We start from the raw sequence: 55,301 nt of genomic DNA, 5'->3' as shown, positions 1-55,301 counted from the left end.
CCGCCCGTGCGCGCGGCGTCGAGGTCGTCGCGGTCTGCGGCCGCCTGGCGCTTCCCCCGGAGGCCCTCGGCCGCGCGGGCATCCGCCGCGCCTACGCTCTGACGGCGCTCGAGCCGGACCCGGCGAAGTCGATGGCGGAGGCGGGGCCGCTGCTGGAGCGGGCGGCGGAGTCGATCGCCCGGGACTTTTTGACGTGACGTGACGTGACGTGACGTGACCGGTGCGGGTCGGACCGGGGGCTTGTCCCCCACCCCGCCCCTTACCCGAACCGGGCTCCGCGCGGATGACCCGGTACCGCGCTCCGAGCGGTGGCCGCAAACGCCTGCCGGGCTGGATTTCGCTCCGCGACATCAGCCCCGTCGGCGTTTGAGGCGCCGGGCTCGGGGCAGCGCCCCGAAACCGCCACGCCCCCGCTCTCCGATGGCCCGTCCTGGTTCCTTCGGGGCCGGCTCCTTCCCGGGCCGGGTTCTTAGGCTCGGGTGACTACTTCAGGTCGGGCCCGGCGGCGCCGATCTTCCCCGAGCCGTTCACGACGTAGACGCGGAGATTGCCCGTGCCGGGGGCGGCGACGCTGAGCTTCCGCATGCCGACACCCGGGACGGCGGTCCAGGCGCCGCCTGCGGGCTGGTGGTGGATGTCGGCGGAGGTCCAGCCGAGGGTCGCCGTGGAGTAGTAGACCGTCGCCGTGTTCTTCGCCGCGGAGGACGGTGCGAACGGGGGCGGCGCGCCGGCGGGCATCGCGGTCAGCACTCCGGCGATTCCGGCGGCTGCCACCACGGCGACAGTCGGGCGCGTGAGCCAGGTGGCGGTGCGTTTCATGCTCTCTCCAGGGAAGGCCGCGGCTGCCGGCTCTCCGGGCGCCGGGAGAAGCGCCCGTCCGGCCGCCTCCCCTGACGAGCTCAGGGCTCCGGCGCGGGATTCCGCGCTGGAAAGGCGAACGTACAGTCTCTGAAACCCCTCACAGCGGCGGCAAGTTACTCGGTGAACCCCGCTCCGTAAAGAGTTCCGGCACCGGCTTTCCGCCGGCCTGCCCGGTGCACGAAGGCGGCCCGCCCCCCTCTGCGCGCCGGTCCGCACGTTGTGCCGCCGCACAAGGGGCGGGTCCCGCCGCTGGTCAGACGCAGCGAGTCGTCCTTCAGGCATGGACCCCGACCACCCCCCGGTGCTGATGTTGGCCCCCGAGAGGCGAGCCGACCGTTGGCGAGCCGGACAAGGGGTTGCGTATGGCCGCCGCGCTTGAGGTGCGGGCGCTGTCCGTGGGGTACGGCCCGGTACGGGCGTTGCGGGACGTGTCCGTCGACGTGCCCGAGGGCGCCGTCGTCGCCGTGCTCGGGGGGAACGGCGCCGGCAAGTCCACCCTGCTGCGGGCGGTGTCACGCACACTGCCGTTCCAGCGTGGGCGGGTCACCGCGGGGACGATCACGTTCGAGGGCCGCCCCCTCCACGGACTCGCCGCCGCCGGCGTCGTGGCCGCCGGGGTCGTCCAGGTCCCCGAGGGCCGGCAGGTCTTCGCACGGATGACCGTGGCGGACAATCTGCGGGCCGGCACACTCGGGGTGCGCGGCCGGCGTGAGTCCGCCGCCGCGCTCGCCCGCGTCCATGAACTGTTCCCCGTACTGGCCGACCGCGCCCATCAGAAGGCCGGCCTGCTGTCCGGCGGCGAGCAGCAGATGCTCGCCATGGGGCGGGCGCTGATGGCCAGGCCGCGCATGCTGCTGCTGGACGAGCCGTCGCTCGGCCTCGCCCCGCTGATGGCGGAGCGGATCGCCGAAACGGTCCAGGAGATCAACGCCGCCGGCACATCCGTGCTCCTCGTCGAGCAGAACGCGGCGATCGCCCTGCGCCTCGCCTCCTCCGCCTACGTCCTCGACGTCGGCGAGGTCGCGCTCTCCGGGCCCGCCGACGAACTGGCGGCCTCCGACGAGGTCCGGCGCCGCTACCTCGGCGTCGTCGACGAGAGCGCCGCGCAGGACGCCGACGGCGCCCGGCGCGCGGCGCCCACCCTCAGGAGGTGGTCGGCATGAGCACGACGACGACCGTCACCGACGTGGCGCTCACCGTCGAGGACGTCACCGTCCGCTTCGCCGGGCTCACCGCCCTCGACGGGGTGTCGTTCACCGTCGAGCCGGGCAGCGTGCACGCCGTCATCGGACCGAACGGGGCCGGCAAGTCCACCACGTTCAACGTCCTCTCCGGTGTCTACCAGGCGACCGAGGGCCGCGTCCGCTTCGGCGACGACGAGCTCACCGGCCTCCCGCCGCACCGCATCGCGGCCCTCGGCGTGGCCCGCACCTTCCAGAACCTGGCGCTGCCGCCCAGCGCCACGGTCGCCGACAGCCTGCTGCTCGGCCGGCACCGGCTCACCCGCACCGGGTTCGTGGCGGCGGGACTGCGGCTGCCGTCGGCGGTCCGCGAGGAGCGCCGGCACCGCGAACGCGTCGCGGAGATCGCCGAGTTCGTCGGTCTCGCGGACGACCTCCACCGGCGCGCCGGTGAACTCCCCTACGGAAAGCAGAAGCTCGTGGAACTGGGCCGCGCCCTGTGCATGGAGCCGCGGATCCTGCTCCTCGACGAACCCGTCGCCGGCATGACCGCCGACGAACGACGGCAGACCGCCGCGGTCGTCGCCGGCGTACGCGACAGCCTCGGAATATCGATCGTGCTCGTGGAACATGACATGGGGGTGGTGATGCGGCTCGCGGACGCCGTGACCGTGCTCGACTTCGGACGCCGTATCGCGGGCGGCACGCCCGCCCAGGTGCAGAGTGATCCGGCAGTCGTCCAGGCGTACCTCGGTACGGAGGCCACGCCATGACCACCTTCACCGAACTCCTCCTCGGCGGACTGTCCATCGGCTCCGTCTACGCCCTGATCGCCCTCGGCTTCGTCGTGATCTTCAAGGCGACCGAGGTGGTCAACTTCGCCCACGCCTCGCTGCTCCTCGCCGGCGGCTACATCACCGCCGTGCTCCACGACGACCTCGGCTTCTGGCCGGCGCTGGCCGTCGGCATCGCGGGCGCGGCGGTCGTCGGCTCCGCCGTCGACTTCCTCGTCATGCGCCGCTACCGGGGCTCCGACCACAGCGTCCTCGCCATCGTCACGATCGGCGTCGACATCCTCCTCACCACCGAACTCACCCGGATGATCGGCACGGACGTGCTGGCGCTCGGCGACCCGTGGGGCGACCGGGTCGTGAACCTCGGTGAGATCACCATCGCCCAGACGAGGATCGCGGCGTTCGTCGCGGCGGCCCTGCTCATCACGGCCTTCCTGCTGGCCTTCCGCTACACCTCGTGGGGCGTGGCGATGCGGGCGGCGGCCGAGAATCCGCAGACGGCCGCGCTGATGGGCGTACGCCTCGGCCGGGTGTCCATGTCGGCGTGGGCGGTCGCCGGCGCGCTCGCGGCGGTGGCGGCGCTGTTCCTGACCGTCTTCCCGACGCCCGGCCTGGAACGTGCGACGTCGCTCGCCGCCCTCAAGGCGTTCCCCGCGGCGATCCTCGGCGGCCTCGACTCGACGACGGGCGCGCTGGCCGGGGGGCTGATCGTCGGAGTCACGGAGTCGTTCGCGACGGGCTACCAGAGCGAACTGACCTTCCTGGGCGGCGGGATCGGCGACCTCGCCCCGTATCTGGTGATGCTGCTCGTGCTGCTCGTGCGGCCGGCCGGACTCTTCGGCACGAAGGAGCTCGCGCGTGTCTGACACCTCCCGCCCGCGCCCGGACGCCGGGCCCACGCCCCCGCCGGAGCCGGCGACGCCGACCGAGCCCGCGGCAGCCAGGCCCGAGCCCGCTCGGGCCGAGCCGACCCCCGCCGAGCAAGAGACCGACCCCGCGCCGGCCAAAGCCGCCGCCGTCACGCGGCCCGGGTGGTCGCGGCTGCGGCCACGGTCCCGCGCGTACGTCTGGGGCCTGCTGTCGGTCCTCCTCCTCGTGCTGCCCTTCTACCTCGACCGCTTCTGGCTGCAGGCCGGGCTGTTCGCCATGGCCGCCGCCATCGGGGCCATCGGGCTCAACCTGCTGACCGGCGCGACCGGGCAGCTCTCCATGGGCCACGCCTTCTTCCTAGCGGTCGGCGCGTACGGCTACTCCGTACTGGCCGGCGGGAACGACGTCGAGAGCGGCCACGAGCTCACCGGGCTCGGCCTGCCGACCTGGCTGGCCGCCGTGCTCGCCGTCTGCCTCGCGGGGCTGGCGGGCGGCCTGTTCAGCCCGATCGCGGGCCGGCTGCGCGGGGCGTACCTCGGTATCGCGACCCTCGCGCTGATCTTCGTCGGCCAGCATGTGCTGTTCAACGCCCGTGATCTGACCGGCGGTTTCAACGGCCGGTCGGTGCCCCCGCTGTCCCTCTTCGGGTTCGACTTCGACGACACGGAAGTACTCGTCGCCGCGGTCCCGTTCCAGTCGATGGAGAAGCTCTGGTACGTCGCGCTCGTCGCGCTCCTCGTCTGCGGGCTGTTCGCCCGCGGCGTGCTCCGCGGCCGGCCCGGCCGGGCGATGAACGCCCTGCGGGACCACCGGATCGCCGCCGGTGTGATGGGCGTGCCGGTGGCCCGCTACCGGGCCTCCGTCTTCGTCCTGTCGTCGATGTACGCGGGCCTCGCCGGCGTCCTGCTCGCGCTGGTCTTCCAGCGGACCGTGCCCGAGTACTTCGGCATGATCCTCTCCCTCGAATACCTGGCCATGATCGTCATCGGCGGTCTCGGCACGGTCGCGGGAGCCGTCGTCGGCGCGGTGTTCGTCTCGCTGCTGCCCCAGGTGCTCACCCGCTGGAGCGACGCCCTGCCCCTGGTCTCCGCACCGGGCACCGGCGGCGTCTCCCCGGGAGAGGCCTCCCGCTATCTGTACGGCGCGGCTGTCGTCGCGGTCGTGCTGTTCCTGCCCGGCGGACTCACCCGCCTCGTTCCGTCCCCTCGGGAGAAGAAATGAAGTCAAGAACGTACGCGGCGGTTCTCGCCGTCCTCGCGCTGACGGTGACGGCCGGCTGCAGCTCCAAGGCCACCACCGGCGACGGGGACACCAAGGGCGCCGGGGGAGTGAAGACCGGGGAGGGCGTCACCGACAAGGCGATCACGCTGGGCGTGCTCACCGACATGACCGGTGTCTACGCGTCGCTCGGCAAGAGCGTCACCCAGGCCCAGCAGCTGTGGGCGAAGCAGACCAACGAGGCCGGCGGCATCTGCGACCGGAAGATCGAACTGACCGTGCGCGACCACGGTTACGACCCGCAGAAGGCGCTCGCCGGCTACACCGAGCTCGAGCCGAAGGTGCTCGGTTTCGCGCAGTTCATCGGCTCGCCGTTCGTCGCGGCCGTGGAGCAGCGCATCGACGGCCAGGACAAGGGGCTGGTCATGCCCCAGGCATGGTCCGCGAACCTGCTCGGCAGCCCGTACGTCCGCGTGGTCGGCGCGACGTACGACATCGAGACGATCAACGCCGTCGACTACCTGCTCGCCGAGAAGCGCATCGCCAAGGGCGACAAGATCGGGCACGTCTTCTTCGAGGGCGACTACGGCGAGAACGCGCTGGCCGGCTCGAAGTACGCGGCCGAGCAGGCCGGGCTCACCGTCGTCGAGCAGAAGATCAAGCCGACCGACAACGACATGTCGGCGCAGGTCGCGGCCCTCAAGAAGGCGGGCGTGAAGGCGATCCTGCTCAGCGCCGGTCCGCGGCAGGCGGCCTCGCTGGCCGGTGTGGCGGCGGCGGGCGGCTTCAACGTGCCGATCGTCGGCAACAACTCCGCGTTCGCGCCGCAGCTCCTGGGCACGCCGGCGGCGCCGGCGCTGACCAAGGACTTCTACATCGCCGCCTCCACGCTCCCCATCGGAGCGCCGGACGCGGGCCCGTCGAAGCTCGCCAAGGAGTACACGGCCGCCTACCCGAAGGACGGCCTCGACAACGGCGTGGTCGCCGGACACACGGCGGCGGCGGTCTTCGGCGAGGCGCTGAAGAAGGCGTGCGCGGACAAGGACCTGACGAGGGAAGGGGTCGGCAAGGCGCTGCTCACGCTGGGCGCGTACGAGAACGGCTTCGGCATCACCCACGACTTCTCCGACCCGAAGGCGCCCTCCACCCGCCAGAGCCTGATCATGAAGCCCGACAAGTCCGTTCCCGGCGGCCTGAAGGTGGTCCGCGAGGCGACGGCCGCGAAGGCGGCGGAGTCCTACAAGCCGGCAGGCGGCTGACCCGACCGGCCATCGACCGCACCCCCCTGGCGCACGCCGCCCGGGGGGTGCGGTGTTTCCGGGCGGGGCGGCGGGCCGTACTCGGCGGGTGCAGGAACGCCGCCGCTGGGTACCCGCCCCGGTGCACGGCCCGCAGGCACACCATGCCCGCGGCGGACCGTGCGGATCCGAGCAGGACCACGCAGAACCGTCAGGAGGCGCAGTAATGAGCACGGTGAAGGAGACCGTCGAGGTCGAGGTCCCGGTCAGCACCGCCTACAACCAGTGGACCCAGTTCGAGGAGTTCCCGAACTTCATGGAGGGCGTCGAGGAGATCACCCAGCTCGACGACCGCCACAACCACTGGACCACGAAGATCGGGGGAGTGCGGCGTGAGTTCGACACCGAGATCGTCGACCAGCTCCCCGACGAGCGGATCGCGTGGCGCACCGTCCGCGGCGACACCAAGCAGCGGGGCATGGTCAGCTTCCAGCGTCTCGACGACACGCACACCCGCGTGGAACTCGTGATGGACGTCGAGCCGGGCGGCATGGCGGAGAAGACCGGTGACATGGCCGGCATGATCGACCGGCGGGTGAAGGGCGACATGCGCCGCTTCAAGGAGTACATCGAGCACCGCGGCGGCGAGAGCGGCGCCTGGCGCGGCCGCATCGCGCCCGGAGGATGACCCCCGGCCCATGACCTCGCCCATGCCCCCGCCGGCCCATGACCCTGGCCCGTCCGGGGCGTATGCCGCGGCGGGGGCCGTCACCGGTGACCGGTGGCGGCCCCCGCGGCTACGCTCGGACGCATGGTGCATGTACTGGGCAGCAGGACGCTGCTGAGCCCCACCGATCCGCAGCGCTCCCGCGACTTCTACGGCAGCGCGCTGGGGCTGGCGGTCTACCGTGAATTCGGGACCGGCACGGACCGGGGGACGGTGTACTTCCTCGGTGGCGGGTTCCTCGAACTCTCCGGCCGCTCCGACGCCCCGCCCTCGCCGGCCGTGCGGCTGTGGCTCCAGGTCCCCGATGCGCGGGCCGCCCACGACGAGCTGCTGGCGCGGGGCGTGCAGATCCTGCGGGAGCCGCTGCGGGAGCCGTGGGGGCTGATCGAGATGTGGATCGCGGACCCGGACGGGGTGCGTATCGCGCTGGTCGAGGTGCCGGAGGACCATCCGCTGCGCTACCGCCCCTGAGGCCGGCGGCGGGCCCGGAAACGCAGAGAACCCCGGAGGCGAATGCCTCCGGGGTTCTCTGCGCGTGTGTCAGAACCCGCTACGGGATCTGCGCCGCCCGAGCCTCGCGGCTCTCGCGGCGGTTGTCACGGAACGTGTTCACGCGGCGAGCGGTGGCGAAGAGGGGGATCGTCGCCGCCATCACGATCTGGAGCGCGCAGCCCATCTGCAGCAGCACCTGGCCGCCGGGCGCGTCGAACGCCCACGCCGCCAGCATGCCCATGGCCGCCACGATCCAGGCCAGCACCGCCACCGCGAGGACGCCCCGCGGCTTCGGGTACTCGACCCGGCTCACCATCAGCCACGCGGTGCCGACGACCGCCAGCAGCGTCGCCTCGAACGGCAGCTCGAGCAGCACGATCGACACGACCGTGAGCGCGCCGAACGGCGATGGCATCCCCTGGAAGGTGCCGTCCTTCACGGTGACGCACGAGAAGCGGGCAAGCCGCAGCACCACCGCCAACAGCACAACGATCGCGCCCACCGCCGCGACCCGCTCGTGCGCGTCACTCGCGACCATGCCGTACACGAGCACGAAGTACGCGGGGGCCAGGCCGAAGCTGATCAGGTCGGAGAGGTTGTCCAGCTCCGCGCCCATCGGCGACGACCGGAGCTTGCGGGCGACGAGGCCGTCGAACAGGTCGAAGACCGCCGCGCACAGCATCAGTATCACGGCCGTGGCCGCGCTGTTGCGGGCCATGCCCGACTCGTCGCCGGAGAGGTGCGGGATGAGGATGCCCGTGGTGGTGAAGTACACCGCCATGAAGCCGCACGTCGCGTTACCGAGCGTGAGGGTGTCCGCTATCGACAGCCGGAGAGACAGCGGCATTTCCTCCGCGTCGTCTTCCTCGTCCTCCGCGACCCAGTTCGTCGCCTGTGTATCGGGATCAATCACGGTCAATTCGAGTCACCCCCGCAGTCGTGGTCTGACCGACCTCGACCGCGACGTCGACACCTTCCGGAAGGTAGATGTCAACGCGCGATCCGAAGCGGATCAGTCCGATGCGGTCGCCCTGCTCGACCTTGGTGCCCTGCGGAATGTACGGGACGATCCGCCGCGCGACCGCGCCGGCGATCTGCACCATCTCGATGTCACCGAGCTCGGTGTCGAAGTGCCAGACAACGCGCTCGTTGTTCTCGCTCTCCTTGTTGAACGCGGGGACGAAGCCGCCCGGGATGTGCTCCACCGACGTCACCGTGCCCGCGAGAGGCGCGCGGTTCACGTGGACGTTGAGCGGGCTCATGAAGATCGCGACGCGGGTGCGTCCGTCCTTCCACGGCATGATGCTCTGCACCACACCGTCGGCGGGCGAGATGACCCGGCCGGGTGCGATCTCACGCTCGGGGTCGCGGAAGAACCACAGCATGCCCGCCGCGAGAACGGTGGTGGGCACGGCGATGGCCGCGGCACGCCGGGAGCGGCGTGAGCGGGCCAGGCTGAGTGCGGCCGTGGCGACGGTCGGCAGGAGCCACGGCGATGCTCCGCGAGCGATGCGCGCGCCACGGAGGCTGTCGCGAGGTGCAGAGGTTTGGCTGTGGGGCATGGATGACCTTCGTAGCGGATGATGCCGCGCTGGCAACGGGGGACGGCGGCTTTCCCGCGATCGTATCGGTTGCGACCGGCAACTGGGAAAGGCAGAAGCCGAGTCGGCGGCCGGAAGATGATGACAGGGTGTGATCATCTTCCGGCCGTAACCGACTCAAAAGCGACAATCAACCCTGGAATCGGTACTCCTCGAGCAGCCGGCGGCCGATGATCATTTTCTGGATCTCGGCGGTACCTTCGCCGATCAGCAGCATCGGAGCCTCACGGTAGAGGCGCTCGATCTCGTACTCCTTGGAGAAGCCGTAACCGCCGTGGATGCGGAAGGCGTCCTCGACGACTTCCTTGCAGTATTCGGAGGCGAGGTACTTCGCCATCCCTGCCTCCAGGTCGTTTCGTTCCCCGGAGTCCTTTTTGCGCGCTGCATTGACCATCATCGCATGCGCGGCCTCGACCTTGGTGGCCATCTCGGCGAGCTTGAACTGAATCGCCTGGTGGGCGGCGATCGGCTTGCCGAAAGTGTGACGCTGCTGGGCATACGAGACACCCAGCTCGAAGGCACGCTGTGCGACGCCGCAGCCACGGGCCGCGACATTGACGCGGCCGACCTCGACGCCGTCCATCATTTGGTAAAACCCTCGGCCGGTGGTCCCGCCGAGCACCCGGTCGGCCGGAATCCGCAGGCCGTCCATGATCAGCTCGGTCGTGTCGACGCCCTTGTAGCCCATCTTGTCGATCTTGCCCGGGATGGTGAGGCCGGGGCGGACCTCTCCGAAACCGGGCTCCTTCTCGACGAGGAAGGTCGTCATCGACTTGTGCGGAGCGGACCCCTCGGGGTGTCCTTCGTCACTCCGGCACAGCACCGCGACCAGAGTGGACGTGCCGCCGTTCGTCAGCCACATCTTCTGGCCGTTCAGGACGTACTCGTCGCCGTCCTTCACGCCCTTGGACGTGATGGCCGACACATCGGAGCCGAGACCCGGCTCCGACATCGAGAACGCGCCCCGCACCTCGCCCAGCGCCATCCGCGGCAGGAAGGTGTCCTTCTGCTCCTGCGTGCCGTGCTGCTTGAGCATGTACGCCACGATGAAGTGCGTGTTGATGATGCCGGAGACGGACATCCAGCCGCGGGCGATCTCCTCGACGCACAGCGCGTACGTGAGAAGGGACTCACCCAGGCCGCCGTACTCCTCCGGGATCATCAGGCCGAACAGGCCGAGTTCCTTGAGACCGTCGACGATCTCCTGCGGGTACTCGTCCTTGTGCTCCAGCCCGGTCGCGACAGGGATGATCTCCTTGTCGACGAAGTCCCGGACGGTGGACAGGATCTCCTGCTGGACGTCGGTCAGACCTGCGGTCTGGGCGAGTCGGGCCATGACTACTTCTCCTGCTTCGTCTTCGAACTGTCCAGCAGTTCGGGGCGGCCGGGCTGCTCGCCGCCGCGCTCCTTGATGTACGTCTCGGTCGGGACCATCACCTTGCGCCGGAAGACGCAGACGAGGGTGCCGTCCTGCTTGTAGCCCTTGGTCTCGACGTAGACGATCCCGCGGTCGCTCTTCGACTTCGACGGAGTCTTGTCGAGGACCGTCGTCTCGCCGTAGATCGTGTCGCCGTGGAAGGTCGGGGCCACGTGGCGCAGCGACTCGATCTCCAGGTTGGCGATGGCCTTGCCCGAGACGTCCGGCACGGACATGCCGAGCAGCAGCGAGTAGATGTAGTTCCCGACGACGACGTTCCGGCCGAAGTCCGTCGTCTTCTCCGCATAGTTGGTGTCCATGTGGAGCGGGTGGTGGTTCATCGTCAGGAGACAGAAGAGGTGGTCGTCGTACTCGGTGACCGTCTTCCCGGGCCAGTGCTTGTAGACCGCCCCGACCTCGAACTCCTCGTAGGTGCGTCCGAACTGCATCTGCGTCACGCCTCCGGGATCTCGAACGTACTGGTGCGCTTCATGCCGGCGGCGCGTCCCTTGCCGGAGACGACCAGGGCCATCTTGCGGCTGGCCTCGTCGATCATCTCGTCGCCGAGCATCGCCGAGCCCTTCTTGCCGCCGGCCTCCGACGTGTAGTAGTCGTACGCGTCCAGGATCAGCTCGGCGTGGTCGTAGTCCTCCTGCGAGGGCGAGAAGATCTCGTTGGACGCCTCGACCTGGCCCGGGTGCAGCACCCACTTGCCGTCGAAGCCGAGGGCCGCGGCGCGCTGGGCGACCGCGCGGTAGCCGTCGATGTTGCGGATCTGCAGGTAGGGGCCGTCGATCGCCTGGAGGTTGTTGGCGCGGGCCGCCATCAGGATCTTCATCAGGATGTAGTGGTAGGCGTCGGCCGGGTAGCCGGGCGGCTGCTCGCCGACGACCAGGGACTTCATGTTGATGGAGGCCATGAAGTCGGCCGGGCCGAAGATGATGGTCTCGACGCGCGGCGACGCCTGGGCGATCTCGTTGACGTTGTTGAGGCCCTGGGCGTTCTCGATCTGCGCCTCGATGCCGATCTTGCCGACCTCGAAGCCCATCGTCTTCTCGATCTGGGTGAGCAGCAGGTCCAGCGCGACGACCTGCTGGGCGTCCTGGACCTTCGGCAGCATGATGCAGTCGAGGTTCTGGCCGGCGCCCTCGACGACGGTGACGACGTCGCGGTACGTCCAGTGCGTGGTCCAGTCGTTGACGCGCACGACCCGCGTCTTGCCGGTCCAGTCGCCCTCGTTGAGGAACTTCACGATGGTGTGGCGCGCGTCCGGCTTGGCGAGCGGCGCACACGCGTCCTCGAGGTCCAGGAACACCTGGTCGGCCGGCAGTCCCTGGGCCTTCTCCAGGAAGCGCGGGTTCGAACCCGGCACCGCCAGGCAGGAGCGGCGCGGACGCAGCCGGTTCACAGGGGCAGTCATGCGGGGACCTCCAGAGGGTCGAGCTTGTTCGCTTTACGGATCTCGTCGACGATACGGCCGATGATCTCCGTGATACCGAAGTCCTTCGGCGTGAAGACGGCGGCCACTCCCGCCGCCTTCAGGTCGGTCGCGTCGGCGTTCGGGATGATCCCGCCGACGATCACGGGCACGTCGGCCGCGCCGGCCTCGCGCAGCCGTTCGAGTACGTCCGGCACCAGCTCGGCGTGCGAGCCGGACAGGATCGACAGACCGACGCAGTGCACATCCTCCGCGAGGGCGGCGGAGACGATCTGCTCGGGGGTCAGCCGGATGCCCTGGTAGACCACCTCGAACCCGGCGTCACGGGCCCGTACGGCGATCTGCTCGGCGCCGTTGGAGTGCCCGTCCAGGCCCGGCTTTCCGACCAGCAGCCGCAGCCGGCCCGCGCCCAGCTCGTCCGCGGTGCGCGTCACCTTCTCGCGCACAGCGGCGAGCGGGGTGCCCGCCTCGGCGGTGACAGCCACCGGGGCGCTGCTGACGCCCGTCGGCGCACGGAACTCGCCGAAGACGTCACGCAGCGCCCAGGCCCACTCGCCGGTGGTGACGCCCGCACGCGCACACTCGACGGTGGCCGCCATGAGGTTCTCGGTGCCCGCCGCGGCCTTCTTCAGCGCCGCCAGGGCCTCCGCGGCACGGGACTCGTCACGGCCGGCGCGCCACTCGTGGAGCGCCGCGACGACCCGGGCCTCGTTCGCCGGGTCGATGGTCAGGATGGCCGATTCGCCGGATGCGATGCCCGCGGTGAGCGGGTTCTCCTCGGTCGTCTCGTAGATGTTGACGCCGACGATCTTCTCGTCGCCCGCCTCGATCCGCGCGCGCCGCTCGGCGTGCGAGGAGACCAGCCGCGACTTGAGGTAGCCGGACTCGACGGCCGCCATCGCGCCGCCCATCTCCTCGATCCGGTCGATCTCGGCGAGGCACTCCTCGACCAGCGAGCCCACCTTCGCCTCGATGACGTGCGAGCCGGCGAAGATGTCCTCGTACTCCAGCAGGTCGCTCTCGTGCGCCAGGACCTGCTGGATGCGCAGCGACCACTGCTGGTCCCAGGGGCGGGGCAGGCCCAGCGCCTCGTTCCAGGCGGGCAGCTGCACGGCGCGGGCGCGGGCGTCCTTGGAGAGCGTCACGGCGAGCATCTCGAGGACGATGCGCTGGACGTTGTTCTCCGGCTGGGCCTCCGTGAGGCCCAGCGAGTTGACCTGGACGCCGTAGCGGAAGCGGCGCTGCTTCTCGTTCTCGATGCCGTACCGCTCGCGGGTGATCCTGTCCCAGATGCGGCCGAAGGCGCGCATCTTGCACATCTCCTCGACGAAGCGGACGCCCGCGTTCACGAAGAAGGAGATCCGGGCGACGACGTCGCCGAACTTCTCGGCCGGCACCTGGCCCGAGTCGCGCACCGCGTCGAGGACGGCGATCGCGGTGGACATCGCGTACGCGATCTCCTGCACCGGCGTGGCCCCGGCCTCCTGCAGGTGGTAGCTGCAGATGTTGATCGGGTTCCACTTGGGGAGGTTGGCCACCGTGTACGTGATCATGTCGGTGGTCAGGCGCAGCGAAGGACCGGGCGGGAAGACGTGCGTCCCGCGCGACAGGTACTCCTTGACGATGTCGTTCTGGGTCGTGCCCTGGAGCTTGGTGGTGTCTGCTCCCTGCTCCTCCGCGACCACCTGGTACATCGCCAGCAGCCACATCGCCGTGGCGTTGATGGTCATGGAGGTGTTCATCTGCTCCAGGGGGATGTCCTGGAACAGCCGGCGCATGTCGCCCAGATGGGAGACCGGCACACCGACCCGGCCGACCTCGCCGCGGGCGAGGATGTGGTCGGGGTCGTAACCGGTCTGGGTCGGCAGGTCGAAGGCCACCGACAGACCCGTCTGGCCCTTGGCGAGATTGCGCCGGTACAGCTCGTTGGACGCCTCGGCCGTGGAGTGGCCGGCGTACGTCCGCATGAGCCAGGGCCGGTCCTTCTTGCGCTCTGTCATCTGGGAACCTCAGACTCCTCAGACGTTCCGGAAGCGGTTGATGGCGTCGATGTGCTTCTCGCGCATCTCCGGGTCGCTGACGCCGAGGCCCTCCTGCGGGGCGAGCGCGAGGACGCCGACCTTGCCCTGGTGGAGGTTGCGGTGCACGTCGTACGCGGCCTGGCCGGTGTCCTCCAGCGAGTAGACCTTCGACAGCGTCGGGTGGATCTTGCCCTTGGCGATCAGGCGGTTGGCCTCCCACGCCTCGCGGTAGTTCGCGAAGTGCGAGCCGATGATCCGCTTCAGCGACATCCACAGGTAGCGGTTGTCGTACTCGTGCATGTAGCCCGAGGTCGAGGCGCAGGTGGTGATGGTGCCGCCCTTGCGGGTGACGTACACGGAGGCGCCGAAGGTCTCGCGGCCGGGGTGCTCGAAGACGATGTCGATGTCCTCGCCGCCGGTGAATTCGCGGATGCGCTTGCCGAAGCGCTTCCACTCCTTGGGGTCCTGGGTGTGCTCGTCCTTCCAGAACTTGTAGCCCTCGGCGTTGCGGTCGATGATCGCCTCGGCGCCCATGGACCGGCAGATGTCCGCCTTCTGGTCGCTGGAGACGACACAGATCGGGTTGGCGCCGCCGGCCAGCGCGAACTGCGTGGCGTACGAGCCGAGTCCGCCGCTCGCGCCCCAGATGAGGACGTTGTCGCCCTGCTTCATCCCGGCGCCGTTGCGGGAGACCAGCTGGCGGTACGCGGTGGAGTTGACCAGGCCGGGGGCCGCCGCCTCCTCCCAGCTCAGGTGCTTCGGCTTCGGCATCAGCTGGTTCGACTTGACGAGCGCGATCTCCGCCAGGCCGCCGAAGTTGGTCTCGAAGCCCCAGATGCGCTGCTCGGGGTCGAGCATCGTGTCGTTGTGGCCGTCGGAGGACTCCAGCTCGACCGAGAGGCAGTGTGCGACGACCTCGTCGCCCGGGTTCCAGGCGTTGACGCCGGGGCCGGTGCGCAGGACGACGCCCGCGAGGTCCGAGCCGATGACGTGGTACGGCAGGTCGTGGCGCTTGGTGAGCTCGGACAGCCGTCCGTAGCGCTCCAGGAACCCGAAGGTGGACAGCGGCTCGAAGATCGAGGTCCACACGGAGTTGTAGTTGACGGAGGAGGCCATCACGGCCACCAGCGCCTCGCCCGGTCCGAGTTCCGGCACCGGCACGTCGTCCAGGTGGATCGACTTGCGCGGGTCCTTCTCGCGGGTCTCGAGGCCGGCGAACATCTCCGTCTCGTCCTTGTGCACGGTGATCGCGCGGTACGACTCGGGGAGCTTCAGTGCGGCGAAGTCGGCCGACGTGGATTCCGTCGACTGGATCGCGTCCAGGATTTCCTTCACGGTGTTGCCTCCGGCGGGAAGCGTCCATGCGCGGACGCTGAGGGGTACGTCGGGGTGGTGCTCTGTGGAGGTTGTGCCGTCGGTTCGGCGGTGGTGCTGCTGTGGCAGCGCTGTGGTGGGCGCTTGAAGGTGCCTGTGACGCAGGCGTCCGGGCGGGCAACCGCGAAGGGTTGCTGGGACAGCCGGCGTACGAGTGTTCTCTGCACGCCGGCCGCCCGGACACTCTCAACGTATGGCACGCCGTGCCAGGTCGCAAGACACTCCGTGCCAAGAATTTCTCTCAGATGCAATCCGTGCGACACATATGAGCGATGATCGATCGAAACACTCCACAAAACGGCTGAGGGCCGCCCGAATCGGGCGGCCCTCAGAGTGTGGGTGGGGCTGCTCAGGACTGCCTGAGCGCCTGCTCGATCGTTCGCATGACCTCGCTCAGCGGCGCGTCCGTACGCGCCACGGCCACCAGCACCTCGCCCTGGGCGCGGGCCGTCGCGACCGGCTCCTGGGCCGCCGCGTCGGCCACGACCGCCGCGTGCTTGCGGCCGGCTCCTATCCCGGACCCGAAGGTGTCGCGGACGATGGCGAACGCGTGGTCGAGCTGGCTCTCCACGTCGCCCTGCCCGCCGGCCCGCAGCCAGCGGCGCAGCACATGGTTGTGCGCGGTGACCACCGCGGACGCGGCGACCTCCGCGAGCAGCGGGTCGTCGTTGCCGTCGTGATGGTCGCGCTCGTCGAAGTGGCCCAGCAGATAGCGCGTGAACAGCCGCTCGTAGCGGGCCACGGAGGCGATCTCCCGCTCCCGCAGCGTCGGCACCTCGCGGGTCAGCCGGTAGCGCTCGACGGAGACGGCGGGGGAGGAGGCGTACATCCGCATGACCTCCTTGATCCCCCGGCAGACCGTGTCCAGCGGATGCTCGTGGGGCGGAGCCGCGTTCAGCACCGCCTCCGCCCGGACCAGCGTGTCGTCGTGGTCCGGGAAGATCGCCTCTTCCTTGGAGCGGAAGTGCCGGAAGAACGTACGCCGTGCCACGCCCGCCGCCGCGGCGATCTCGTCGACCGTCGTCGCCTCGTAGCCCTTGGTCGCGAACAACTCCATCGCCGCCGCGGCCAGTTCGCGGCGCATCTTCAGGCGCTGCGCGGCGGCGCGGGAGCCCGCGGGGCTCTCCGGAACGTCGGTCGGGGCACCGGCGCGGCCGGTGCGGCGGGAGATGTCAGCGGGCTGGGGCATGATCTGAACGTACTGCATCGGCTCGGCCGGATGCGCCTGCGGGCCGCCGCCCGCCTCGCCCGGAGCAGGGGACGGGCCGCCCGGACCGAGCAGCCCGCCCCACCCTGCGTCGGACTCAGCGCCGGGCATATTCGCGGAAGCCGCGCCCCGTCTTACGGCCGAGGCACCCCGCGGCGACCAGGTGCTCCAGCAGCGGCGCCGGCGCGAGGCCCGGGTCGCGGAACTCGCGGTGCAGCACCTTCTCGATGGCGAGCGAGACGTCGAGGCCGACCACGTCGAGGAGCTCGAAGGGGCCCATCGGGTAGCCGCCGCCGAGCTTCATCGCGGCGTCGATGTCGTCGAGGGTCGCGTAGTGCTGCTCGACCATCTTGATCGCGTTGTTGAGGTACGGGAAGAGCAGCGCGTTCACGATGAAGCCCGCCCGGTCGCCGCAGTCCACCGGGTGCTTCTTGATCTTCGCCGTGACCTCCCGGACCGTGGCGTGCACATCGTCCGAGGTGAGGACGGTGCGGACCACCTCGACCAGCTTCATCGCCGGGGCCGGGTTGAAGAAGTGCATACCGATGACGTCCTGCGGGCGCGAGGTGGCGCGGGCGCAGGCGACGACGGACAGCGAGGAGGTGGTGGTGGCGAGCACCGCACCGGGCTTGCAGACCTTGTCGAACGTGGCGAAGAGCTGCTGCTTGATCTCCAGGTCCTCGGCCACCGCCTCCAGCGCCAGGTCGACCTCGGCGAACGCGTCCAGCGAACCGGCCGGGAGGATCCGGGCGAGGGTGGCCTCGCGGGCCTCCTCGGTCATCCGGCCCTTGGCGACCGAGCGGGCCAGCGACTTGCCGATGCGGGCCTTGGCCACGTCGGCCTTCTCCAGGCTGCGGGCGGCGAGCACCACGTCGTAACCGGCCTTGGCGAAGACCTCCGCGATGCCGCTCGCCATGGTGCCGGAGCCGGCGACGCCGACCGAGCGGACCTCACGGCCCGCGGCCGCCCCGTCGGCCGGCCGCGGGGTGAGCGCGTCGTCCACGGTGCCGGCGCTGCCGGGCCCGGTGTAGGTGTAGAAACCGCGGCCCGCCTTGCGGCCCGTCAGACCGGCTTCGCTGAGCTGCTTGAGAATGGGCGCCGGGGCGTGCAGCCGGTCCTGCGACTCCGCGTACATCGCGTCCAGGACGGTGCGGGCGGTGTCGATGCCGATCAGGTCGAGCAGCGCGAGGGGGCCCATGGGCAGACCGCAGCCCAGCTTCATCGCCGCGTCGATGTCCTCGCGGGAGGCGTAGCGCGACTCGTACATCGCCGCCGCCTGGTTGAGGTAGCCGAACAGCAGGCCGTCCGCGACGAATCCGGGGCGGTCGCCGATCGTGACGGGCGTCTTGCCGAGCTCACGGGCGAGCGCCGTGACGGCCTCCACGGCGGCCGGGGCGGTCAGCACGGAGGAGGCCACCTCGACGAGCTTCATCGCCGGCGCAGGGTTGAAGAAGTGCAGTCCGAGCACGCGCTCCGGGTGCTCGGAGTCGGCCGCGAGGCGGGTCACCGAGAGGGCGTTGGTGCCGGTCGCGATGATCGTGTCCGGGCGGACGACGGCGTCGAGCTCCCGGAAGACCTGCTGCTTGGCCTCGTACGACTCGGGCACGACCTCGATGACCAGATCGGCCTCCGCGGCGGCCTGCGGGTCGGAGAAGGTGCGGAAGCGGGCGAGGATGTTGCGGCGCTCCTCCTCGGTGATCCGCTCGCGCTCCACGGCGCGGGCGGTGGAGGCCTCGAGCGCGACGACGGCCCGGCGGGCGGCGGCGTCGCTGACGTCGATGCCGATGACCTCACGGCCGGCGCGGGCCAGGACCTCGGCGATGCCGGTGCCCATGGTGCCGAGGCCGACGACGGCAATGGTGTGGAGAGGGGTGTCCATCACGGGACTCCAGGGATGAGTGACGACTGAATGAGGAGCGCGCGGCAGGGCGGAACGTGAGGAACGCCGCAGGCGCGGAGGGCCGCACGCCGGGAGGGCGCACGGCGCGCGGGAACCGCGAGTCGTGATACGGGGCCGACGGGCCTGTCCCTGGCCGCGCCGTACTTCGTGCTTCGTCGTGTCTGAACACCGACGAGGCCGAACCGACAAACCTCTCGGCGGCTGCGTCACCAGGCCACCGGGAGCGCGGGGGTTACCCGCTCACCTGAGATTAACTCGCGGGTAACGAGCGCGCCAGCCCTCGGCCGGGACGCATTCCTGTGATCTGGATCGCTCGCGCCCGCCCCGTGGATACGCTTCCGCCATGAACGAGGAGTTACGGTCGCTCGCGGTCCGGCTGCGGGACGAGGCGGGTGGCGGGCCCGCGTACGAACGGCTGCTGACCACCGCCGACCACGACGAACTCGCCGCCGTCCTCACCGAGTCCGGCCGCCCGCTGTGGGCGCGTGAACTCGCCGCCTTCCGGCTCGGCTGCGACGGTGACCGCCGTGCCTTCGAGTCGTTGGTCCTCCTCCTCAACCACCGAGACCCCGAGCGCTGCGTCTCCGCGGCTCACGCGCTCACGGAACTCGGCGACCCCCGCACGCCACGCGCCGCCGCCGCGCTCGCCACCAACGAACTCCGTGTCGCCTACGCCATGGTTCCGGTGCGCCTGCTCGCCCGGCTGCGCGCACCGGAGTCCGTCCCGGCCCTGATCACGGTCCTCGGCCGCCGGCTCGTCCCCGGGGACCCGCACTGGCGGGTGGCGCTGGCCTGCGTCGAGGGGCTCGGCGCGCTGGGCGACCGGCGGGCAGCCGAGGCCGTACGGGCGGCGCTGCCCCACCCGCGACTGGCGGCGGCGGCGCACGCGGCGCTGGCGCGGCTGGAGGCGTGAGCGGGCCGGGTGCCCACCGGTCGCGGACGGCATGTCCGCCGAGCCGTGGGCCGCGGTCGTCGAGGGCAGCGGCAACGCGTTCGTGAACGGCGTGCACGCGGCCGTGCTCGTCACCGCGGCGCTGTGCGCCTCCGTCGCCGCCCGGGCGGCGACGGGCCTCCGCCGCGGCCCGGTGGCCTCCGGCCACCGAGCCCGGCGGGGCGACCGGGCCCGCGTCCCCGGGCTGGTGCGGTCGGGTCGGGGCTGCCCGGCCGGGCGGCAACGGCGGCGGACCCGGACCAGCCGCCCGTCAAGCCGTCAGGCGGCGGACGTACCTGACCTCCGGGACGAGTTCCCCGTCGGCCTCGAAGGGCTCCTCCGTGCCGTCCGGGGTGAAGCCCGCGCGTTCGTAGAAGCGGCGGGCGCGGGCGTTGTCCTTGAGGACCCACAGCAGCATCTCCTCGAAGCCCGCGGCCCTCGCGCGGCCCGTCAGCTCGGCCATCAGGGCGTGGCCCACGCCGGAGGAGATGCGCTCCGGGCGGACGTAGACCGCGTAGAGCTCGCACGCCCCCGGGCGCCTGGCGCCGTCCATGTCGCGCAGCGGACCGAAGCAGCCCCAGCCGACCACCTCGCCGTCCCACTCGGCGACCACGTTGCTCACGCCGGCGCCCGCGCCGTCCGCCAGGAGGGAGCGGCGGCGTTCGGCCGCGTCGTCCGCCGGGTCCATCGCGTCCAGGTACGACTGGGGCATGAGACCGGTGTAGGCGAAGCGCCAGCCGCCCACCCTGATCGAGGCGACCGCGTCGCAGTCGCCGATCGTCATGTCCCTCACGCGCATGGTCATCGCTGCGTGGCCTCCCCTCCGTGCCGCCAGAAGGCACCACACTGCCTGCCGAGGTCCGTCGGCGCTACTGGAATCGGTGTCAGAGCAGCGTCAGTTGGGTCGGTTCCGGCCTCTGAGGCTCCGCGGGCGCCGGCAGCCGCCGGTGGTCGCCCCGGTCCGCGGGCCCGATGCCGAACTCGGTGGCCAGCTCGTGCACATGACGGGTGATCCGGCGCTGGTACCACTTGGGCGCGTACGCGCCCTCCGCGTACAGCCGCTCGTACCGCGCCACCAGATGCGGATGGTGTTCGCGCAGCCAGGCCATGAACCACTCGCGGGCGCCGGGGCGCAGGTGGAGGACGAGCGGGGTGACGGAGGTCGCGCCGGCGGCGGCGATCGCCCCGACCGTGGCCCGCAGCTGGTCGGGGTGGTCGCCGAGGAACGGGATGACCGGCGCCATCAGGACACCGCAGCCGATGCCGTGCTCGGTGAGGGTGCGCACGACGTCCAGGCGGCGCTCGGGGGAGGGGGTGCCCGGTTCGACCGTGCGCCACAGCTCGCGATCGGTGAAGCCGACGGAGACGGAGATGCCGACGTCGGTGACGTCCGCGGCCTGGACCAGCAGATCCAGGTCGCGCAGGATCAGCGTGCCCTTGGTCAGGATCGAGAACGGGTTGGCGTGGTCGCGCAGGGCCGAGATGATCCCCGGCATCAGCCGGTAGCGGCCCTCCGCCCGCTGGTAGCAGTCGACGTTGGTGCCCATGGCGATGTGCGCCCCCTGCCACCGGCGCGAGGCGAGCTGGCGGCGCAGCAGCTCGGGGGCGTTGACCTTGACGACGATCTGGGAGTCGAAGCCGAGCCCGGTGTCCAGGTCCAGATAGCTGTGGGTCTTGCGGGCGAAGCAGTACACACAGGCGTGGGTGCAGCCCCGGTACGGATTGACGGTCCATTCGAACGGCATCCGGGACGCGCCGGGCACCCGGTTCAGGATCGAACGGGCCCGTACCTCGTGGAAGGTGATGCCCCGGAACTCGGGGGTGTCGAAGGTCCGGGTGGTGACCGCGGACGTACCGAACAGGGCGGAGTCCCCGGGTGGGGCGGGGCCGTCGGCCAGATTGTCCCAGCGCATGGGTGCCTCCTCGTTCGCACTGACCCCAGAATAGAACACCTGTTCCCATGATCGCCGCAAGCGCGATTTGGGGGCCCGTGCCGGAGGTGGTTGGCTGGCGGCGTCCCGCTGGAGCGAGTGATGGAGGAGCAACCACATGGCGCAGGTCGAAGCCACCACGGAACGGATCGTCGCGGCGGACGCGGAGACGGTGTTCGATGCCGTGGCCGACTACGAGAACACCCGTGCGAAGCTCCTGACCGAGCACTTCAGTGAGTACGAGGTCCGCGAGGGCGGCGACGGGGAGGGCACCCTCGTCCACTGGAAGCTCCAGGCGACGAGCAAGCGCGTCCGCGACTGCCTGCTCGAGGTGAGCGAGCCCACTGGGGACACCTCCCATGCCGGAGGCTACGGGGGAGGCCGCCTCGTCGAGAAGGACCGGAACTCCTCCATGGTCACCACCTGGACGGTCACCCCGGCCGGCGAGGGCAAGTGCAAGGTGGTCGTCACCACCGTCTGGAACGGCGCGGGCGGCATCGGCGGCTTCTTCGAGAAGACCTTCGCCCCCAAGGGGCTCGGCCGCATCTACGACGGTGTGCTGGCCAACCTCGCCGCGAACATGGAGAAGTAACCTCACCGGTTCGAGTGGTCTTTCCCGCCGTCCCGAAGTGCGCCCGGCGCACCCCCGCGTGTGCCGGGCGGGCGGGAAAGCCCCTGGTGAGCGCCTCAAATGCGCCGTTTCCAGGGGCTGTTGAGACCCCTTTCGAACGCCTGGCCGGGGTCGTGCCCGACTTGCTCCCCCTTCGCGTGCAATGCGAAGAATGACGCCGCACAGCGCGACGAGCGGTGCGTCGAGGGGAGACGGACGTGGGCGGCATCACTCTGGTCAAGGACGAGCAGGCCGCCACGGCCACCGGCCCTGCCGACCCGCCGCCGCCCGCCGCGGGCACGGCGGCCGCGCCGCTGAGCCCCCGCCGGGTACGGCTCGTCTTCATGAGCCTGATGCTCGCGCTACTGCTCGCCGCGCTCGAGCAGATGATCGTCGCCACCGCCCTGCCGAAGATCGTCGGCGACCTCCAGGGCCTCGACCGGATGCCATGGGCGATCACCGCCTATCTGCTCACCGCCACCGTCGGGCTGCCGATCTACGGCAAACTCGGCGACCTCTACGGGCGCAAGGGCGTCTTCCAGTTCGCCATCGTCGTCTTCGTCGTCGGCTCCGCGCTCGCCGGCTGGTCGCGCACCATGAACGAGCTGATCGCGTTCCGCGCCGTCCAGGGCATCGGGGCCGGCGGGCTCATGATCGGTGTGCAGGCGATCATCGCCGACATCGTCCCGCCCCGTGAACGCGGCCGCTTCATGGGCCTCATCGGCGCCGCCTTCGGGCTCGCCTCCGTCGCCGGACCGCTGCTCGGCGGCTTCTTCACCGACCATGTCTCCTGGCGCTGGTGCTTCTACTTCAACGTCCCCTTCGGCCTGTTCACCCTGGTCGTGGTCAGCGTGGTGCTGAAGCTGCCGAGGCCCCGGACGCGGGCCCGGCTCGACGTCATGGGCGCGCTGTTCCTCGCCGCCGCCTCCACCTGCCTGGTTCTGCTGACCAGTTGGGGCGGCACCGAGCACGCGTGGGGCTCCCGCGTCGTCATCGGCCTCGGCGCAGGAGCCCTGGCGACCACCGTGCTCTTCCTGGTCGTCGAGCGCTTCGCGCCCGAACCGGTCATCCCGCTGCGCCTGTTCCGCGACTCGGTCTTCAACATCACCTCGCTCGTCGGCGCGGTCGTCGGCGTCGCGCTCTTCGGCGCGGCCAGCTATCTGCCCACCTTCCTCCAGATGGTCGACGGGGCGAGCGCCACCGAGTCCGGCCTGCTGATGCTGCCCATGATGGGCGGGATCGTCGTCGCCTCGATCGTCTCCGGACAGCTGATCAGCCGCACCGGCCGCTACAAGGTCTACCCGGTGCTCGGCTGCGCCCTCGCCGCCGCCGGGATGTGGCTGCTCTCCCGGCTGGAGGCGGACACCCCGCGCCTGGAGTACAGCATCTGGCAGGCGGTGCTCGGCGTGGGCGTCGGCCTGGTGATGCCGGTGCTGATCCTCGCCGTGCAGAACGCGGTGCCGCCCGCCGACCTCGGCACCGCCACCAGCGCCAACAACTACTTCCGGCAGATCGGCGGCAGCGTCGGCGCCGCCGTCTTCGGCACCCTCTTCGCCGACCGGCTCACCGGCGCGCTCGCCGACCGCCTGCCCGCCGGGGCCGGACTGCCCGACCCGTCCGCCATCACGCCGCAGGCGGTGCACGCCATGCCGCCCGCGCTGCGCGACGGATACATCCAGGCGTACGCGGACGCGATGCCCCGGATCTTCCTGTACCTCGTGCCGGTGCTCGTACTCGGCCTGTTCATCGCCTTCTTCCTCAAGGAGAGACCGCTGGTGTCCCACAACGCCTCCGCCGAGCCCACCGCCGTCCCGCACGCGCGGACCGCCCCGGCCGCCTCCTTCCGGGCGGCGGCCACGTCGTACCTCGCCGGCGTGCCGGTCTGCGGCAACGTCCAGCACCACGACGGCAGCAGCGTCCCGCGCGCGGCCCTCACCCTCATCGACGTACAGGGCGCCCAGATCGGCCGGGGCGCGAGCGGCGAGGACGGCCGGTACGCGCTGAGCGTCCCCGGCCCCGGCTCCTATGTGCTGATCGCGGCGGCCGGCGGCCACCAGCCGCAGGCCGTCACCGTCACCGTCGGCGAACGGCCCGTCGACCTCGACGTCGTACTCGGCGGCGCCGGCCGGCTCGCCGGCGCCGTGCTCACGGCCGACGGCAGCCCCGTGCGGGACGCGGCCGTCACCCTCACCGATGTGCGCGGCGAGGTCGTGGCCACCACCCGCAGCGGACGGGAGGGCGGCTATGTGATGACGGACCTGGTGGCGGGGGAGTACACCCTGGCCGCGAGCGCCCCCGCCTTCCGGCCGTCCGCCCACCCCGTGAGCGTGCAGCCGTCCCGGGAGACCCGGCAGGACATCGAGCTGGCCGGCGGCGCCGTGCTGCGCGGGACCGTACGCGCCGGGGACGGCCGGCCGGTCGACGACGCACGCGTCACGCTGCTGGACGCGGCGGGCAATGTCGTCGACACGCTCACCACCGGGCCGGACGGCACATTCCGTTTCGTGGACCTGTCGTCGGGCGAGTACACGGTCATCGCCTCCGGCTATCCGCCCGTCGCGACCGTGCTCCAGGTCGCGGGCGGCGGGCGGACCGAGCGGGACCTCCAGCTCGGGCACGCCGACTGACGCGGCCGCCCGCGGAGGCGGGGGCGCGCCGGTCCGGCGCGTCATCCGCCGTGCACCGTCCTCGGCTGCATGATCCTGCTGCGCCACCCCGAACGCCCCCTGTTCAACGACATGGACCGGGTCACCGGGGCCGAACTGGCCGCGCGGGCCGGACTCGTCATCGACAACGCCCGGATGTACACGTACCAGGAGAACGTCGCCGAGACCCTCCAGGACTCGATGCCGCCGCAGGTCACCCCGCGGATGGCCGGCTGCGACACGGCGACCCGCCATCTGCCGGGCACCTTCCTCGGCAAGGTCGGCGGCGACTGGTTCGACACCGCCAAACTCCCCGGCTCACGCACCGCGCTCGTCGTCGGCGACGTCATGGGCCACGGCCTCGACTCCGCCGCCAGGATGGGCCAGCTGCGCACCGCCGTGCAGACGATGGCGGCGCTCGACCTGCCGCCCGCGCAACTGCTGCGCCACCTCGACGACCTGGCCCAGCGCCTCGGCGAGCACTACCTCGCCACCTGTCTGTACGCGGTCTACGACCCGGTCGCCGGCGAACTCCGGCTCGCGAACGCAGGCCATGTGCCGCCCGTCCTCGTCCGCGCCGCCGACGGGCGCAGCGAACTGCTGGAGCTGCCCACCGGCGCGCCGATCGGCGTCGGCGGCGTGCCCTTCGAGAGCGTCCGGGTGCCGGTGTCGCCGGGCGACCGGCTCGTCATGTGCACCGACGGCCTGGTCGAGATGCGCGGCGAGGACATCGGCGTCGGGCTGGCCACGCTCTGCGAGTCCGCCGCGCATCCGGCCGCCTCCATGGACGACGCCTGCGACGCCATCATCCGGGCCCTGGGGGCCAAGGGCGGCCACCGGGCCGAACTCCGGCTCGTACGCGCCGAGTCGCTGCTCTGCGAGGTGGCGGACGACGACCACACGCTGCCGACCCTGCTGGACGCCCGACCGGACGCCGAGCGGGGACGGGGGCTGAGGGTGGTGAGCACCCTGGCCGGCGCTTGGGGCACCAGCCGCACGGCGGACGGCAAGACGGTCCGGTTCGAACTCGCCCTCCCGTAAGGCGCTCGCGGACGGCGTCTAGGGTTGGCGGCCATGTGGCCTGGACAGCAGAACCCGGACGGCGGGCAGCACCCGCACCAACCGCACCACCCGCAGCCCGGCCCCGGCCCCGAGGGGGCGCCGGGCGGCCCGCAGCAGCCGTGGAACATGCCCACGCAGACCGCCGGGACGCCCGTGCCCGCCCCGCGGCGCCGCGACACGGCCACCGTCGTCGCGGTGGCCGCCGCGGCGGTCGTCGTCGTGGCCGCGGCGGCCACCGGATACGTGCTCCTCGCCGGTGGCGGCGACAGCGACGGCAAGGCACGGCCGCCCGCGCCGACCGGCTCCTCCGCGCCGGCGACGGAGGGCGCCCGTACCGGCGGCGGAGAGCAGGCGACCGTGCCTGGCTGGCGGACGGTGACGAACCCGAAGACCGGCATCGTCTTCGACGTGCCGCCCGCGTGGGGGCTGAAGCCGGTGTCCTGGGTGAGCTTCGTCATGGAGGACGGCGACCTGGAGGAGCGGCCCCTCATCGGCTTCTCCGCCCCGGCCGTGCTCAAGGAGAAGTGGTGCGTGTCCGACGCGGACTTCGAGGGCTCCCCGGAGGAGAACTGGCTCGCCGCCGCCGGCTCACGTGCCGAACGCGGGGCGCGCACCCTTGAGGACGCCGCCCGCGACAACGCCTCCCTGTGGGTGTACGGCGCGCACGCGCAGCCGGACCGGGACAAGGTGACCCGGGGCCCGGCGAAGCCGTACACCACCGCGTCGGGCATCCGGGGCAGTGTGGCGACCGCCGCCTCCGCGGGCGTGGCGAAGAAGGGCAAGTGCGACAACGACGGCAAGGCGACCACGTTCGCCTTCAAGAACCCGAAGGGCGACATCGTCTCCTGGACGTTCATCGGGGTGAAGGGCGTCGACGACGAGGTGCCGGACGCGACGGTCGCCAAGATCCTGAGCAGCGTCCGCCTGGCCGGCGGCTGAGACTGCCGGGTGCGGGCCGTGGCCTTCTTCCGATAGGGTCCGCGCGCGACAGGGCCGTCCGAAGGAACACCATATGACGAACAGATCCGCGCCGTTCGACGAGCTGGACCGCAAGATCGTCGCCGCCCTGGTGGCCAACGCGCGGACGAGTTTCTCCGAGATCGGCGCGGCCATCGGGCTCTCGGCCACGGCGGTCAAGCGCCGTGTCGACCGGATGCGCGAGAACGACATCATCACCGGCTTCACCACCACGGTGCGCCCCGCCGCGCTGGGCTGGGCGACCGAGGCGTACGTGGAGGTGTACTGCTCCAGCGCCGCGCCGCCCCGGCGGCTCGCCGAGGTCGTGCGCAACCACCCGGAGATCACCGCCGCGATGACGGTCACCGGCGGCGCGGACGCGCTGCTGCACGTACGGGCGACGGACGTCGAGCACTTCGAGGCGGTGCTGGAGCGCATCAGGGCCGAGCCGTTCATCCGCAAGACGATCAGCTACATGGTCCTCTCCCACCTGCTGACCGGCAGCCCGGAGGCGGGCGCCGGCCGCGCCGCGACATCGCCGGACCCGGCGGCGACATAGGCCGAGGGCCAAGGCATGGCCCATCGTCAGCAGGCGCCCCGCGGGGCGGGGAACAGCGCACCGGGCCGGCGGTGCAGCCGACGCCGGCAACGGCGAGTGGCAGGCAGCCGATCCCCGGTGAGCCGGGAACCGGTTGTGATTCGACCCGCCGTTCGTTTCTCACGTCGATACCCGACGTCACCAGGGTCGACGCGGCGGCCCGGACCCCCACCGGCCGGCGCGGGGGTCACGCCCCCGCGCCGGCCGGTGCCCGTCGTCGGCCGCAGGCGACGCGCCTGGACGAAAGCGGTCCGCGACGACGAACCACGACGCCGCGCTGCTGCCCGTCGCCGGCCGCGACGGTCCGAGCTGCCGCGCGGGGTGTGTGCGTCCCCGGCCCCAGGGGCCGTGCGGCTCACGCCGCCGGACCGGCGGCCCGCGCCGGCCGCCGGGCGAGGGGCCGGTAGCCTGCCGGGCATGTCGTCACCCGCAGCCCGACCAGAAGCCCCGGCCCTAGCCGTCACAGAAGCCTCGGCCGCCCGCCCACCCGTCACCGCCGACGACCTGGACCACGCCGTGCAACTCGCCGTGGCCGCGCTCCGCCAGGTGCCCGCGGCGGTCTGGGACGGCGCGGCCGGCACCCTGGAGTGGACCTGCTGGGAGACGGCGGAACACCTCGCCGACGACCTGTTCGCGTACGCCGTCCAACTCGGCCCGCGTACCCCGCCGCTCGACCGCGAGGTGTCCTTCCACTACGAGAGCCGCCGGCCGGGCGGCCCCGCGAACTCCGTCCACGCGAACCGGGACGCGGGCCCCGACGGGCTGCTCGAGGTGCTGGAGGCGAGCGGCGCGCTGCTGGCCGCCATGGTGCGTACGGCGTCGCCGGACGTCCGGTCCCACCACTGTTTCGGGGTGTCGGACCCGGAGGGCTTCGCCGCGATGGGCGTCGTGGAGACCCTGGTGCACACCCACGACATCGCACAAGGGCCCGGCCTGCCCTGGGAGCCGCCCGCCGGCCTCTGCTCGCGCGTCCTCGCCCGCCTCTTCCGGGACGTGCCGGAGGGCGCCGCGCCCTGGCAAGCCCTGCTCTGGTCCACCGGCCGCGCCGACCTCCCCGGCCGGCCCCGCCCCGGCGCCTGGCGGTGGTACGGAGCCCCGCTCGCCTAGCACCCGAACGGGTGGTGTGCGGGCCGCGGCGACGCGAAACGCCGCCGAACGGCCCCACGACGCAGCATTCCTGCGTGTACACGCAGCACTTGTCCCTTGTCGCCCGAACCTCCCGATTCCTACCGTTGAGACGTCACCGGTCGTCACCGGTCGTCACCGTCGTCTCCGCCGTCCAGCGGTCACCTCAGGAATCGGGAGGGAACCCGGGTGCCACCCAGCCGCATGCCGCGTCCCAGGCGTTACCTGGTCTGCGAACCCCGTTACTTCGACGTGAAGTACGCCATCAATCCGTGGATGAGCGAGCACACAGAGGTCGACCTCGACCTCGCCCGGTCCCAGTGGACCGCCCTCACCGACGCCTACCGCGCCCTCGGCCACAAGGTCGAGACCGTCGAACCGCTCGCCGAACTGCCCGACATGGTGTTCGCCGCCAACTCGGCCCTCGTCCTCGACGGCCTGGTCTTCGGCTCCCGCTTCCACGCGCCGCAGCGGCGCCCGGAGGAGGAGGCGTACGCGGCCTGGTTCAAGGTCGCCGGATTCGACGTGCACCGGCCCGAAGCGGTGTGCGAGGGCGAGGGCGACCTCGTCCCCGTCGGCGGCCGTATCCTGGCCGGCACCGGTTTCCGCACGACCGTCCAGGCCCACCGGGAGGTGCAGGAGTTCTTCGGCGTCCCCGTCGTCGGACTCCAGCTGGTCGACCCGTACTTCTACCACCTGGACACCGCCCTCTTCGTGCTCGAGGACGGGCACGACGGGCGCGAGGCGAACATCGTCTACTACCCGGAGGCGTTCTCGCCGGGCAGCCTCGCCGTGCTGCGGCGGCTCTTCCCCGACGCGCTGACCGCCACCCGGGAGGACGCCATGGCGTTCGGCCTGAACTCCGTCTCCGACGGCCGCAACGTCCTCGTCGCCCCCCAGGCGCACGCCCTCGTCGAACAGCTCGCCGCGCACGGCTACGAACCCGTCCCCGTCGACATGTCCGAGTTCCACAAGGCCGGCGGCGGCATCAAGTGCTGCACTCAGGAGATCCGCGCATGACGCTCACCCCCGTACGCAACAGGCGCTCCTCCGAGGAGCTCATCCGCGCCGAGGAGACCGCCCTGGCGCACAACTACCACCCGCTGCCCGTCGTCGTCGCCCGCGCCGAGGGCGTCTGGGTCGAGGACGTCGAGGGCCGCCGCTACCTGGACATGCTGGCCGGGTACTCGGCGCTCAACTTCGGCCACCGCCACCCCGGCCTCGTCGCGGCCGCGCACCGCCAGCTCGACGAGGTCACCCTCACCTCCCGCGCCTTCCACAACGACCGGCTCGCCGGCTTCGCCGAGGGCCTGGCCGCGCTCACCGGTCTCGAGATGACCCTGCCGATGAACACCGGCGCGGAAGCCGTCGAGAGCGCCGTCAAGGTCGCCCGCAAGTGGGCCTACGAGGTCAAGGGCGTCGCCCCCGACCGGGCGACGATCGTCGTCGCCGACGGCAACTTCCACGGCCGCACCACCACCATCGTCAGCTTCTCCACCGACGAGAGCGCCCGCGGCGGCTTCGGCCCCTTCACCCCCGGCTTCCGTGTCGTCCCCTACAACGACCTCGCCGCGCTCGCGAACGCGATCGACGAGACCACGGCCGCCGTGCTCATCGAACCCATCCAGGGCGAGGCGGGCGTCCTCATCCCCGACGACGGCTACCTGGCGGGCGTGCGCGAGCTGACCAGCCGGGCCGGCTGCCTGTTCATCGCCGACGAGATCCAGTCCGGCCTCGGCCGCACCGGCACCACCCTCGCCGTCGACCACGAGTCCGTCGTCCCCGACATGCTGCTGCTCGGCAAGGCGCTCGGCGGCGGCATCGTCCCCGTCTCCGCGGTCGTCGCCCGCCGCGACGTCCTCGGCGTGCTGCGGCCGGGCGAGCACGGCTCCACGTTCGGCGGCAACCCGCTGTCCGCGGCGGTCGGTTCGGCCGTCGTCGACCTGCTCGCCACCGGAGAGTTCCAGCGCCGGGCGGCCGACCTGGGCGAGGTGCTGCGCGACGGGCTGGCCGCCCTCGTCGGCAACGGCGTCGTCGGCTTCCGCGCCCGGGGCCTGTGGGCGGGCGTCGACGTCGACCCGGCCATCGGCACCGGCCGCGACATCAGCGAACGGCTGATGGCGCAGGGCGTCCTCGTCAAGGACACCCACGGCTCCACGATCCGTATCGCGCCGCCGCTGACGATCACCCGCGAGGAACTCGAATCGGCCCTCGCCTCCTTGGAGAAGGTCCTCGGCCGGTAGGCCCCGCCACCCGCGCCCCGACCATGTCCGGGGCGCGGGTGACCAGCCCCTCCGGTCCACGGCCGCACTGTCGTAGGGTGCACTTCTGGCAGCGTGGCAGAGGCGGAACGGAGACAGCGTGAAGATCCTCATCAGCGCCGACATGGAAGGCGCCACGGGGGTGACCTGGCCGGCCGACGTCCTGCCCGGCACACCCCAGTGGGAACGCTGCCGGTCCCTGTTCACCTCCGACGTGAACGCGGCCGTCCTCGGCCTCTTCGACGGCGGCGCGGACGCGGTGCTGATCAACGAGGCGCACTGGACCATGCGCAACCTGCTCCTCGAGCAGCTCGACGAGCGCGCCGAGATGCTCACCGGACGCCACAAGTCCCTGTCCATGGTGGAGGGCGTCCAGCACGGCGACGTCGACGGCATCGCCTTCGTCGGCTACCACACCGGCGCCGGCGCCGAAGGCGTCCTCGCCCACACCTACCTCGCCAACTCCATCACCGGCGTCTGGCTGAACGGCGTCCGCGCGAGCGAGGGCCACCTCAACGCCCATGTCGTCGCCGAATACGGCGTCCCCGTCGTCCTCGTCACCGGCGACGACCTGACCTGCGAGGACGCGCTCGGCTACGCGCCCGGAGCGCTCAAGGTCGCCGTCAAGGACCACGTCTCCCGCTACGCCGCCGTCTGCCGCACCCCGGCCCGCACCGCCGCCGACATCCGCGCCGCGGCCAAGGAGGCCGCCGCCCTGGCCGTGCGCCACGAGCCGGTCGCGGGCGGACCGTTCACCGTCGAGGTCGAGTTCGACGCCGAGCACCTCGCGGCCGCGGCGACCGTCGTCCCCGGCGTGGCCAGGGCCCGCGGCGAACGGCGGGTGGTGTACACCAGCGGGACGATGTACGAGGGCATCCGGACTTTCAAGGCGGTCACGACGATCGTCTCGGCCGCAGTGGAGGAGCAGTATGGCTGACGTGAACGACACCCCCATCGACGTCCGCGCCCTCGACGAGGTGGTGACGTTCACTTCCGAACTCATCCGCATCGACACCACCAACCGCGGCGGCGGCGACTGCCGGGAGCGGCCCGCGGCCGAATACGTCGCCGAACGGCTGGTGGGCGCCGGACTCGACCCCGTCCTGCTGGAGCGCGCCCCCGGACGCACCAACGTCGTGGCACGCTACGAGGGCTGGGACCCCGGCGCGGACGCCCTCCTCGTCCACGGACACCTCGACGTCGTCCCCGCCGAGCCCGCCGACTGGACCGTCCACCCCTTCTCCGGCGAGATCCGCGACGGGGTGATCTGGGGCCGCGGCGCGGTCGACATGAAGAACATGGACGCGATGATCCTGTCCGTCGTACGGGCCTGGGCACGGCACGGCGTCCGCCCCCGCCGCGACATCGTCATCGCGTACACCGCCGACGAGGAGGCCAGCGCGGAGGACGGCTCCGCCTACCTGGCCAAGGAACACGCCGGCCTCTTCGAGGGCTGCACCGAGGGGATCAGCGAGTCCGGCGCCTACACCTTCCACGCCGGCCCAGACCTCGCGCTCTACCCCGTCGCCGCCGGGGAGCGCGGCACGGCCTGGATGAAGCTCACCGCCGAGGGCAGAGCCGGACACGGCTCCAAGGTCAACCGGGAGAACGCCGTCACCAGGGTCGCCGCCGCCGTCGCCCGGATCGGCGAGCACCGGTGGCCGGTGCGGCTCACCCCGACCGTCAAGGCGGCGCTCCTCGAACTGGCCGCGCTGCACGGCATCCCGCTGACCGCGGCCGACCTGGAGACCACCGGCTTCGACGTGGACGAGCTGCTGGCCAAGCTCGGTCCTGCCGCCAAACTGGTCGAGGCCACCGTGCGCAACAGCGCCAACCCGACCATCCTCGACGCCGGCTACAAGGTGAACGTCATCCCGGGGAGCGCGAGCGCGCTGGTCGACGGCCGCATCCTGCCGGGCACCGACGCCGAGTTCCACGCCACCATGGACGCGCTGACCGGCCCCGAGGTCTCCTGGGAGTTCGACCACAACGAGATCCCGCTCCAGGCCCCCGTCGACTCCTCGACCTTCGCCAAGATGCGCGCCGCCCTCGAAGCGTTCGATCCCGGCGCCCATGTCGTCCCGTTCTGCATGTCGGGCGGCACCGACGCCAAGCACTTCTCCCGGCTCGGCATCACCGGCTACGGCTTCTCCCCGCTGAAACTGCCCCCGGGCTTCGACTACCAGGCACTCTTCCACGGCGTCGACGAACGCGTCCCCGTGGACGCCCTCCACTTCGGCGTCCGGGTCCTCGACCATTATCTGCAGACGGCGTAGGGGGAACGGACATGGTGCCCACCGGGCCGTACGGAACCTGGCCGTCGCCGATCGACGCGGCGCTCGCCGCCTCGCACGACGGCCGCCCCGAGTATCTCGGCGTCGTCGGCGACGACGTGTGGTGGACCGCGCCGCGGCCCGAAGAGGGCGGCCGGCGCGCCCTGGTGCGCCGCCGCGCCGACGGCACGGAGGAGTCGGTCCTGCCCGCCCCGTGGAACGTGCGCAGCCGGGTCGTCGAGTACGGCGGCCTGCCGTGGGCCGGGACCGCACGGGACGGCGCCGGCGCGCTCGTCGTCTTCGTGCACTTTCCCGACCAGCGGCTGTACGCCTACGAGCCCGACCGGCCGGGCGCCGAGCCACGGCCGCTCACCCCCCTCTCCGCGGTCGGCGGCGGGCTGCGCTGGGCCGACCCGCGGCTGCTGCCGGAGCGCGGCGAAGTCTGGTGCGTCCTCGAGGAGTTCACCGGACCCTCGCCCACCGACGTGCGCCGGGTGATCGCCGCCGTACCGCTCGACGGTTCCGCGGCCGCCGACCGGTCCGCGGTACGCGAACTCACCGACGACCGGCACCGCTTCGTCACCGGGCCGCGCCTGTCGCCGGACGGCCGGCAGGCGGCCTGGCTCGCCTGGGACCATCCGCGGATGCCGTGGGACGGCACGACCGTGATGCTCGGCGAGGTGACGGACGACGGTCCGTTCACCGGCGTGCGGGCCGTGGCCGGCGAGAGCGACGAGTCGGTCGCCCAGGTCGAGTGGGCCGCGGACGGCTCACTGCTGTTCACCGGCGACCACAGCGGCTGGTGGGAGCTTCAGCGCCTCCGCCCCGGCACGACGGAACTCTCCGGCCGGACGGCGCTGTGCCCGGGCCGGAGCGAGGAGTTCGGCGGACCGCTGTGGAAGATCGGCTCCCAGTGGTTCCAGCCGCTGGAGAGCGGACTGATCGCCGTCGTCCACGGCAGGGGCGCCACCGCGCTCGGGATACTGGACCCGGAGACCGGCGAACTCGTCGACGCCGCGGGTCCGTGGAGCGAGTGGGCGCCCACCCTCGCCGTGCACGGGGACCGCGTGTTCGGCGTCGCGGCCAGCCCGCGCAGCGCGTACGAGGTCGTGGAGCTCGACACCCGTACCGGACGCACCCGCGTCGTCGGCAGCCCGCACGACGACCCGGTCGACCCGGCGTACTACCCGGAACCGCAGATCCGCACCTTCACCGGCCCCGACAGCCGCGACATCCACGCCCACATCTACCCGCCGCAGAGCCCCGACCGGGTCGCGCCCGACGACGAACTGCCGCCGTACGTGGTGTGGGCGCACGGCGGCCCGACCGGCCGGGCCGGACTCGTCCTCGACCTGGAGATCGCCTACTTCACCTCGCGCGGCATCGGCGTGGCCGAGGTCAACTACGGCGGCTCCACCGGCTACGGCCGCGCCTACCGCGAACGGCTGCGCGGCCAGTGGGGCGTCGTCGACGTCGAGGACTGCGCCGCCGTCGCCCAGGCCCTCGCCGACGAGGGCACCGCCGACCCGGCACGGCTCGCGATCCGCGGCGGCAGCGCGGGCGGCTGGACCGCCGCCGCCTCCCTCGCCACCACCGACGTGTACGCCTGCGGAACGGTCATCTACCCGATCCTCGACCTGCGTTCCTGGGCCGAGGGCGAGACCCACGACTTCGAGTCGCGGTACCTGGAGTCGCTGGTCGGCCCGCTCGCCGAGGTCCCCGGACGCTACGACGAACGCTCGCCGGCCAACCACGTCGAGCACATCACCGCGCCCTTCCTGCTGCTCCAGGGCCTGGACGACGTCATCTGCCCGCCCGTGCAGTGCGAACGGTTCCTGGAGCAGATGGCGGGCCGCCGGGTCCCGCACGCCTACATCGCCTTCGAGGGCGAGGGCCACGGATTCCGCCGCGCCGACACCCTGGTCCGCGCGCTCGAGGCCGAACTGTCCCTGTACGCCCAGACCTTCCACGTCCAACGTGCCGACGTGCCGCTGCTGGAGCTGAGGAAATAACGGAGTCGACGACATGGCAGTGCTGACCCGACCGCCGCGCCTGCGACCGGGCGACCGGGTCGCCCTCGTCGCGCCCAGCGGCCCCGTGCCCGCCGAACGGCTCGACGCCGGCCTCGACATCCTGCGCGGCTGGGACCTCGACCCCGTCGTCATGCCCCACACCCGTGAGACCCACCCCGCCCTCGGCTATCTCGCGGGCGCGGACGAGGCCCGCGCCCGCGATCTGACCGAGGCCTGGTGCGACCCGTCCGTCTCCGCCGTGATCTGCGCACGCGGCGGCTACGGCGTCCAGCGCATGGCCGACCTCGCCGACTGGACCGCGATGCGCGCGGCCGCCCCGAAGGTCTTCGTCGGCTACAGCGACATCACCGCCCTGCACGAGGCGTTCGCCGTGCGGCTGGGCGTCGCCACCCTGCACGGCCCGATGGCCGGGGCCACGACCTTCCTCAAGGACGCCCGCACCCAGGAGTCGCTGCGGGCCACGCTCTTCGAGCCGGAGTCCGTGCGGATCCTGCACGCCCTGGACGGCGCCCGGACGATGGTCCCCGGCCGCGCCCGCGGCACCACCCTCGGCGGCTGCGTCTCCCTCCTCGCCGCCGACCTGGGCACCCCGCACGCCCGGCCCTCGGCGCGGGGCGGGCTGCTGCTGATCGAGGACGTGGGGGAGGAGGACTACCGCCTGGACCGGATCCTCACCCAGCTCCTGCGGGCCGGGTGGCTCGACGGCGTCACGGGCGTGCTCCTCGGCTCCTGGGCGGAGTGCGGCCCGTACGAGCAGATCCGCGCCGTCCTCACCGACCGCCTCGGCGGGCTCGGTGTCCCGGTCGTCGAGGAGTTCGGCTTCGGCCACGGCCCCACGAACCTGACGGTCCCGCTCGGCATCCCGGCCGTCCTGGACGCGGACGCCCGCACCCTGACCCTGGACCTGCCCGCCCTGAGCTGACGCCGACGGCGCTCGTTACGCTCGCCCCATGACCGACGCCCCGCCCGCAGAGCCGCTCGCCGAACGCCCCACCCTGCTCTGGGGCGTCTTCGCGGGCGCGCTCACCGTCTTCCTGCTGACCTGGGCACTGACCTGGTTCAACGCGTACGGGGTCAACGACGACCTGCCCAACTTCTGCCTGGAGATCCACCGGCAGAGCTTCCCACCGGAAGTGTCGTGCCGGCAGTCCAACGGCACGGCGACGGGCGCGAACGCCGCCTGGGCCGAGGTGCTGTTCTTCGCCTCGTTCGGGGTGGCGGTCCTGGTCGGGTCCCTGGCGCTCGCCGTGACGTTCGCGGCCGGCGGCCGCCGGCCGCGCTGAACCACCGGCCGCGCAGGGCCGCGTATCCCGGACGGACGACGTCGTCGATCAGGCGCTGCCGCGCAGGGCGGTGGTCCGGCGAGTGGCCGGGCGGCGGGCCCGTTCCGTAACCTGACGCGATGTCCGAGACACCATCGGCCGGGGGCCGCTATGTGGCCGCCGGCGCCCGCGTCGGCCTGCGTCCCGTCACCTACGACGACGCCGTCGAGTTCACCGCGTCCGCGCGGCGGAGCACGGCGCACCACCGGCCCTGGCTGTTCCCGCCGCTCACCGAGGACGACTACGCCGCCTACACCCGGCGTCTCCTGGAGGATCCCGCCAAGGAGGGCTATCTGTTCTGCGAGCTGGCCACCGGCAGGATCGCGGGCTTCCTCAACGTCAACAACATCGTCCGGGGCGCGCTCCAGAGCGGTGCGATCGGCTACGGGGCCTTCGAGCACGCGGTGGGCCGCGGGCTGACGGGAGAGGCGCTGCGGCTGCTGCTCGGCCATGCGTTCGCGCGCGGTGGCCTGGGCCTGCACCGTGTCGAGGCGAGCATCCAGCCGCTGAACGCGGCCTCCATCGGCCTCGTCCGCTCGGCCGGCTTCCGGCTGGAGGGCTACTCGCCGGACTTCCTGTTCATCGACGGCGCGTGGCGCGACCACGAGCGCTGGGCCATCACCCGCGAGATGACGGTCCGGCGCCCGCTGTAGACGTTCCGGCAGCAGACGTTCTGCCCGCAGGCGTTCAGGCCGCCGCCGGCTTGCGGTCGACGTACTCGAAGACCGACCCGTCGGGGTGGACCGCGATGAGGTTCCGGCCGACGGGCGTCTCCAGCGGGCCCGCGAGCACCCGCGCGCCGACCTCGTTGAGCGTGGCGTGGGCGTCGTCCACGTCCTTGACGGCGATCGTCGCCGACACCTTCCGCAGGATCTCCAGCTCCGACTCGGGGCCGCTCATCAGCAGGAAGCAGCCGACGGCCGCGACGGAGACCCCGCCGCGTTCGAAGCGGAGCGGCGGGGCGCCGGTGAGGCGTTCGTAGAAGGCCGCGGAGGCTTCCAGATCGTCGACGCAGATGCGGAGTGTGGTTCCGAGGATCTCCATACGGACGAGGGTAGTTGGCGCCCCGGCCGGACGGCACCGGGCGTGTGGACCCCGCCCGTCACACCCGGCAGAGCAGCTCGCCGTGCGGGACCATGAACCAGGCGTCGGGGTGTTCGCCCCACACGCGCCAGCCCTCCGAGATCGCCTCCAGCCGCTCACGGGACGTGTGGCCGCCCTCCACCGCGATCCGCGCGTATCCCGACGCGACGGTGCGGTCCGCCCACAGGCCGCTCCACCACGCCCGGTCGGAGGGTGTGGCGAAGCACCATGCCGCCGCGCCGGGGGTGATGTCGGTGAAGCCGGCGGCGCGCGCCCAGGACAGCAGGCGGCGGCCGGCGTCGGGCTCGCCGCCGTTGGCGCGGGCGACGCGCCGGTACAGCTCCAGCCACTCGTCCAGGACCGGCGGCTCGGGGTACCAGTTGAACGCCGCGTAGTCGCTGTCGCGCACGGCGACGACGCCGCCGGGCCGGCACACCCGCCGCATCTCGCGCAGTGCCTGGACCGGGTCCCCGACGTGCTGGAGCACCTGGTGGGCGTGGACGACGTCGAACGAGTCGTCGGGGAAGTCCAGCCCGTGGACGTCGGCGACCGCGAAGCGGAGGTTGTCCAGGCCGCGCTCCTCCGCGTACGCCCGGGCCCGGTCGAGGACGTCCGCCGCGGCGTCGACCGCCGTGACGTGCCCCGGCGCGACCAGCTCCGCGAGGTCGGCGGTGATGGTGCCCGGACCGCAGCCCACGTCCAGCACGTCGAGACCGGACCGGAGTTCGCCGATCAGATACGCCGCGGAGTTGGCGGCGGTGCGCCAGGAGTGGGAGCGCAGCACGGACTCGTGGTGCCCGTGGGTGTAGACGGCGGTCTCCTGCGGCATGACGTCTCCTTCTGCTGAGGCGAGTACAGCCGTACGCTACGCCTCCGTCCCGTATCGCGAGACCTCCGTCTTGCGATACGGACAATGAGTCGGGCGCTACAGCAGCGCCTGCGGACGGTAGACCGTCAGCGCCTCCCTGATCTTGTCCAGCATCAACTCCCTCGGAGCGTCCGCCACTTCGCCGTCGTAGGCGAGCAGCGTCCCCGGCTCGAGGCCGCCGATCCGCAGCCGGCGCAACTGCTGCGTCGCGTGGACGGGGGAGCGGTTCAGCCGGCCCGCCAGGGCCGCGCCGAGCAGCCGCCAGCCAGGGGCCCGGCCGGCGTGCACCACGCGGACGTCGAGCAGGCCGTCCACCAGGCTCTGCCGGTGGCCCGGTGTGGGGTCGATGCCCCGGTAGACGCCGTTGCCCGCGAACAGCAGCCACAGCGGGCGCCGCCGCCCCTGCACCTCGGCCTCGAGCGGCCGCCGCCCGCGCAGCACCAGCGACGCCGCCAGCACACCGGCGGGCCAGCCGCCGATCCGCGGTGACCAGCGCTCCCTGATGCGCACCAGATCCGGGTACACGCCCAGACTGAAGGTGTTCAGGAAGTGGCCCGGTTCCACGCTGCCGCCCGGACCAGGCGTGAACCGGCCCAGGTCCACCCGGACCGCGTCACCGGCGGCGAGCGCACGGCAGGTGTCGTGGACGGACTCGATACCCAGGTCGTACGCGAAGTGGTTGAGCGTGCCCCCGGGGAAGACGGCCAGCGGTACGCCGTACTCCGCCGCGACCGCCGCGGCCCTGTTGACCGTCCCGTCCCCGCCGGCGATGCCCAGCGCCCGCCCGCGCCCCGCCGCCTTCTCCAGCTCGGCGCGCAGCTCCTCGGGTGCGCACTCCACCACCTCGGCGAGCGGCAGGGCCGTCCGCACCGGCCCGGCCATGTCCGTGGAGCCGGACTCGCGGTTGACGATCACGACCAGGCCCTCGCCGCCGGGCAGCGCCGGGGCGTCGGCGTTCGGGATGCCCGGCGCGGGCAGCTGCGACCTCGTCGGCACCGCGCCCCGCACCGCGAAGGCGGCCCCCACGCCGAGCGCCGCGCCGACGAGCACGTCGCTCGGATAGTGCGCGCCCGTGTAGATCCGCGAGAACGCGACGGACGCCGCCACCGGCGCGACGGCCGCGCCCCACGCCTTCGACTCCAGCGCGACCCCGGTCGCGAACGCCGCCGCCGACGCGGAATGCCCGGACGGGAACGACGTGGTGAACGGCTGCCGCTTCAGCTGCCGTATCACCGGCACCGCGTCCAGCAGCGGCCGTGCCCTGCGCACGGACCGCTTGCCGACGGTGTTGATGACGGCGGAGGCGACCGCGAGCGATGCCACCCCCCGCGCCGCCGCCCGCCGCGAGCGGGTGCCGCGCCCCAGCGCGGCGATGCCGGCGGCGGCGCCGAACCACAGCAGCCCGTGGTTGGCGCTGTGGCTCAGCCTCGGCAGCACCGGCTCCGCGCCCGGCCACTGCCGTGCCGCCACGGCGTGCAGCAGCCGCCGGTCCCAGCCGCCGAGCAGCGCCGCGACCTGTCGGCGCAGTGCCTGTTCTCCCTGTGCGTACGCGTCGGACATGTTCGGCGGATACCCCGAGCCCGCTCCCACCACGCGGGCCGGCCCCGGCAAAACGCCCGCCGCGACGTCCCGGCCGCTCGCGGGGCGGGCGCGGCCGATCCTTCGTATAAAGGGCTCGTGGTCCTCCGTATGGAGGGCCCGCGGACCGGGCAGACGTTCCGGCGTGCGAGGGAACGGCGGAGGTGGGTGCGATGACGGTGACGGACACCGAGGGCCGCGGACCCGTCCGCTACGGGCCGCCCGCCCCCGGCGCGGGACTGCCGGTACTACCCGTGCTGGGCGCCGTGCTCGCGGCGGCCGCCGGGAGGGCCGCGGACGAGCCGCCCGGCGGCGGGCCCACACTGCGTGAGGCGGCCTGCGGCTACTGGTGGCGGCGCGGACTGCGCACCCGTCCGGGCGAGGTGGTCGCGGCGTCCGGCCCGCAGGCCCTGCTCTTCGCGCTGCTCGGCGCCTTCGACAGCGACGTGCTGATGCCCCGCCCGTGCCCCGCCTGGTGGACTCCGCAGGTCAGACTGCTGGGACGGCCCGCCTACCATGTCCCGGTCCCCGCCGAGTGCGGCGGCGTCCCGGACCCCTTCGCCCTGCTGGAGACCGTACGCCGGGTACGGGCCGAGGGCGGCCGGCCCCGGCTGCTCCTGCTGTCCGTCGCCGACGATCCGACCGCCACCGTCGCCCCGCCGGAGACCGTGCGCGAGGCGTGCGAGGCGGCCCTCGGCGAGGGCCTGCACATCGTCAGCGACGAGACCTGGCGCGACACGGTGCACGAGCCGCACGAGACCGTGCTGGTCAGCCCCGCCGAGATGTATCCCGACGACGTGACCGTCATCAGCGACCTCGCGGGCGCGCTCACCCCGTCCGCCTGGCCGGTCGCCGTCGCCCGCTTCCCGCGGGGTGAGCACGGCGCGGCCCGGCGCGCCCGGACCCTGGACATCGTCACCGCGCTCGGGGCCGTGGTGCCCGCGCCGGTGGCGGCGGCAGCGGCGCACGCGCTCGACGAGCCCCCGGAGGTCACCGAACGGGCGACGCGGGCGGCCGCCCTGCACGCGCGCGTCGCGGCGGCGGCCCACCACGTGGTGCAGACCGCCGGCGCGGTCTCCCGGCCCCCGCAGGCGGGCCGCCACCTCTACGCCGACCTGAGCCCGCTGCGCGGGACTCTCGCGGCGCGCGGCGTCAGCGACTCCATGGAGCTCGAGGACCATCTCGGCGACCGCCTCGACATGCCGGTGCCCGGCGGGCACCGGTTCGGCGACGAACTGGGCGCCCTGCACGTACGGCTGGACACGGCACCCTTCATCGGCGCCACCGACGAGGAGCGGCTGGAGTCGCTCGCCTCACCGGACCCGCTGGAACTGCCCCATGTCGCGGCGGCGTTGGCGAGGCTCCGAGCGGCCTTCGAGGAACTGCGGTGAACCGCGCGGCCGCCCGCACGGCGGCGGACGCGCCAGGACGAGAGCTGAAGGACCCGGACCGGCGTTGATCGGAGACCCCGATGGCGAAACAGACGGAGCGACCGGCGGAGCACCCCGCACCGGCAGTGGCACGCCCCCCGCGGCCACGGTCTCGCACCCGCCCCCTGTACGAGCAACGCACCTGGCCCGTGTCGTTCGCCGACCGGCTGACCGCCCCGCTCCCCGGCGTGCGCGCCATGGCCAGGCTCGCCAGGGAGGGCGCTGTGCGCCCCGGACCGGACGGGCTGCTGGACATCCCGGCGCTGCCGTTCGAACCGGGACCGCTGCCCGCGGTGGACGAGCGGACCCTCGCGGTCACCTGGGCCGGGCACGCGAGCTGGATCCTGCGCATCGGCGGGCTCACCGTGCTGACCGATCCCGTCTGGTCGCGCCGCATCTTCGGCACGCCCGTACGGATCACCCCCGTCGGCGTCCGCTGGGAGGACCTGCCGCCCGTCGACGCGGTGGTGATCAGCCACAACCACTTCGACCATCTGGACGCCCCGACCCTGCGGCGCCTGCCCCGCCGGACACCGCTCTTCGTCCCGGCGGGCCTGGGGCGCTGGTTCCGCCGCCGCCGCTTCACGCACGTCACCGAACTCGACTGGTGGGAGGGGGCCGAACTCGGCGGCGTACGGTTCGACTTCGTCCCCGCGCACCACTGGTCGAAGCGCACCCTGCTCGACACCTGCCGCAGCCTGTGGGGCGGCTGGGTGCTCACCGCAACCGGCACGGGCACCGGCGGTCCGTCGGTGTACTTCGCGGGCGACACCGGCTACGGCCACTGGTTCGGCGAGATCGGCCGCCGCCATCCCGGCCTCGACCTCGCGCTGCTCCCCATCGGCGCGTACGCCCCCCGCTGGTGGCTCAGCGACGTCCACACCGATCCGGAGGAGGCCGTGCGCGCCTTCACCGACCTCGGGGCGCGGAACATGGCGCCGATGCACTGGGCGACGTTCGTGCTCTCCGCGGAGCCGGTGATGGAGCCGCTGCGGCGGCTGCTGGCCGCCTGGGAGGGCACCGGCCGGCCGCGCCACGAGCTGTGGGACCTGCCGGTCGGCGGCTCACGCGTGCTGACCGTCTGAGCCGCGCGCCGAGCGGAACCTGCGCCACAGCGCCGGCCCGCCGCTGATGACCACCGTCAGCACCACCGCCGCGACGACGCCCTGCCACGGCTCGGCGAACAGCGCCCCGCCCAGGACGCCGATCAGCCCGTACGTCGCCGCCCACGCCAGGCACGCGGGGACGTCGCCCCGGACGAAGCGGCGCAGCGGCATCCGGGCCAGCAGGCACGCCAGCATGATCGGCACCCGCCCGGCGGGCACCAGCCGGGACAGCACCAGCACCGTCACCCCGTGCTCGTCGAGCCCCCGCCGCGCACGGGCGAGCCGGTCCGGCGCGGCGCGTCCGCGCAGCCCGGCGAGCCAGCGCGAACCCTTCCTGGATCGGATCCCGCGCCGCCCCAGCCAGTAGAGCGTCACATCACCGGCGAACGCGGCCGCGGACGCGACGAGGAAGACGAACAGCAGCGACAGCGGGCTCGTCTGGTGGAGGGCCACCACCGTGGCGGAACTGACCACCGCGCCGGTCGGCACCACCGGCACCAGCGCGCCGAGCGCCACCAGCAGGAACAGGGACGGATAGCCCACGGCCTGCTGGGTGGACTCCGGGGGGAGCCGGCTCACCATCTCGGACAGCCGGCCGAGCGCCTCGGCCCCCGGTGCGCTCACCGGGCGTCCTCCGGCCCGGTCCGCTCGCAGTGCCCGAGCCGGTGCACCGTCACCTTCGGCGCCAGTTGCGCCGCCTTGCGCACGAACTCGTCGCCGGGCGCGTAGAACTCGTGCGGCCTGATCGCGTCCATCCCGATCGGCCAGTACGTGCCGTAGTGCACCGGCACGGCCGCCCGCGGCGAGAGCCGGGCCACCGCCTGCGCCGCGCGGCCCGCGTCCAGATGGCCGTGGCCCAGATACGGTCCCCAGCCGCCGACCGGCAGCAGCGCCATGTCGACGGGGCCGACCTCGTCGGCCATCGACTCGAACAGCCCGGTGTCGCCCGCGAAATACGTGTGCGACTCGCCGCTGACGACGAAGCCGAGGGCGGGGGAGCGGTGCGGTCCGAGTGGCAGCCGCCGCCCGTCGTGCTCCGCCGGCACGGCCCGTACGCGCACGTCGCGCACCCGCACCTCGTCGCCCGGCGCGACCTCGGTGACCAGCAGCCCCGCCGTGCGCACCAGCCGGCCGAGCCCCGGCACCGATCGGGCCGCGCCGCGCGGCACGATCAGCCGGGTGCCGGGCGCGAGACGGGCCAGCGACGCCAGGTGCAGATGGTCCGAGTGCAGATGGGAGACGAGAACGGCGTCGGCGACGGCCGCCTGCCGGGGCGGCAGTTCACCGCGCCGCCGCCGCAGATGGGCCAGGCGCCGCACGAACAGCGGGTCGGTCAGCACCCGCACCCCGGCGTCCTCGATCGTGCAGGTGGCATGACCCCACCAGGTGACCTCCACCGGCACGCGACGCCTCCTCGCTGTGGATCTCAACTGTGCGTACGAGCGTAACGGGACCGCCGTCCGGGCCGGGGCCGGACGGCTGCGGCGCTGTGCCACGCTGGAGACCGGCTCAGAGACGAGGTGAACGAGGCGTGGTCGAAAGGCGATGGCGCCGGGCCGGCAGCGCGCTGGTGCGCGTGGCCGTCGTGTGGGGGGTCTCCACGCTGACGATGCTCGCGCTGGCCGGGCTGCTGCCGGACTTCCGGCTCCAGTCGGGGGACGGCGACAGCATCACCCGGACCGGGATCACCGCGGCCTGGGGCGCCGGGGCGTTCGGTCTGCTCACCGGGCTGGTCTGGCCCGTGGTCGTACGGGCCCTGCTGCTCGTGCCCGCCCTGGTGCTCGGCCTGCTGGTGTTCTTCCTCAACGGGTCGCTGCTGCTGATCGCGCTGTGGCTCATCCCCGACGGCCGCGGCACGGCGGACGCCCAGACCGCGGTGGTGGTCGCCGCCGTGATGTCGGCGGTCGCCTCCGCCACCTCCACCGCGCTCGCCGTCCGCGACGACAACGCCTACCGCAGAAGACTCTCCCGGCTCGCCCACCGCCGCGGCCGCCGGCAGGCCGCCCACGACCGTTCCGGCTCGCCCGGCACGGTCTTCCTGCAGCTCGACGGCGTCGGCTACGAGGTGCTGCGCGCCGCCGCGGACAGCGGGCTGATGCCGACCGTCGCGAGCTGGACGGGAGCCACGCACCGGCTCACCCCCTGGCGCACCGACTGGTCCAGCCAGACCGGTGCGAGCCAGCTGGGCATCCTGCACGGCTCCAACCACGACGTGCCCGCCTTCCGCTGGTACGAGAAGGACACCCGCAGGATCGTGGTCAGCAACCGCCCGGCGAGCGCCGCGGAACTGCAGCGGCGGGCCGTCGCGCGCACCGGCGACCGCGGTCTGCTGGCGGTGGACGGCGCGAGCCGGGGCAACCTCTTCAGCGGCGGCGCCGGCCAGCTCGCCCTGGTGCTGTCGATGGCGGCGAGACGCGGCCGGGGCAACCGCTCCCGGGCGGGCTACTTCGCGTACTTCTCCGACCCGGCCAACGCCGTCCGTACCGCGCTGTCGTTCGTCGCCGAGGTGGGCAGGGAGATCGGGCAGTCGGCCCGCGCCAGGCTCCGCGGGGACACGCCACGGGTCGGCCGCGGTGGTCTCTACCCCTTCATCCGGGCGTTCGCGACGGTCGTCGAGCGCGATGTGGTGGTCGCCGCGGTGATGGGGGACATGCTCGCCGGACGCCGGGCCGTCTACGCCGACCTGGTCGCCTACGACGAGGTGGCGCACCACTCCGGGCCGCACAGCGCGGACGCGCAGGCCGTGCTGGAGCGACTGGACCGCTCGATCGCGCTGATCGCCAAGGTCGCCGACCACGCGCCGCGCCCCTACCGGATCGTGCTCCTCTCCGACCACGGCCAGAGCCCGGGGGAGACCTTCGAGGCCGCGTACGGGCTGACCCTGAAGGACCTGGTGCGCGCCGGGTGCGGGCTGCCGGTGCCGCGGCGGGCGGAGCACTCCAAGAGCGGCGCGGAGGCCAGGGACGCGGCCCGCGACGCCCTGCTGACGGCGCTGCACCGGCAGCCGGCCGGCGACGGCGAGGAGGAACGGCCGGCGTCGGGCTCGGACCCGATCGTGCTGGCCTCGGGGAATCTGGCGCTGATCTCGTTTCCCGACGTGCCGTACCGGATGAGCTGCGAGGAGATCCGGCGCCGCCACCCGGCGCTGCTCGGCACGCTGGCCAACCATCCCGGCGTCGGCTTCCTGCTGGTGCGCAGCGAGGAGCACGGCTCGGTGGTGCTGGGCGCCGACGGCGCCGAAGTGCCCGTCGACGCGCTGAAGGACGACGACGGGCCGCTCGCCGGCTTCGGTCCGGGCGCGGCCGACGCGGTGCGGCGCACCGACTCGTTCCCGCACGTCGCCGACATCATGGTCAACTCGATGCACGACCCGGGGACCGGTGTGGTGCACGCCTTCGAGGAGCAGATCGGCTCGCACGGCGGACTCGGCGGGGAGCAGTCCCAGGCGTTCCTGCTGTCGCCCCTGGAGCTCTCGCCGCCCACGGGTCCCGACGACGAGCTGATCGGGGCGGAACAGGTGCACCGGGTGCTGCGGCGCTGGCTGCGGGAGAGCGCGGGGCCGCCGGCGCCGATCGGGCCGGCGGAGGCTTCCCGGCCGGACGGCGGAGCAGAGGGAATTCCGGTCGACGACGGCGTCGCCCCGGAGAAATAGGGACATGGGAGAGTGCACGTGCGCGCGGTGGTGTTCGACGACTTCGGGAAGCGGCCGGAGATACGTGAGGTTCCCGATCCGGGTCCGGCGCGCGACGGCGTCGTCGTGAAGGTCGAGGCGACCGGGCTGTGCCGCAGCGACTGGCACGGCTGGGCCGGACACGACGCCGGTATCGCCCTGCCGCACGTACCCGGCCACGAACTCGCGGGAACCGTCCACTCCGTGGGCGCCGACGTGACCCGGTGGAAGGCCGGCGACCGGGTCACCGTGCCGTTCATCTGCGCCTGCGGCCGGTGCGCCGCCTGTGTGCGCGGCGCCCAGCAGGTGTGCGAACGCCAGGAGCAGCCGGGCTTCACCCACTGGGGCTCGTTCGCCGAGTACGTCTCGCTGCGCCACGCCGACACCAACCTGGTCGCGCTGCCGGACGCCATGCCGTTCACCACTGCCGCCGGTCTCGGCTGCCGTTTCGCCACCGCCTTCCGCGCGGTGGTCGGCCAGGGACGGGTGCGGGCCGGGGAACGGGTCGCGGTGCACGGCTGCGGCGGGGTGGGTCTCTCCGCCGTGATGATCGCCGCCGCGTGCGGGGCCCGGGTCGTCGCCGTGGACGTCTCGCCGGCCGCGCTGGAACTGGCCCGGGCCTGCGGCGCCGAGGTCTGCGTGGACGCCTCGGCACTGGACGCCGAGGAGGTCGCGGCGGCCGTGCGCGACGCGGCCGGCGGCGGCGCCCAGCTGTCGCTGGACGCCCTGGGCTCGCCGGTGACCTGCGCGAACTCGGTGCGGAGCCTGCGCCGCCAGGGCCGTCATGTGCAGGTCGGCCTGCTTCCGGCGGGCGCCCACCTGCCGATGGACCGGGTCGTGGCCCTCGAGCTGGAGATCCTGGGCAGCCACGGCATGGCCGCCCACGCCTACCCGGAGATGATGGCCATGGTCGCCTCCGGGGCGCTGCGGCCCGATCTGCTGGTGACGAAGGAGATCGGCCTGGACGACGTGCCCGAGGCGCTGACGGCGCTCGGCACCGCCTCCGGCAACGGGGTCACCGTGATCACCCCGGGCCGCTGAGCGGCATTACCTCCGGCGTAATCGACCGCCCAGGGGGCGCGCGGCAGTCTGGGGTGCACCGGGTCCCGGGCGGCGCACTCCGCCCGGGTTCCGGCCCCACGACCGGCCCGTACACCTCGACGGAGGCTGATCCGCCATGTCCACGACCCTGCTCACCGGCATCTCCCGCACCACCGAGCCGCGGACCATGCTGCGCCGGTTCCTGGCCGCCGACGCCGTCGTCACCGGCGCCAACGGCGTCGCGTACGCGGCGGCTTCGGGGCCGCTCGGGCGGCTGCTCGGCGTCGACGGCACGCTCCTGACCGGCCTCGGCGTCTTCCTCGTCGCCTACGGCCTGGGCGTCGGCCTGCTCGCCGCCCGTCCCCGGCCACCGCGGGCCGGCGTCACGCTCGTCGTCGACGCCAACATCCTGTGGTCCCTCCTCAGCGTCGCCGCACTCGCGCTGTGGCTCGACCCCACCGCCGTGGGCGAGGTCTGGACCGTGCTGCAGGCGCTGGTCGTCGCGGGCTTCGCCGTCCTGCAGTGGTCGGCGCTGCGCGCCGCCGCCGCTACGGAGTGAGTGACCGCAGGTACTTCGCCGTCGCCGGGTCGGCCGGGAGCAGCGTCTCGATGGCCAGCTCGGCGACGGTCACGTCCAGCGGCGTGTTGAAGGTCGAGATCGACGACACGAAGGACAGCGTCCGCCCCGCCTGCTCGATCCGCAGCGGCAGCGCGAAGTACGGGTACGCCGCCTCGCCCGGCGCGACACTCCGCTCGTCACCGGTCCCCTCGGGCAGCGGATACGCGGCGACCTCGTCGTACAGCCTGCGCAGTGCGCCGGACCGGGCCAGGGCGAGCTCCCGCCGCATCTGCTCCAGCAGATGGCCGCGCCACTCGGGCAGGTTGCGGATTCTGGGCGCGAGGCCCTCGGGGTGCAGGGTGATCCGCATGGCGTTCAGCGGCGCGGTGAGCAGATGCTCCGGCAGGCCGTCGAGCAGCATGGCGATGCCCCGGTTGGCGGCGAGCACGTTGTACGCGCCGTCGACCACCAGCGCCGGGTACGGCTCGTAGCCCTGCAGCAGCCGCTCCATGCCCTCGCGCAGCGCCTCCATCGACGGGTCGTCCAGCGGCGTCTCGGCGTATCGGGGGGCGTAACCGGCCGCCAGCAGCAAGGAGTTGCGCTCCCGTACGGGCACGTCGAGATGCTCGGCCAGACGCAGGACCATCTCCTCGCTGGGGCGCGAACGGCCCGTCTCCACGAAGCTGATGTGGCGGGCCGAGGAATCGGCGCGCAGGGCCAGTTCGAGCTGGCTGATCCGGCGCTCCTGGCGCCAGCGGCGCAGCAGCGGCCCGACCCCGGTACCGGACACGGCAGTTGTCATGACCGGACGGTATTACGACACGGCCGTCCGCGCCTCAGCCGCGCGCGTTGCCCAGCAGTGCGGCGAGCGCCCGGTCGAGGTCCTGGGCGGCCGCCTCGTTGCCCGCCGGCACGGTGGCGTAGCTGCGGACCAGGAACCGGCGCAGGCTCGCCGTGTCCAGCTGGAGCAGCGCGACGCCCTCCGGCGAGCGCAGCTCGATCATGGTCTGCACCCGCCCGCAGGGCCAGATGTGCACGTCGCCGTCCCCGGCCGGGGCGCGCAGCCCCGCGTCGAGCAGGCTGCGGGCGAAGGCCCAGGTCACGCCGGTCTCGTTCAGGCAGGCCTCGGGCGGGAAGGCCATTCGGACGGCGAACGGGTCGGTGTCGCTGTAGCGGAGGACCACCGGGACGGCCATGGAGTGGGGCGCGTCGCTGATGAGGCGGACCCGGACGGATTGCTCGATGGTCGATGACATCGCTCGCTCCTCTGCTGCTGTGCGGTGCCGCTCTCGTGCCCGTACGCCGGCACGGTCGGACTCAACCTGTGCAGCGACGCCAGTGGCGCGTGTGACCTGCATCACCAAGACTGAAACGATTGCGCCAGGATGGCTAGGCTTTTGCGCCAACGCGTATCCCCGTAAACGGGACACCTGGCTGGTTACGCGCGGGTACCCCGCAGCGGCGGGCGGTTCGCGTCGCATCGCCGACCGCCGCCGCCCGGAAGGGGCGGCGGCGGAGGCGGGAAATGAGGGTGCCCCGGCCGGACGGGGGTTTCCGGCCGGGGCGGTCACAGGGCGTGGGCGCGAACGGCGGTCGCCTCTCGGCGGAACGCTCCGCGGGGCTTCAGTCGGACGATCTTCCCCGCGGGCAAAAGGTGAGGCCCGGGGACACTGTCCCGTCCACACCCACGTGTAGATGAACGATAAACCACCCAGTAGCATTCCGGGAACTCCGGGGCCCGGCTGTGACGAGCGTTACCCCCAGTTACCGACTGCGCGATGACTTCCGGACACGGCTCGCACGGCCGGTCACGCACCGCCCCTGGCGACCACCGAGCCCAGCACCGACGGCAGCGGATACCAGTCGGCGGACACCACGCTCGCGTGCCGCCCCGCCAGCAGCGACAGGCGGTCACGGGCCTGCTGCTCGGTCGGGTTCGTGCCGTCGATCGCCGGGGCGACGTTGTGCGCGTCGGTCATCACCACGAGGTAGTGGTTCCGGGCGTACCAGGCGGTGTCGATCGAGCCGCCCGCGTACGCCGCCGCGTCCCCGTCGAAGACGACGAACCAGGGGCGGATCGAGGCGTCCGCGTACCGGCCGCGCGGGTCGCCCGCCGCGGCGTGGTGCACCGCCGGGAACGCGCCCGCCTCGCCGAGGCGGCCCGCCGCGGCGAGGCCGCGCAGATGCGTCGCGTACTCGCGGTCGGTCCACAGGGAGTCGAACGGATTGTCCTCCTCCAGCGTGCCCGGGATCAGCTCGACCAGGAACTTCCCCGCCAGCGCCGAACGCGCCGGCCAGCCGTCCGCCCGCACCGCCGTGTCGAGGTCCCGGTGCCCGCGGACCAGATCCGCCGGCCGGTACAGGGCATCACCGAGGCGCGCGGTCAGCAGCGCGTCCAGCGCCGCCGGCCCGCGGCCCTGCCGGCCCTGGAAGCCGTCCTTGAGCTCCAGCTTGATCAGGATCGGCCGGTGCCCGGGGTTCGCGTCGTGCCAGGCCCGCATGTCGGCCAGACAGCCCCCGAGGTCCTGGTTCCTCGTCCCGGCGCGCAGCTCGGCGGCCGTCGGCGCGTTCACGCAGTTGTTGTCGTTCCCCGTCGGATTGCTGTGCGAGACCCGCCACGACCGTCCGAAGGCGTTCGTCCACACGTCGATCTCGAGCATGCCCGCGCCGGAGTCCAGCGCGTCCGCGAAATAGGGGTACTTCGACTTCTCGTAGGCGTTGTGCACGCCGACCCCGGTGGTGGCGGAGTACGGGAGCCGCCCCGTGTCCGCCTGGCCGGTGGTGGTCGCCTGTGCGGGGGCGAGCGCGAGGGAGAGCAGTCCGGCCGCGACGGTCGTCGTCACAGCGGCGCGCGAGAACGTGCCCATGGGGGGTCCCTGCCTTTGCGTCGGATGGTGGCCCTGCCCGGCGGTCACTGCCGGACTGGGTCAAGTCGACGGAAGGCTAGGGGAGTTGAGTGAACCGTGGGGAGACTGTACCCGGCCACTGCGGGGCCCGGAACCGCCGCGGCGCCCGCGCGCCCCGGAGGCCGTTCCGGCGGGCGCCGTGCCGGGGTGCGGCCGCCGGCCGGCCGGGGCACGATGGCGGCATGCTGCTCGCCCGCGTCGCCGAAGTCTCCCGCGAGGTCGCCGCCACCTCGGCCCGCTCGCGCAAGATCGCCGCGCTGGCGGACCTGTTCGCGGAGGCAGCGCCCGAGGACGTCGCGCTCGTCATCTCCTACCTCGCCGGACGGGTGCCGCAGGGCCGCATCGGCGTCGGCTGGAGCGTCCTGAAGGAGCCCGTGCCGCCCGCCCCCGCACCGGCCCTCACCGTCGGTGAGACCGACGCCGCGCTCGCCGCCCTGGCCCGGGTCTCCGGCCCCGGCGCCCAGACGGAACGCCGCAGCCGCGTCCACCGGCTGATGTCCGCGGCCACCGCCGAGGAGCAGCGCTTCCTGCTGCGGCTCCTCACCGGAGAGGTACGCCAGGGAGCACTCGACGCCGTCGCGCTCGAAGCGGTCGCCAAGGCGGCCGGCGCGCCCGCGGCCGACGTACGGCGCGCCGTCATGCTGGAGGGCTCGCTGCCCCGCGTGGCCGCGGCGCTGCTCGCCGAGGGGCCGGCGGCCCTCGAACGGTTCCGGCTGCGGGTCGGCAGCCCCGTGCAGCCGATGCTCGCGCACACCGCGAAGTCCGTGACCGAGGCGGTCGCGGCGCTCGACGCCCCCTGCGCCGTCGAGGAGAAGCTCGACGGCATCCGCGTCCAGGTGCACCGCGCCGGAACCGATGTCCGGATCTACACCAGGTCCCTCGACGACATCACCGGCCGGCTGCCCGAAGTGGCGCAGCAGGCAAGGGAGATGACCGGCGACGGGTTCATCCTCGACGGTGAGGTCATCGCGATGGCGGACGACGGCCGGCCGGTGCCGTTCCAGGACATCGCCTCCCGCGTGGGCTCCCGCCTCGACGTCGAGACGGCCCGCGCCACACTGCCGCTGTACCCGGTGTACTTCGACGTCCTCGCCGCCGACGGCGAGCCGGTGCTCGACCTGCCCGGCCACGAGCGGCACGCGATCCTCGCCCGGCTCGCCGCCGAGCCCACCCGGGTACGGCGCGTCGTCGTCGGGGACCCGGCCGCGGCGGAACAGGTCACCGCCGCCGAGGAGTTCTTCACCGCGACCCTGCACCGCGGTCACGAGGGCGTCCTGGTCAAGGCCCTGGACGCGCCGTACAGCGCCGGGCGGCGCGGACGCTCCTGGCTCAAGGTCAAACCCGTCCACACCCTGGACCTCGTCGTCCTGGCCGTCGAATGGGGCCACGGCCGGCGCACCGGACTGCTGTCCAACCTCCACCTCGGCGCCCGAGCGGCGGACGCCGGCTTCGTGATGCTCGGCAAGACCTTCAAGGGGCTCACTGACGAGATGCTGCGCCGGCAGACCGAGATCCTGCGCGAACTCGCCGTCGACGACGACGGTTTCACGGTCCGGGTGCGGCCGGAGCTCGTCGTCGAGATCGCCTACGACGGACTGCAGCGCTCCAGCCGCTACCCGGCCGGGGTCGCCCTGCGCTTCGCGCGCGTACTGCGCCACCGGCCGGACAAGCCGGCGGCGGAGGCGGACACGATCGAACAGGTGCTGTCCGCCGGCTGACGGGCCCGCACGACGGCCCGGGGGCGCCGGCCGATCACCGCCGGGGCTATGTTTTCCTCACCCGGACGAGGGAACTGAACGTACGACATGTGGCCGATGGCCGCGTGGTGTGGACGCATGGGGGAGCGGACAAACGAATGAGTGGACAGTCAGGCCGCCCTGGTGACCGGTCACGGCGCCCTTGGCGGAGCTTCGGGGGCCCCGGCTTACGGTTGGTCGCGGCGACGGCCGCCGGCGCGCTCGCGGGGCTGGCCGTTTTCAGCCTCACTCAGGTGACCAGCCGCATCCTGTTCGTCGTCACGGGCGGCGTCGTGGGCGCGGTGACCGTACTCGCCGTGCAGTGGTACCGGCGCCTCGCCCAGCTCACCGAGGTGAAGGTCACCATCCCGCAGCTGAGCGAGCTCACGTTCTCCGTCAACAACGACTCCCGCCAGGTCGCCTGGCAGATGTTCGTCGAGACGGTGACGCGGGTGTCGACCCAGCCCCTGGCCAGTGACGACGGGCACGTCCGCGAGGCGCTGACGTCGCTCTACGGGCTGTTCGCCACGACTCGGGAGACCCTGAAGGCCGCCCGTCCCTCCGCTCCGGTGCCGGGCGGGCAGACGGTCGAGTATCTCGCGATCACCATGCTCAACCGGGAGCTCCGGCCGTTCCTGTCCCACTGGCACCCGCGGCTGTCGGAGTTCGAGCAGGCGCACCCCGACAGCCCGGAGTCCGACTGGCCGGACAACACCGCCTGCCGGGCCGAGTTGCAGCAGGTGCAGCGCGACCTCCACGCCTACGCGGTCGGCTTCGCCCGCCTCGCCGGTGTGCGGGAGGCCGAGACGCTGATCAGACACGTCCCCGGCCCCCGCACCCCTGACGGCCGGTCGGAGAGGAGCACCGCGGTGCGGGACAGTGGGCCGCAGCCGCAGTGAGGCCGCAGAGCCCCGCGACGCCCGCCGGGCCGCAACCCGGGCCGCAGCTCAGACCTTCGCGTACGACGCCTTCATCTCCTACAGCCACGCCTGGGACAAGGACGTCGCGAAAGCCTTCCAGAACGCGCTGCAGGACTTCGACCGTCCCTGGTACCGGCCCAGAAGACTGAAGCTGTTCCGCGACGAGACCAACCTCGGGGCAAGTCCCCATCTGTGGCGCGAGATCGAGGAGGGGCTGACCCGGTCCCGGTGGCTCGCCCGTCGGGCAAGGCCGTCACCACCTGGCGCCCGGGCGGCGACCGAACCCTGGAGGCGGGCGCGCCCCGGGTCACCGCCTGACCGACCCGGCGTCCTGGACGGGATCGGCCGACCGGGCGGCCCCGCCGCGGGCCGGCGGGCCGGCGCCGGCGTTCAGCGCAGGCCCAGTACCTTGTCGGCGAACGCCGACAGGTTGGCCATGGTCCGGGCGATCTGCTCCTCGAGCGTCAGGTTCTCCTCGTACCGCCCGTGCCGCAGCTTCGGCTGCCGCTTGCCGCGCACATACAGCGAACAGGCCAGGTCCGCGCAGAGATACGTGCCCACCGTGTTCCCCTCCCGCCCGGCGGGGCCCGCCAGCGGGGCGGCGAACAGGGTCACGCCGGAGGAGGCGTGCGCGGTGAGACACGCCTGGCACATGCTCGACTTCACGGCACTGGTCCGTCCCGCGGACGGGACGCGCAGGGTGATGCCGGTCGGCCCGTCCTCCCGCGGCAGCACCAGGTGCGCCTTGAGCGGGGCGCCCGGGTCGACCCAGCCGAGGAAGTCGAGGTCCTCCCAGGGAAGTGCGGCGAAGTCGGCGGGCAGGCGCATCCGGGTGGCCTCCCCCTTGGTGCAGTTCACGAAGGACGTACGGATCTGTTTGTCGGTCAATGGTTCCACCCGGTGGAACGTAACAGCGTGGCCGGGTGCGGGCATCCGGTTTACCGGGCATCGGATCTATGGTGTCCCCGACCTGTCGCCCCGCACGGAAGGAGCCTGGCCATGCCCACAGAGCCGCTGTCACAGAAGGAGATCGAGGACCGGCTCCGGGAACTCCCCGGCTGGTCCCTCGAAGGGGACAGGATCGCCCGCTCCTACCGCCTCGGCTCGCACTTCGCGGCCACCGCCATGGTCGTGCACATCGCGCAGATCCAGGAGGAGCTGAACCACCACTCGGACCTCACCCTCGGCTACAACACGGTCGCTCTCACGGTCCAGTCCCACGACGTGAACGCCCTCACGGACCGGGACTTCAACCTGGCGGAGCGCGTCGAGCGGATCGCCGAGGGCCACGGCGCGAACTAGGGCCGGCGCGAACCAGGGCCTTCGTTTGGCATGTTCTGCCCATGCTCGACCACGACCGCGAGGCCGCCGTCCACGACGCGACCCGAGGCGGTGTGCCCAGGGCGGAGGTCGCCGCCGCGGCCGTGCTCGGTCTGGTCCCGGACCAGGCCCGCACCCCTCCTCGACATCGGCTGCGGCACCGGCCTGGTGACCCAGCGGATGCGCCGCCCCGGCCTGCGCGTACTGGGCTGCGACGGCTCGTACGGCATGGCCCGCAAGGCCGCCGGCCGCATCGGGGCGGCCGTCGTGCTCGGCGGCGTGCGGCGGCTGCCGCTGCGTGACGCGGCCGTCGACGCGGTCAGCGCCGTCTGGCTGCTGCATCTGGTGCCCGCCTCGGCCGCCGTCGTGGCGGAGGCCGCCCGCGTGCTGCGGCCCGGCGGGGTGTTCGTCACCACCGTCGACAAGGACGCCGGCCACGACGTGGACAGCGACATCGACGCCGTACTGCGCCCCCATCGCTCCTTCGCCGCCGCGTCGAACCGGGCCGGTCTGATCGAGGAGTCCGCCGCCGCCGGCGGACTGCGGCCCGCCGCCCGGACCCGTCGTACGCCCTGCACGCCTTCCGCAAGGACGGCTGACCGGCGCCGGCGCGGGCGGCTGCCGCACTGGGCGTCGTGTTCGAAGGCGACGGCGCGTGCGGTCCGCAGGCGCACCGAACGGGTGGTGCTTTGCCGGAACGGCAAGAAAATTCGCCAGGACGGGACCTCTCGCGCCACCCTGACCGTATGAGCCATCACCACGATTCCACCCATATCGACTGGAACGAGCAGGCCCAGCTGCTGGAGCGCGGCGCGGAGGTGCAGAGCCCTCTGTACCGGCAGGCGGCCGACTGGCTGCGCGAGCTGGTCCCCGCCGGTGGCGTCCGCCGCGTCCTCGACATCGGCAGCGGCCCCGGCGTCATCTCCGGGGTGCTCGCGGAGGCCTTCCCGTACGCCGAGGTCGTCGCCGTCGACGCCACCGCGCCGCTGCTGGAGCG

53 protein-coding genes and 1 pseudogene (2 of these 54 only partly in view) are annotated in these 55,301 nt (G+C 72.6%); 33 read left to right on the top strand and 21 right to left on the bottom strand.

Features of this window, described 5'->3' with window-relative positions; translation table 11 throughout:
- Positions 1-197: the 3' portion of a glycerate kinase gene (locus ACFYOP_RS05045; protein ID WP_356890390.1), read on the top strand. It extends 937 nt beyond the left edge of the window; 197 of the gene's 1,134 nt are visible here — the last part of the coding sequence; the start codon falls outside the window, past its left edge; its stop codon occupies positions 195-197.
- Positions 198-483: 286 nt separating this feature from the next.
- On the opposite strand, the gene ACFYOP_RS05040 is transcribed toward ACFYOP_RS05045, so the two are convergent.
- Positions 484-819: a carbohydrate binding domain-containing protein gene (locus ACFYOP_RS05040; protein WP_356890392.1), complete on the bottom strand. Its 336-nt coding sequence runs from the start codon at positions 817-819 to the stop codon at positions 484-486.
- 404 nt (positions 820-1,223) lie between these two features.
- On the opposite strand from ACFYOP_RS05040, the gene ACFYOP_RS05035 reads away from it, so the two are divergent.
- The 7 genes from ACFYOP_RS05035 (at position 1,224) to ACFYOP_RS05005 (ending at position 7,360) form a co-directional block, all read left to right on the top strand.
- Positions 1,224-2,024, top strand: a complete 801-nt coding sequence (locus ACFYOP_RS05035) for an ABC transporter ATP-binding protein (protein WP_356890394.1) — start codon at positions 1,224-1,226, stop codon at positions 2,022-2,024.
- On the top strand, positions 2,021-2,815 hold the full coding sequence (locus ACFYOP_RS05030) for an ABC transporter ATP-binding protein (protein WP_356890396.1): 795 nt from the start codon (positions 2,021-2,023) through the stop codon (positions 2,813-2,815). The genes ACFYOP_RS05035 and ACFYOP_RS05030 overlap by 4 nt, the downstream gene beginning before the upstream one ends.
- On the top strand, positions 2,812-3,702 hold the full coding sequence (locus ACFYOP_RS05025) for a branched-chain amino acid ABC transporter permease (RefSeq protein WP_356890398.1): 891 nt from the start codon (positions 2,812-2,814) through the stop codon (positions 3,700-3,702). The genes ACFYOP_RS05030 and ACFYOP_RS05025 overlap by 4 nt, the downstream gene beginning before the upstream one ends.
- A 175-nt stretch (positions 3,703-3,877) precedes the next feature.
- A complete protein-coding gene (locus ACFYOP_RS05020; protein WP_356891161.1) occupies positions 3,878-4,927 on the top strand; it encodes a branched-chain amino acid ABC transporter permease in 1,050 nt (349 codons plus the stop codon).
- On the top strand, positions 4,924-6,183 hold the full coding sequence (locus tag ACFYOP_RS05015; RefSeq protein ID WP_356890400.1) for an ABC transporter substrate-binding protein: 1,260 nt from the start codon (positions 4,924-4,926) through the stop codon (positions 6,181-6,183). The genes ACFYOP_RS05020 and ACFYOP_RS05015 overlap by 4 nt, the downstream gene beginning before the upstream one ends.
- A gap of 205 nt (positions 6,184-6,388) precedes the next feature.
- Positions 6,389-6,850 carry an SRPBCC family protein gene (locus ACFYOP_RS05010; RefSeq protein WP_356890402.1) on the top strand — a complete coding sequence of 154 codons (462 nt, stop codon included), beginning with the start codon at positions 6,389-6,391 and terminating at the stop codon, positions 6,848-6,850.
- A gap of 123 nt (positions 6,851-6,973) precedes the next feature.
- Positions 6,974-7,360 carry a VOC family protein gene (locus ACFYOP_RS05005; protein ID WP_356890404.1) on the top strand — a complete coding sequence of 129 codons (387 nt, stop codon included), beginning with the start codon at positions 6,974-6,976 and terminating at the stop codon, positions 7,358-7,360.
- Between the two features lie 79 nt (positions 7,361-7,439).
- On the opposite strand, the gene pssA is transcribed toward ACFYOP_RS05005, so the two are convergent.
- From pssA to ACFYOP_RS04960, 9 genes are all read right to left on the bottom strand, one after another.
- Entirely contained in the window at positions 7,440-8,300 is an 861-nt protein-coding gene (pssA, locus tag ACFYOP_RS05000; protein ID WP_356890406.1) for a CDP-diacylglycerol--serine O-phosphatidyltransferase, read from the bottom strand.
- Entirely contained in the window at positions 8,287-8,943 is a 657-nt protein-coding gene (locus tag ACFYOP_RS04995) for a phosphatidylserine decarboxylase (protein ID WP_356890408.1), read from the bottom strand. Before ACFYOP_RS04995 ends, pssA begins: the two co-directional genes overlap by 14 nt.
- A gap of 169 nt (positions 8,944-9,112) precedes the next feature.
- Positions 9,113-10,318, bottom strand: a complete 1,206-nt coding sequence (locus tag ACFYOP_RS04990; protein ID WP_356890410.1) for an acyl-CoA dehydrogenase family protein — start codon at positions 10,316-10,318, stop codon at positions 9,113-9,115.
- Between the two features lie 2 nt (positions 10,319-10,320).
- Positions 10,321-10,848: a MaoC family dehydratase gene (locus ACFYOP_RS04985; protein WP_356891163.1), complete on the bottom strand. Its 528-nt coding sequence runs from the start codon at positions 10,846-10,848 to the stop codon at positions 10,321-10,323.
- A gap of 5 nt (positions 10,849-10,853) precedes the next feature.
- A complete protein-coding gene (locus ACFYOP_RS04980; protein ID WP_356890412.1) occupies positions 10,854-11,819 on the bottom strand; it encodes a CoA ester lyase in 966 nt (321 codons plus the stop codon).
- On the bottom strand, positions 11,816-13,837 hold the full coding sequence (locus ACFYOP_RS04975; protein ID WP_356890414.1) for a protein meaA: 2,022 nt from the start codon (positions 13,835-13,837) through the stop codon (positions 11,816-11,818). The genes ACFYOP_RS04980 and ACFYOP_RS04975 overlap by 4 nt, the downstream gene beginning before the upstream one ends.
- A gap of 18 nt (positions 13,838-13,855) precedes the next feature.
- A complete protein-coding gene (ccrA, locus tag ACFYOP_RS04970) occupies positions 13,856-15,193 on the bottom strand; it encodes a crotonyl-CoA carboxylase/reductase (protein WP_356890416.1) in 1,338 nt (445 codons plus the stop codon).
- A gap of 388 nt (positions 15,194-15,581) precedes the next feature.
- Positions 15,582-16,439, bottom strand: coding sequence for a TetR family transcriptional regulator (locus ACFYOP_RS04965; protein ID WP_388450897.1), 858 nt, complete (start codon positions 16,437-16,439; stop codon positions 15,582-15,584).
- A 97-nt stretch (positions 16,440-16,536) separates the two neighbouring features.
- The gene (locus ACFYOP_RS04960) at positions 16,537-18,318 is read right to left on the bottom strand and encodes a 3-hydroxybutyryl-CoA dehydrogenase (protein WP_356890420.1); all 1,782 of its coding nucleotides are present in this window, start codon (positions 18,316-18,318) and stop codon (positions 16,537-16,539) included.
- A gap of 364 nt (positions 18,319-18,682) precedes the next feature.
- Here ACFYOP_RS04960 and ACFYOP_RS04955 point away from each other — a divergent pair, with 364 nt between their 5' ends.
- Positions 18,683-19,252: an adenylosuccinate lyase gene (locus tag ACFYOP_RS04955; protein WP_356890422.1), complete on the top strand. Its 570-nt coding sequence runs from the start codon at positions 18,683-18,685 to the stop codon at positions 19,250-19,252.
- Positions 19,253-19,541: 289 nt separating this feature from the next.
- Here ACFYOP_RS04955 and ACFYOP_RS04950 read toward each other — a convergent pair whose 3' ends face one another.
- Together ACFYOP_RS04950 and ACFYOP_RS04945 are read right to left on the bottom strand one after the other, a co-directional pair.
- Positions 19,542-20,075: a GNAT family N-acetyltransferase gene (locus ACFYOP_RS04950; protein WP_356890424.1), complete on the bottom strand. Its 534-nt coding sequence runs from the start codon at positions 20,073-20,075 to the stop codon at positions 19,542-19,544.
- A gap of 79 nt (positions 20,076-20,154) precedes the next feature.
- On the bottom strand, positions 20,155-21,183 hold the full coding sequence (locus tag ACFYOP_RS04945) for an Rv2578c family radical SAM protein (RefSeq protein WP_356890426.1): 1,029 nt from the start codon (positions 21,181-21,183) through the stop codon (positions 20,155-20,157).
- A gap of 136 nt (positions 21,184-21,319) precedes the next feature.
- On the opposite strand from ACFYOP_RS04945, the gene ACFYOP_RS04940 reads away from it, so the two are divergent.
- The 14 genes and pseudogenes from ACFYOP_RS04940 (at position 21,320) to ACFYOP_RS04875 (ending at position 36,740) form a co-directional block, all read left to right on the top strand.
- Complete coding sequence (locus ACFYOP_RS04940; RefSeq protein WP_356890428.1) at positions 21,320-21,793, top strand: SRPBCC family protein; 474 nt, start codon at positions 21,320-21,322, stop codon at positions 21,791-21,793.
- A gap of 236 nt (positions 21,794-22,029) precedes the next feature.
- Positions 22,030-24,438 carry an MFS transporter gene (locus tag ACFYOP_RS04935; RefSeq protein ID WP_356890429.1) on the top strand — a complete coding sequence of 803 codons (2,409 nt, stop codon included), beginning with the start codon at positions 22,030-22,032 and terminating at the stop codon, positions 24,436-24,438.
- A gap of 57 nt (positions 24,439-24,495) precedes the next feature.
- Positions 24,496-25,497, top strand: a pseudogene (locus tag ACFYOP_RS04930) (SpoIIE family protein phosphatase); the annotation flags it as partial.
- Positions 25,498-25,530: 33 nt separating this feature from the next.
- The gene (locus tag ACFYOP_RS04925) at positions 25,531-26,457 is read left to right on the top strand and encodes a hypothetical protein (protein ID WP_356890431.1); all 927 of its coding nucleotides are present in this window, start codon (positions 25,531-25,533) and stop codon (positions 26,455-26,457) included.
- A 73-nt stretch (positions 26,458-26,530) separates the two neighbouring features.
- Positions 26,531-27,034 (top strand): Lrp/AsnC family transcriptional regulator, encoded by a 504-nt coding sequence (locus ACFYOP_RS04920; protein ID WP_356890433.1) that lies wholly within the window; start codon positions 26,531-26,533, stop codon positions 27,032-27,034.
- Between the two features lie 456 nt (positions 27,035-27,490).
- Positions 27,491-28,180 (top strand): maleylpyruvate isomerase N-terminal domain-containing protein, encoded by a 690-nt coding sequence (locus ACFYOP_RS04915; protein ID WP_356890435.1) that lies wholly within the window; start codon positions 27,491-27,493, stop codon positions 28,178-28,180.
- A gap of 207 nt (positions 28,181-28,387) precedes the next feature.
- Positions 28,388-29,218 (top strand): dimethylargininase, encoded by an 831-nt coding sequence (ddaH, locus tag ACFYOP_RS04910; protein WP_356890437.1) that lies wholly within the window; start codon positions 28,388-28,390, stop codon positions 29,216-29,218.
- Positions 29,215-30,441, top strand: a complete 1,227-nt coding sequence (gene rocD / locus ACFYOP_RS04905; RefSeq protein WP_356890439.1) for an ornithine--oxo-acid transaminase — start codon at positions 29,215-29,217, stop codon at positions 30,439-30,441. The genes ddaH and rocD overlap by 4 nt, the downstream gene beginning before the upstream one ends.
- 118 nt (positions 30,442-30,559) lie before the next feature.
- Entirely contained in the window at positions 30,560-31,396 is an 837-nt protein-coding gene (locus ACFYOP_RS04900) for a M55 family metallopeptidase (protein WP_356890441.1), read from the top strand.
- Positions 31,389-32,735, top strand: coding sequence for a M20/M25/M40 family metallo-hydrolase (locus ACFYOP_RS04895; RefSeq protein WP_356890443.1), 1,347 nt, complete (start codon positions 31,389-31,391; stop codon positions 32,733-32,735). Before ACFYOP_RS04900 ends, ACFYOP_RS04895 begins: the two co-directional genes overlap by 8 nt.
- An 11-nt stretch (positions 32,736-32,746) precedes the next feature.
- Positions 32,747-34,744: a prolyl oligopeptidase family serine peptidase gene (locus ACFYOP_RS04890; protein ID WP_356890445.1), complete on the top strand. Its 1,998-nt coding sequence runs from the start codon at positions 32,747-32,749 to the stop codon at positions 34,742-34,744.
- A gap of 13 nt (positions 34,745-34,757) precedes the next feature.
- Complete coding sequence (locus ACFYOP_RS04885; RefSeq protein ID WP_356890447.1) at positions 34,758-35,687, top strand: LD-carboxypeptidase; 930 nt, start codon at positions 34,758-34,760, stop codon at positions 35,685-35,687.
- 28 nt (positions 35,688-35,715) lie between these two features.
- On the top strand, positions 35,716-36,048 hold the full coding sequence (locus ACFYOP_RS04880) for a hypothetical protein (RefSeq protein ID WP_356890449.1): 333 nt from the start codon (positions 35,716-35,718) through the stop codon (positions 36,046-36,048).
- A 119-nt stretch (positions 36,049-36,167) separates the two neighbouring features.
- A complete protein-coding gene (locus ACFYOP_RS04875) occupies positions 36,168-36,740 on the top strand; it encodes a GNAT family protein (protein ID WP_356890451.1) in 573 nt (190 codons plus the stop codon).
- A gap of 34 nt (positions 36,741-36,774) precedes the next feature.
- Here the strand turns inward: ACFYOP_RS04875 and ACFYOP_RS04870 are convergent, their stop codons facing one another.
- From ACFYOP_RS04870 to ACFYOP_RS04860, 3 genes are all read right to left on the bottom strand, one after another.
- Entirely contained in the window at positions 36,775-37,131 is a 357-nt protein-coding gene (locus tag ACFYOP_RS04870) for a VOC family protein (RefSeq protein ID WP_356890453.1), read from the bottom strand.
- Between the two features lie 58 nt (positions 37,132-37,189).
- On the bottom strand, positions 37,190-37,999 hold the full coding sequence (locus tag ACFYOP_RS04865) for a class I SAM-dependent methyltransferase (RefSeq protein WP_356890455.1): 810 nt from the start codon (positions 37,997-37,999) through the stop codon (positions 37,190-37,192).
- Positions 38,000-38,095: 96 nt separating this feature from the next.
- Positions 38,096-39,598 carry a phosphatase PAP2 family protein gene (locus tag ACFYOP_RS04860; protein ID WP_356890457.1) on the bottom strand — a complete coding sequence of 501 codons (1,503 nt, stop codon included), beginning with the start codon at positions 39,596-39,598 and terminating at the stop codon, positions 38,096-38,098.
- A 191-nt stretch (positions 39,599-39,789) separates the two neighbouring features.
- On the opposite strand from ACFYOP_RS04860, the gene ACFYOP_RS04855 reads away from it, so the two are divergent.
- The gene (locus ACFYOP_RS04855) at positions 39,790-41,007 is read left to right on the top strand and encodes an aminotransferase class I/II-fold pyridoxal phosphate-dependent enzyme (RefSeq protein ID WP_356890459.1); all 1,218 of its coding nucleotides are present in this window, start codon (positions 39,790-39,792) and stop codon (positions 41,005-41,007) included.
- A gap of 80 nt (positions 41,008-41,087) precedes the next feature.
- Positions 41,088-42,131 carry an MBL fold metallo-hydrolase gene (locus tag ACFYOP_RS04850; RefSeq protein ID WP_356890461.1) on the top strand — a complete coding sequence of 348 codons (1,044 nt, stop codon included), beginning with the start codon at positions 41,088-41,090 and terminating at the stop codon, positions 42,129-42,131.
- On the opposite strand, the gene ACFYOP_RS04845 is transcribed toward ACFYOP_RS04850, so the two are convergent.
- Positions 42,111-42,734 carry a VTT domain-containing protein gene (locus ACFYOP_RS04845; RefSeq protein ID WP_356891165.1) on the bottom strand — a complete coding sequence of 208 codons (624 nt, stop codon included), beginning with the start codon at positions 42,732-42,734 and terminating at the stop codon, positions 42,111-42,113. The two genes, ACFYOP_RS04850 and ACFYOP_RS04845, sit on opposite strands and share 21 nt — an antisense overlap.
- Before the next feature lie 38 nt (positions 42,735-42,772).
- Complete coding sequence (locus ACFYOP_RS04840) at positions 42,773-43,555, bottom strand: MBL fold metallo-hydrolase (RefSeq protein ID WP_356890463.1); 783 nt, start codon at positions 43,553-43,555, stop codon at positions 42,773-42,775.
- A 128-nt stretch (positions 43,556-43,683) separates the two neighbouring features.
- Here ACFYOP_RS04840 and ACFYOP_RS04835 point away from each other — a divergent pair, with 128 nt between their 5' ends.
- From ACFYOP_RS04835 to ACFYOP_RS04825, 3 genes are all read left to right on the top strand, one after another.
- Positions 43,684-45,804, top strand: coding sequence for a phage holin family protein (locus ACFYOP_RS04835; RefSeq protein WP_356890465.1), 2,121 nt, complete (start codon positions 43,684-43,686; stop codon positions 45,802-45,804).
- 18 nt (positions 45,805-45,822) lie between these two features.
- Entirely contained in the window at positions 45,823-46,863 is a 1,041-nt protein-coding gene (locus tag ACFYOP_RS04830; protein WP_356890467.1) for a zinc-dependent alcohol dehydrogenase family protein, read from the top strand.
- Between the two features lie 136 nt (positions 46,864-46,999).
- Positions 47,000-47,422: a hypothetical protein gene (locus tag ACFYOP_RS04825; RefSeq protein WP_356890469.1), complete on the top strand. Its 423-nt coding sequence runs from the start codon at positions 47,000-47,002 to the stop codon at positions 47,420-47,422.
- On the opposite strand, the gene ACFYOP_RS04820 is transcribed toward ACFYOP_RS04825, so the two are convergent.
- The 3 genes from ACFYOP_RS04820 to ACFYOP_RS04810 all read right to left on the bottom strand — a co-directional run bounded on the left by ACFYOP_RS04820 (position 47,412) and on the right by ACFYOP_RS04810 (position 50,289).
- Positions 47,412-48,224: a helix-turn-helix transcriptional regulator gene (locus ACFYOP_RS04820; RefSeq protein WP_356890471.1), complete on the bottom strand. Its 813-nt coding sequence runs from the start codon at positions 48,222-48,224 to the stop codon at positions 47,412-47,414. The two genes, ACFYOP_RS04825 and ACFYOP_RS04820, sit on opposite strands and share 11 nt — an antisense overlap.
- Before the next feature lie 34 nt (positions 48,225-48,258).
- On the bottom strand, positions 48,259-48,678 hold the full coding sequence (locus ACFYOP_RS04815; protein ID WP_356890473.1) for an SsgA family sporulation/cell division regulator: 420 nt from the start codon (positions 48,676-48,678) through the stop codon (positions 48,259-48,261).
- Between the two features lie 552 nt (positions 48,679-49,230).
- A complete protein-coding gene (locus ACFYOP_RS04810; protein ID WP_356890475.1) occupies positions 49,231-50,289 on the bottom strand; it encodes a phosphatidylinositol-specific phospholipase C domain-containing protein in 1,059 nt (352 codons plus the stop codon).
- Positions 50,290-50,510: 221 nt separating this feature from the next.
- On the opposite strand from ACFYOP_RS04810, the gene ACFYOP_RS04805 reads away from it, so the two are divergent.
- Positions 50,511-52,046, top strand: coding sequence for an ATP-dependent DNA ligase (locus tag ACFYOP_RS04805; protein WP_356890477.1), 1,536 nt, complete (start codon positions 50,511-50,513; stop codon positions 52,044-52,046).
- Between the two features lie 272 nt (positions 52,047-52,318).
- The gene (locus ACFYOP_RS04800; RefSeq protein WP_356890479.1) at positions 52,319-52,963 is read left to right on the top strand and encodes a hypothetical protein; all 645 of its coding nucleotides are present in this window, start codon (positions 52,319-52,321) and stop codon (positions 52,961-52,963) included.
- A gap of 411 nt (positions 52,964-53,374) precedes the next feature.
- On the opposite strand, the gene ACFYOP_RS04795 is transcribed toward ACFYOP_RS04800, so the two are convergent.
- Positions 53,375-53,881 carry an FBP domain-containing protein gene (locus ACFYOP_RS04795; protein WP_356890481.1) on the bottom strand — a complete coding sequence of 169 codons (507 nt, stop codon included), beginning with the start codon at positions 53,879-53,881 and terminating at the stop codon, positions 53,375-53,377.
- Positions 53,882-53,983: 102 nt separating this feature from the next.
- Between ACFYOP_RS04795 and ACFYOP_RS04790 the strand changes: the two genes are divergently transcribed.
- The 3 genes from ACFYOP_RS04790 to ACFYOP_RS04780 all read left to right on the top strand — a co-directional run.
- The gene (locus ACFYOP_RS04790) at positions 53,984-54,286 is read left to right on the top strand and encodes a 4a-hydroxytetrahydrobiopterin dehydratase (RefSeq protein WP_356890482.1); all 303 of its coding nucleotides are present in this window, start codon (positions 53,984-53,986) and stop codon (positions 54,284-54,286) included.
- Between the two features lie 186 nt (positions 54,287-54,472).
- On the top strand, positions 54,473-55,054 hold the full coding sequence (locus ACFYOP_RS04785; protein ID WP_388450848.1) for a methyltransferase domain-containing protein: 582 nt from the start codon (positions 54,473-54,475) through the stop codon (positions 55,052-55,054).
- A protein-coding gene (locus tag ACFYOP_RS04780; protein ID WP_356890484.1) for a class I SAM-dependent methyltransferase crosses the window boundary here: on the top strand, positions 55,051-55,301 show its start. Its footprint extends 613 nt past the window's final position; the window shows 251 of its 864 coding nt (coding positions 1-251); its start codon is at positions 55,051-55,053; its stop codon lies off the right edge, out of view. The genes ACFYOP_RS04785 and ACFYOP_RS04780 overlap by 4 nt, the downstream gene beginning before the upstream one ends.

The sequence above is a fragment of the Streptomyces sp. NPDC006294 genome (assembly GCF_042870895.1).
GTDB lineage: Bacteria > Actinomycetota > Actinomycetes > Streptomycetales > Streptomycetaceae > Streptomyces.
Note: the sequence above shows the minus strand (reverse complement) of the source record. Positions and strands in the feature narration are given on the sequence as shown.

Excerpts from the sequence above, each read along its gene's own strand:
- ACFYOP_RS04885 (WP_356890447.1), top strand. The coding sequence starts at position 34,758 with ATGGCAGTGCTGACCCGACCGCCGCGCCTGCGACCGGGCGACCGGGTC.
- ACFYOP_RS04880 (WP_356890449.1), top strand. The coding sequence starts at position 35,716 with ATGACCGACGCCCCGCCCGCAGAGCCGCTCGCCGAACGCCCCACCCTG.
- ACFYOP_RS04985 (WP_356891163.1), bottom strand. The coding sequence starts at position 10,848 with ATGCAGTTCGGACGCACCTACGAGGAGTTCGAGGTCGGGGCGGTCTAC.
- ACFYOP_RS04925 (WP_356890431.1), top strand. The coding sequence starts at position 25,531 with ATGTGGCCTGGACAGCAGAACCCGGACGGCGGGCAGCACCCGCACCAA.
- ACFYOP_RS05035 (WP_356890394.1), top strand. The coding sequence starts at position 1,224 with ATGGCCGCCGCGCTTGAGGTGCGGGCGCTGTCCGTGGGGTACGGCCCG.
- ACFYOP_RS04850 (WP_356890461.1), top strand. The coding sequence starts at position 41,088 with ATGGCGAAACAGACGGAGCGACCGGCGGAGCACCCCGCACCGGCAGTG.
- ACFYOP_RS04955 (WP_356890422.1), top strand. The coding sequence starts at position 18,683 with ATGAACGAGGAGTTACGGTCGCTCGCGGTCCGGCTGCGGGACGAGGCG.
- ACFYOP_RS05025 (WP_356890398.1), top strand. The coding sequence starts at position 2,812 with ATGACCACCTTCACCGAACTCCTCCTCGGCGGACTGTCCATCGGCTCC.
- ACFYOP_RS04845 (WP_356891165.1), bottom strand. The coding sequence starts at position 42,734 with ATGGTGAGCCGGCTCCCCCCGGAGTCCACCCAGCAGGCCGTGGGCTAT.
- ACFYOP_RS05040 (WP_356890392.1), bottom strand. The coding sequence starts at position 819 with ATGAAACGCACCGCCACCTGGCTCACGCGCCCGACTGTCGCCGTGGTG.
- ACFYOP_RS04960 (WP_356890420.1), bottom strand. The coding sequence starts at position 18,318 with ATGGACACCCCTCTCCACACCATTGCCGTCGTCGGCCTCGGCACCATG.
- ACFYOP_RS04825 (WP_356890469.1), top strand. The coding sequence starts at position 47,000 with ATGTCCACGACCCTGCTCACCGGCATCTCCCGCACCACCGAGCCGCGG.
- ACFYOP_RS04790 (WP_356890482.1), top strand. The coding sequence starts at position 53,984 with ATGCCCACAGAGCCGCTGTCACAGAAGGAGATCGAGGACCGGCTCCGG.
- ACFYOP_RS04870 (WP_356890453.1), bottom strand. The coding sequence starts at position 37,131 with ATGGAGATCCTCGGAACCACACTCCGCATCTGCGTCGACGATCTGGAA.
- ACFYOP_RS04815 (WP_356890473.1), bottom strand. The coding sequence starts at position 48,678 with ATGTCATCGACCATCGAGCAATCCGTCCGGGTCCGCCTCATCAGCGAC.
- ACFYOP_RS04820 (WP_356890471.1), bottom strand. The coding sequence starts at position 48,224 with ATGACAACTGCCGTGTCCGGTACCGGGGTCGGGCCGCTGCTGCGCCGC.
- ACFYOP_RS04990 (WP_356890410.1), bottom strand. The coding sequence starts at position 10,318 with ATGGCCCGACTCGCCCAGACCGCAGGTCTGACCGACGTCCAGCAGGAG.
- ACFYOP_RS05005 (WP_356890404.1), top strand. The coding sequence starts at position 6,974 with ATGGTGCATGTACTGGGCAGCAGGACGCTGCTGAGCCCCACCGATCCG.
- ACFYOP_RS05030 (WP_356890396.1), top strand. The coding sequence starts at position 2,021 with ATGAGCACGACGACGACCGTCACCGACGTGGCGCTCACCGTCGAGGAC.
- ACFYOP_RS04855 (WP_356890459.1), top strand. The coding sequence starts at position 39,790 with ATGACGGTGACGGACACCGAGGGCCGCGGACCCGTCCGCTACGGGCCG.
- ACFYOP_RS04950 (WP_356890424.1), bottom strand. The coding sequence starts at position 20,075 with ATGACCATGCGCGTGAGGGACATGACGATCGGCGACTGCGACGCGGTC.
- ACFYOP_RS04920 (WP_356890433.1), top strand. The coding sequence starts at position 26,531 with ATGACGAACAGATCCGCGCCGTTCGACGAGCTGGACCGCAAGATCGTC.
- ACFYOP_RS04805 (WP_356890477.1), top strand. The coding sequence starts at position 50,511 with ATGCTGCTCGCCCGCGTCGCCGAAGTCTCCCGCGAGGTCGCCGCCACC.
- ACFYOP_RS04865 (WP_356890455.1), bottom strand. The coding sequence starts at position 37,999 with ATGCCGCAGGAGACCGCCGTCTACACCCACGGGCACCACGAGTCCGTG.
- ACFYOP_RS04860 (WP_356890457.1), bottom strand. The coding sequence starts at position 39,598 with ATGTCCGACGCGTACGCACAGGGAGAACAGGCACTGCGCCGACAGGTC.
- ACFYOP_RS04980 (WP_356890412.1), bottom strand. The coding sequence starts at position 11,819 with ATGACTGCCCCTGTGAACCGGCTGCGTCCGCGCCGCTCCTGCCTGGCG.
- ACFYOP_RS04915 (WP_356890435.1), top strand. The coding sequence starts at position 27,491 with ATGTCGTCACCCGCAGCCCGACCAGAAGCCCCGGCCCTAGCCGTCACA.
- ACFYOP_RS04965 (WP_388450897.1), bottom strand. The coding sequence starts at position 16,439 with ATGCAGTACGTTCAGATCATGCCCCAGCCCGCTGACATCTCCCGCCGC.
- ACFYOP_RS04975 (WP_356890414.1), bottom strand. The coding sequence starts at position 13,837 with ATGACAGAGCGCAAGAAGGACCGGCCCTGGCTCATGCGGACGTACGCC.
- ACFYOP_RS04875 (WP_356890451.1), top strand. The coding sequence starts at position 36,168 with ATGTCCGAGACACCATCGGCCGGGGGCCGCTATGTGGCCGCCGGCGCC.
- ACFYOP_RS05015 (WP_356890400.1), top strand. The coding sequence starts at position 4,924 with ATGAAGTCAAGAACGTACGCGGCGGTTCTCGCCGTCCTCGCGCTGACG.
- ACFYOP_RS04895 (WP_356890443.1), top strand. The coding sequence starts at position 31,389 with ATGGCTGACGTGAACGACACCCCCATCGACGTCCGCGCCCTCGACGAG.
- ACFYOP_RS05010 (WP_356890402.1), top strand. The coding sequence starts at position 6,389 with ATGAGCACGGTGAAGGAGACCGTCGAGGTCGAGGTCCCGGTCAGCACC.
- rocD (WP_356890439.1), top strand. The coding sequence starts at position 29,215 with ATGACGCTCACCCCCGTACGCAACAGGCGCTCCTCCGAGGAGCTCATC.
- ACFYOP_RS04995 (WP_356890408.1), bottom strand. The coding sequence starts at position 8,943 with ATGCCCCACAGCCAAACCTCTGCACCTCGCGACAGCCTCCGTGGCGCG.
- ACFYOP_RS04890 (WP_356890445.1), top strand. The coding sequence starts at position 32,747 with ATGGTGCCCACCGGGCCGTACGGAACCTGGCCGTCGCCGATCGACGCG.
- ACFYOP_RS04940 (WP_356890428.1), top strand. The coding sequence starts at position 21,320 with ATGGCGCAGGTCGAAGCCACCACGGAACGGATCGTCGCGGCGGACGCG.
- ACFYOP_RS04810 (WP_356890475.1), bottom strand. The coding sequence starts at position 50,289 with ATGGGCACGTTCTCGCGCGCCGCTGTGACGACGACCGTCGCGGCCGGA.
- ACFYOP_RS04945 (WP_356890426.1), bottom strand. The coding sequence starts at position 21,183 with ATGCGCTGGGACAATCTGGCCGACGGCCCCGCCCCACCCGGGGACTCC.